Below are 57671 nucleotides of genomic sequence, written 5' to 3'. Positions count from 1 at the left end.
AGCAAAATATTGGCGGTGGGCGCGTTGAGTTGCCGGCCCAACTGGCGGCCATAAACGATGCGGCCATGGATGCGGTAAGGATTCCCAAGCAGGCGCTCGGCCTCTTCCAGGCCATTCACATTCAGGGCATTGCGCACCCGGGTACTGCTGACACGCTCGCCATCAACGGTCACTGTACGGGTGTTCTCCACCGTAAAGCCCCGCTCCTGCCCCACGCTTTGCAGCAGTTTGAAATCGCCGGCCCGGTCGCAACCGAAGCGGAAGTCGTCACCCACCACCAGGTGACGAACACCCAGGCCGCTGACCAGTACATCTTCAATAAAGCCCATACCGGAATAGCTGCGGAAGGTTTCATCAAAGCGGATGCACAGCACCACATCCACGCCTTCGGCCAGCAGGGCCTCGAATTTCTGGCGGAATGGCATCAGCCGGGGCGGTGCTTCATCGCCCTGGAAGAATTCCCGGGGCTGCGGCTCGAAAATCATCACCACCGACGGCACGCCCAGCTGAGAAGCTTTCTGTTTGACCTGATCGATAATGGTTTTATGGCCCAGATGCACGCCATCGAAGTTGCCGATGGTGGCCACGCAGCCGCCGGCCAGCGGGGAACCCGCTTGCCCGGACAGGCGCTTAAGATTGGTCAGGCCTCGAATCAGACGCATGTACTGCGAACCTTAACTTGCCAGCTGGCTTTTTGGCGCACCGGCCCGAGAGGCGATACGCTGGTGAGAAAACGCGCGATTATACCCCATGCAGGGGTATGGTAGAAATCTTGCGGCGGCTTACTTCTGGCGGAATTGGCGAACCCGCACGCCCACCAGCGCCAGCGCCACGAAATAGGCCCCAACTCCGGCCACCACCAGAATGCCCATATCGGTTGCCCGCTGCAGGCCGCTGGCCGCCAGCCAGTCGGCTACCGGCACATTCAGCCAGAGCACCACGCCAGCCAGGGCGGCATTGGCCACGGCCAGCTGCACCAGGAACCTGGGCCAGCCGGGCTGGCTTTTCCAGGCGCCTTCCTTGCGCAGCCCACGCCAGAGCAGATAACCATTCAACCAGGCCGACATGGACGTAGCCAGCGCCAGCCCGGCATGGGCCAGGGGCACGATTAACGCCAGGTTGAAAGCCATATTGGCCACCATGGCGATCACCCCGATCTTGACCGGGGTTTTGGTGTCTTCCCGGGAGAAAAAGCCCGGCGCCAGCACCTTGATCAGCATGAATGCCAGCAAGCCGGCGGAATAAGCCCGCAGACTCTGGGCGGACATCGCCACATCCCGGTCGGTCACTTCGCCGTAATGGAACAGGGTGGCAATCAACGGCTCCGCCAGCAGGGCCAGTGCCACGGCCGCCGGAAGGCCGATCAACAGAACGGCCCGCACGGCCCAGTCCAGGGTTGCAGCAAACTGGTCTTCCGAAGCCGCCGCGTGCTTGCGGGACAAGCTGGGCAGAATGACCGTGGCGATGGCAATACCGAATACACCCAGCGGCAGCTCAGACAACCGGTCTGAGTAATACAGCCAGGACACGCTGCCGGTTTGCAGGAACGACGCCAGCACCGTGTCCAGCAACAGGTTGATCTGGCTGACCGACACGCCGAACAACGCCGGGGCCATCAACTTGAGAATCCGGCTGACACCCTCGTGTTTGTAGTCCACCCGGGGCCTTGGCAGCAGGCCCAGGCGCATCAGGAACGGTAACTGGAAAAACAGCTGCAGGGCACCGGCGATGAAGACACCCCAGGCCAGTGCCATTACCGGCTCATCCATTACCGGAGTCAGGAAAATGGCGGCGGCGATCATGGCCAGGTTCAGCAACACCGGGGTAAACGCAGGTACCGCGAACCGGTCGTAACTGTTCAGAATGCCGCCGGCAAAAGCGGTCAGGGAAATCAGCAACAGGTACGGAAAGGTAATGCGCAGCATGTCGCTGGTAAGGGCGAATTTGACGTCATCATCCAGGAACCCCGGCGCAAACACCGCCGTAAGCACCGGCGCACCCAGCATGGCCACCAGCGTAACCGCCAGCAAGACCAGCCCGAGGGAGCCGGCCACTGCATCCACCAGGCGCTTTACTTCGGAAATATCCTGGCTTTCCCGGTAAGACGACAACACCGGTACAAAGGCCTGGGAAAAGGCCCCTTCCGCGAACAGGCGACGCAGGAAGTTGGGAATCTTGAACGCCACGAAGAAGGCATCGGCCCCGGCACCCGCCCCGAAATAGCGGGCAATCACCATATCCCGCACCAGCCCCAGCACCCGGGACAGCATGGTCATGATGCCGACCACGCCGGATGAGCGCAGCAGGCCTGGCGCTTTCGGGGGCTCTTGAGCGGGTGGCTGTTGTTCTGTTGGTCGGGGTTCCGAAGACATGGTTTGAGCGTCCAGAATACCGGCTTCGGGCCGGGGTGGCGTTTCGGTAATCCACAAGGCGGGGCTTGTTGCGGGCCCGGGCCCCGTGAGACGATGCGGGAGTGTACCACAGGCCTCCGGAGCAGAGGGATTACCGGCGGCTTCGGCCTTGACATTTCGGGCGTTCAGCGGCATAGTTCCGCGTCATTTATTTCGACGCGCTGGTTTTGGCGCGCCCGCGATCTAAACATATTCGATTTTTTAGCAACGAATTTCAGGAGTTTTACGGTGGCAAATTCCCCGCAAGCCAAAAAGCGCGCTCGTCAGAACGAGAAAAACCGCAAGCACAACGCCAGCCTGCGTTCCATGGCACGTACTTACATGAAGAAAGTAGACGCCCAGATCAAAGCTGGCGACTACGAAGGTGCCCAGGCAGCCCTGAAGCAGGCCCAGCCTGTTCTGGACAGCATGGTCAACAAAGGCATCTTCGCCAAGAACAAGGTTGCTCGTCATAAGAGCCGCCTGAACGCCAAGATCAAGGCCCTGAAAGCTGCCTGATCCTTGCGCTCATAAAAAAACCGGCTTCGTGCCGGTTTTTTTGTGCCTGAAATCCGGCTGAAACGCCGGAAAAGCCTAGACCACCACCAGGTTATCCCGGTGAATCATTTCCTCATCGGAAATATAGCCCAGCACTTCCGCAATGCGATCACTTGAGCGGCCGGCGATTGCCCGGGCCTCGTCGGCATCGTAGTTCACCAGCCCCCGGGCAATTTCTTTACCGCTCAGATCTGTGCAGGATACCATCTCGCCCCGGCGGAACTGGCCTGTGACCGCTTTGACACCTACCGGAAGCAGGCTTCTGCCACCCTGACGCAGCACTTTTACCGCGCCGTCATCCAGGGTCAGCTTGCCCCGGGTTTGCAGGTGGCTGGCAATCCACTGTTTGCGGGCGGCCATTCTGCCCTGCTCCGGCAGCAACAGAGTGCCAATCACATCGCCCTGGCGCAGGCGGGCAATGGCGTGCTCGATGCGACCACCCACAATCACGGTAAAGGCACCGGAGCGGGCGGCCAGCCGTGCTGCCCGAAGCTTGGTAAGCATGCCACCACGCCCAAGCGCTCCGGCACCGCCGCCGGCCATAGCATCCAGGTCCCGGTCTTCAGCTTTGCGCTCGGTGACCAGTTCCGCGTCTTCGTGTTTACGGGGGTCTTTATTGAACAGGCCCAGCTGGTCGGTCAGGATGATCAGGCCATCGGCCTCGATCAGGTTGGCCACCAGCGCGCCCAGGGTGTCGTTGTCACCGAAGCGGATTTCGTCGGTTACCACCGTGTCGTTCTCGTTCACGATCGGCACCACGCCGTAATCCAGCAGGGTGCGCAGGGTGCTGCGGCCGTTCAGGTAGCGTTTACGGTCGGAAAGATCGTCGTGGGTGAGCAAAATCTGGGCGGTATGGATGTCGTGGCGCTTAAACTGGGCCTCCCAGGTTTGCACCAGGCCCATCTGGCCGACCGCCGCCGCAGCCTGCAATTCGTGCAGATGCTGGGGCCGGGTTTGCCAGCCCAGGCGACTCATGCCTTCAGCCACCGAACCGGAAGACACCACCACCACTTCGACACCCTCGCCGATCAGTTCGGCGATCTGGTCTACCCACAGCCCCAGGGCTGCCACATCCAACCCTTTTCCGTCATTGGTAAGCAAGGCACTGCCGATCTTGATAACCAGGCGACGGGCCTTTCGGAGCTGGAGGCGTTCACTCATGGTAGCGGTACTGTCTCTTCAGATTGTTACTCGGGGGCGTAGACCACTTCAACGTCGTAATCGTCGTCGTCAAAGTCGTCATCGTCATCGTCTTCACGAGCGGCGCGGCGGGCCTTTCGGTCCGCCTCGATCTTGGCACGGGCCTCTTCATCCATCCGGCGACGGCGGGCCGCTTCCTGCTCGGCGAAGTCCGGGTTCTCGGCTTCGGCTTCCGCCTGTTCTTCAATCCAGCGCATGACTGCCTGAACCAGCGGCTTGGTGCCTTCACCGGTCAATGCAGAAATCCAGAACACCGGGCCATCCCAGCCAAGCTCGTCCACAATGGCCTGGCAGTGCGCTTCGCGGTCTTCTTCCGACACCATGTCCACTTTGTTCAGCACCAGCCAGCGCGGGCGGCTGGCCAGGGTTTCACTGAACTTTTCCAGCTCGTGGGCGATAGCCTTTACCGCTTCAACCGGGGAGGAGCCGTCATAGGGCGCCACATCCACCAGGTGCAACAGCAAGCGGGTACGCACCAGGTGCTTCAGGAATCGGATACCCAGGCCGGCGCCTTCAGCGGCACCTTCAATCAGGCCCGGAATATCGGCAATCACGAAACTCTGGTGCGCCTGCACACTGACCACGCCCAGATTGGGAACCAGCGTGGTGAACGGATAATCCGCCACTTTCGGACGGGCCGCGGAAACAGAGCGGATAAAGGTGGACTTACCGGCATTGGGCAAACCCAGCAAGCCAACATCCGCCAGCACTTTCAGCTCCAGGCGCAGGTTACGCAATTCGCCTTCAGAGCCCTTGGAGGTCTGGCGCGGCGCGCGGTTAACCGATGACTTGAAGCGGGTATTGCCCAGGCCGTGAAAACCGCCCTGTGCCACTTTCAGGCGCTGGCCTTCCTTGGTGAGGTCACCCAGAACTTCGTGGGTGTCCATATCCACCACGGTGGTACCAACCGGTACCGGCAACACCAGGTCTTCGCCCTTGGTGCCGGTGCAGTTGCGGCCGGAGCCGGGCTCGCCGTTCTGGGCCTTGTGTTTGCGCTGGAAGCGGTAATCGATCAGCGTGTTCAGGGCGCTGTCTGCTTCCAGATAGACGGAACCGCCATCCCCGCCGTCGCCGCCGTCCGGGCCGCCTTTCGGCACGTATTTTTCCCGCCTGAAACTCAGGCAGCCATGGCCGCCCTTGCCGGCTTCAACAATGATGGTGGCTTCGTCTACAAATTTCATACGCCAATTGCCTTTGCATAAACTAAAAAGCCCCGCAGCCTCATGGAAGCTTTGCGGGGCTCCGGATTCACCTGAGGGCTGATCAGATCAGCATATCAGGCAAACCCATGGTTCGACAGAACCGGATCGCCGCTGCTTACGCAGCCGGAACGATGCTTACGAACTTGCGGTTCTGCGGGCCTTTGGTTTCGAACTTCACCTGACCTTCCGCTTTCGCGAACAGGGTGTGGTCCTTGCCAATGCCTACGTTGCTGCCAGCGTGGAAACGAGTGCCACGCTGACGGATGATGATGCTGCCTGCAGTTACAGTCTCGCCGCCGTAGCGCTTGACACCAAGTCGTTTAGACTCGGAATCGCGACCGTTACGGGTACTACCTGCTGCCTTTTTATGAGCCATTACCAGCCTCCTTCATTAAGGGGTTATTCGAGGGCTTAGCCCTGGATACCCGTGATCTTTACTTCAGTAAACCACTGACGGTGGCCCTGACGCTTCATGTGATGCTTACGACGACGGAACTTGATGATGTTGATCTTGTCGTGACGACCGTGGCTAACCACTTCAGCGGTAACCTTGGCGCCTTCAACTACCGGAGCGCCAACTTTTACGTCGTCGCCGTTGGCAACCAGAAGAACACGATCGAACTCAACAGAGCCGCCGGTTTCAACTTCCAGCTTTTCCAGCTTCAGAGTTTCGCCTTCCTTTACACGGTGCTGCTTACCACCGCTAACAATAACTGCGTACATTCATAGTCTCCGCGATTGACCCATCCCTGCTCTTATCCACCTGGTTCTAAGGGAAGCGCTCTGGCGACCCTATTGCAGGGAGCGCAGGTTGGGATGAGTTGGGCGCGTGATTGTACGAAAAGCCGCCGGGCAATACAAGCCGGATTCCGGTTCAAGTTGACACTGTAGGCAGCAATACCTAGCATTGCCGCGACCTGCCCGAAAACTCAACGAAAACACCAGCAAGGGACGTTTCAGCCCGATGACAGCCCAGCGTATCCATGACACCGTGGCGGATGACTTCAGCCGCGTTAATGACCTGATTATCAAGCGGCTTGCCTCGGATGTCCCGATGGTGGAAAAAATCGCCCACTATATTATTGAGAGTGGCGGTAAGCGTTTGAGGCCCTTACTGGTTTTGCTGTCCAGCCGGGCCGCGGGCTACGGCCAGGACGACCATCTGAAGCTGGCCGCGGTCATTGAATTCTTGCACACCGCCACCCTGCTGCACGACGACGTTGTGGACACCTCCGACATGCGCCGAGGCCGCAGTACCGCCAACGCCAAGTGGGGCAACGCCCCGAGCGTGCTGGTAGGTGATTTCCTGTATGCCCGGGCCTTCGAGATGATGGTGGAGCTGGAAAGCCTGCCGATCATGAACGTGCTGTCCCACGCCACGGCGGTGATTGCCGAGGGCGAGGTGATGCAGCTGATGAACGTGAAGAACCCGGACCTCACCGAAGAGCAGTACATGGTGGTCATCCATAACAAGACCGCCATGCTGTTCGAAGCATCTTCCCACACCGGCGCACTGCTGGCCGGAGCGGACCCGGAACAGGAAGCCGCCCTGAAAGACTACGGCAAGCACCTGGGCCTGGCATTCCAGCTGGTGGATGACGTACTGGATTACCTGGGCGATGCCGAAGCCATGGGCAAGAACGTGGGCGACGACCTGGCCGAAGGCAAGACCACCCTGCCCCTGATTTACGCCATGGCCAACGGCAACGACGAAGAGCGACAGCTGATTCGCCAGGCTATTCGCAAGGGTGGGCTGGATGACCTGCCGAAGGTTCTGGACATCGTGAAGGCCTCCGGTGCCATTGAATACACCATGGCGAAGGCAAAAGAACAGGCGCAGATCGCGAAAGACCTGCTGGCCTGCCTGCCGGAGTCCGAGCACCGGCAATCACTGGAGCTGCTGACCGAAGTAGCGGTGGCCCGGGTCAGCTGAGTTGCCAGAGCCCCGCGCGCTTACTTCTCAGTAAGCTCAGTTCAAACCATCACGCCCATGCGGCGAACTAAAATCCAGCTCCGGCCCCACCGGCACGATCTGGGTGGGGTTGATGGTGCGCTGGCTCACGTAGTAGTGCTGCTTGATCTGGCGGATGTCCACGGTCTCCGCCACGCCCGGCACCTGATACAGCTCCCGCAAATATCCGGACAGGTTCGGATAATCCCGGATCTGCTGGCGATTGCATTTGAAGTGGCTGTAATACACCGCATCAAACCGGATCAGCGTGGTGAACAGCCGCCAGTCGGCTTCGGTGATCTGGCTGCCAGTGACATAGCGCTGGCTCTCCAGTTTCGCTTCCAGCCAGTCCAGTGAATCAAACAGCGCCTTGTAGGCCTCTTCGTATTTGTCCTGGGCGGTGGCAAAACCGGCCTTGTACACACCGTTGTTGACCGTGTCGTACACCCGCTCGTTTACTGCGTCGATTTCGCTGTGCAGGCTTTCAGGATAAAGGTCCAGCTCGGCATTCACGCCTTCAAGCCCGTTAAAAGCTGAGTTGAACATGCGGATAATTTCCGCTGACTCGTTACTGACAATGGTTTCCCTCTGCTTGTCCCACAGTACCGGCACCGTCACCCGCCCCGAATAATCCGGCGCCGCCCGGGTGTATACCTGATGCATGAACTCTGAGTTGTACAGATGGTCCTGATGCTCCGCATCCCCGGGCCGGAACTCCCAGCCGTTCTCGACCATATCCGGGTGTACCACAGACACACCGATGTGCGACTCCAAACCCTTGAGTTTGCGGAAGATCAAGGTCCGGTGCGCCCAGGGGCAGGCCATGGATACGTACAGGTGATAACGGCCGCTTTCCGCCGCGAAACCACCCTCACCCGCAGGCCCGGCGGAGCCGTCTGGTGTTACCCAGTTACGGAAGCGGGCGGCTTCACGCTCAAACTTGCCGCCGGTTTTGTCGGTGTCGTACCACTGGTCGTGCCATTTGCCGTCTACTAGTAAGCCCATGTGGGACTCCTTGTTTTTGGCCACGGAATCTCGGAAGGACACGGAAAAAGAAAAACTGAACGACTCTTAGCCACGGACACTCACGGACTCACACGGACAAAGAAAAAGAAATCTCTTGGCTTTTCGTCCGTGTGAGTCCGTGAGTGTCCGTGGCAAAAATCAGTTTCTTCTGTTCAGTAATTCTTCCGTGTTCTTTCGTGGATTTCGTGGCAAAGAATTTCTACAACCTGAGGACAGACTAACCCCTGCCCTGCTACGCTGATAGCAAGCATTTCTGGCAAACACTTTCAGATAATTCGAACATGCATACAGCCATCACCATAGACGCACTTAAAGTACTGGACGCCATTGACCGCAAGGGCAGTTTTGCCGGGGCGGCGGGGGAGTTGTTTCGGGTGCCTTCGGCCATCAGTTACACGGTTCAGAAGCTCGAAGAAGATCTCAACGTCAGTATCTTTGACCGTAGCGGCCACAAAGCTGTGCTGACTCCGGCGGGGCGTTACCTTCTGGAGGAAGGACGGTCTTTGCTTGAGGCAGCGGAGAACCTGGCCCATTCCACCCGCCAGGTGGCGGAAGGCTGGGAAACGCGGTTGCGGATCGGGTTTAACTCACTGATGCCGGCAGACTGCCTGTTTCCCGCCATCGAGGCCTTTTACCAGCTGGGCGTGCCGGTGGATGTGCAGATTGTGGAAGAGGTTTTCGCCGGTGCCTGGGATGCTCTGCAAAGCCGGCGCGTGGATATGATTGTGGGTGCAGACCAGCTCAGCAAACCGGCCGGCAGTTTCACCACCAAGGCGCTGGGCGAGGTGCCGTTTGTGTTTGCGGTGGCCGCCAACCATCCGCTGGCAAACGCGAAAGAGCCTCTGGCGGAGGCGGATATTGCCCCCTATCCGGCCGCCGTGGCGGCGGATACTTCCCGTTCACTACCACCCGGCCATGCCGGTATTTTCCGCAGGCAGCGAACGCTTACGGTCAGTAATATTGATCAGAAAATTGCTGTGCAGGAAGCCGGGCTGGGGGTTGGCTGGCTACCGGTACCCCGTATCCGGGAACAGCTTGCCCGTGGCTCGCTGGTTGCCAGGGAAGTGCACGAACCAAGGCCGGCCATTGCCATCCACCTGGCTCGGCACAGCGAAGACAAAGGCAAGGCCCTGATGTGGTTCTGGGATTACCTGGGCAATGACAACGGCATCCAGAACTGGCTTCAGCCGGAATAAATACCGGGCAGCCAGGCCAACCGGCAGCCCGGGTGTTTGCGATATACTCGGCCACCCGTATCGTTAAAAGTGACACACAAGGGAGTGCGCTCAATGCGTCAGCTGTCGGAACTGGATGCCTCGTTCCTGTACCTGGAGTCGGAAACCACGCCCATGCATATTGGCGGCGTGTATCTGTTCGACGCCAGCGACCTGCAATACCCCCTGGCATTCAGCACCTTTGTCGCGTATCTGCGCAGCCGCCTGCACGTGGTTCCCCTGTTCCGGCAGAAGCTCAAGGAAATCCCCCTGCGCCTGGGGCGCCCCTACTGGATTGATGACCCGGATTTCAGCATCGAGCGGCACCTGGCCTATGTGAACCTGGGCGAACACGGCAAGCAGTCGAGCCTGATGTCGCTGGCCTCCAAAATCCTGGAAGAACCCCTGAAACGGGACCGCCCGCTGTGGCACATCACCTTCGTGGATGGCTTCAAGCTGGACGACCGGGAAGGCGAGAAAGAAGGCTTTGCCCTGATCGTAAAGCTGCACCACGCGGCTATCGATGCCTTCAGTGGCGAGGAAATCATGGGCAAGCTGCTGGAATACACGCCAGAGCCGCGCGCCATTCCCCAGCCCCGGCCCTGGCTGCCCCGGCCGGAACCGTCTGAAGAACGGGTATTTCTGCAGGCCGGCGCCAATATGCTGAAAACCCCGATGCAGTTTGCCTCGCTGGCTTACAATGCCGCCGAAGTCACCGCTCGCGGGCTCGTCCACAGGCAGCTTCGCAAGCTGCCCTTGCCGCTACCCCTGTTCACCGCACCCCACAGCCCGTTTAACCGGCAGATCACCGCCAACCGGCGGCTGGTTTCCACCCAGGTAAGTCTGTCCCGGCTGAAAGCCATCAAATCCAGCCTGGCTGACGTAACCCTGAACGATGTGGTTCTGGGCCTGTGTGCCGAAATCCTGCGCCGCTACCTGCTTGTGCAGGATAACGGCACCGACCGCTCACTGGTCGCCATGACACCCATCTCCGTGCGCTCCAGCAGTCTGCGACGGGCTACCGGCAACCAGATGTCTGCCATGCTGCTGGACCTGGCCACCACCGAGCCCAACCCGGCAGCGCGGATTCGCCGCATTCATCGCAACGCGGTGGATTCGGAACCCTACCGCGAAGCCATTGCCGCCGACCGGCTCACCGAACTGCTGCCCTCTACCCTGCTGGCGCTCTCGGCCCGGCTGTATTCGGAACTGCAGGTGGCCCAGCGCTACCAGCCCCTGTTCAACCTGCCCATTACCAATGTGCCTGGCCCACAGGTACCACTGTTCCTGCAAGGCGCCAGGCTGGTACAGCAGTTCAACAGTGCGCCGCTGTTCGACAGCATGGGGTTGGTGATTGTTGCGGTGAGTTATCAGGGCCAGCTGACCCTCAACTTCACTCTGTGCCCGGATGTCGTCGCGGATGGCGATGCATTTAAAGCGTTAACCGAGGAAAGCCTGGCCAGCATGGAAGAGGCGGTCGCCTCACTGGGCCCGGATGAAGGTAACGAGTTGCCGGCAAGCGGCAGCCAGAGCCTGACCGACGAACTGATGAACTACATGGAAGGTTTTCTGAAGAGTGGTCTGAAGCGCTTCAAACGCTAATGCAAAGGCCGGGCACTGTGCCCGGCCTTTTGCAGGTTTATTCGAACGCCCAGCGCAGGAACTCGCGCTTTTCTTCTTCAGTGGCGTCGCCCCACAGGGACTTCATACGGTCCAGCGTTGATCCGGATTGCGCATCACCGCTCACGCCAGTACCCGGCGGGATCACCCTGCCAGGTATCAATGCGCGCAAGGGAGGAAGCGCAGCCCACCAGGGTAACGCTGAGCATTAAAACCACCAGCTTGAAAAACCCGCGAACGTGACACATACTCATTTAGCTCCTTTTCCATAGGACGGCCCTTCAGTGGGCCAGGACACGTGACTGACAACTGCCAAGCATTCTGAACATACCCGGGGCTCAGGGAAAGAACGTCAAACCTTAAACTGCGCAATCAAAGCTCGGGAGGTTACCATGGACACCCAGCGAAGAACCGGAGAAGACGGACCACCACCCTTTCGCAGCAGCCGATTTTTCTGTGTTGGCAGCAAGTGGTATTTCACCACCCGGGAAGGCTTTGACAGCGGCCCCTTCGCCACCCGTGAGCGAGCGGAAATCGGGCTGAAGCGGTTCCTGCACGTGGTGCGTATGCTGCCAGACGAGCCGCAGCTGCACTGAACAGCCAGCGGCACCGTTACACGATATAGGGCATCACCCAGGTGTCGATTCCCCACAGGCAGGCCAGCGCCATGATGCCTGCCACGACGTCATCCACCATAATTCCCAGCCCGCCGGGTAGCCGGGCATCCAGCCAGTTTATAGGCCAGGGCTTGAGCACATCAAAGAAGCGGAACAGCATGAACGCCATCAGCACGCCGTAAATCTGGTCCGGGAACAGCCCCAGGACAATCCACATGCCCACAAACTCGTCCCATACAATGCCACTGTGGTCGTGCACTTTCAGGTCGTCGGCGGTTTTACCGCACAACCAGATCCCCGCCAGAAATGCAGCCAATACCACCAGCCAGTAGGCCATCGGTGGCAACCAGGCGAAGGCATACCACACAGGAATAGCGGCCAGGCTACCCCAGGTGCCAGGCGCTTTCGGCGCAGCACCACTGCCAAAGCCGAAGGCCAGAAAATGCACCGGATGGCGCAGAAAGCCCGGCGGCAGTATGGCGGCCGGAGCATCCGGTTCATGCATCAAGTTATCGTCTGTCAATCAGACCTCCCGAAATGGTCATATCCCTGGGTTTGGTAGCCGGCGGGCGCGCCTGCTAACGTCAGCCCAGGCTCCGGCACAATCCGGCCGATCACCGTCAGTTGTTCACGGACTGGCGCAGGCAGCGCGGCCAGTGCTTCCGGGGCGATGATCAGGCACAGCTGGTAGTCGTCACCGGCGGTCAGGGCCAGGTCCAGCGCCCGCACTCCCTGCAACTGCCTGAGCTCTTCCGACATCGGAATACTGGCCACATCCAGTTCGGCGCCCACACCAGACGCATCCAGAATGTGCTGTAAGTCTGCCAGCAGGCCGTCAGAAATATCGATAGCGGCACTGGCCTTACCAGCCAGGCTTGCCCCGAGTTTCAGTTGGGGTTGCGGGCTATGGTAACTGGCCAGCAGGGCTTTTTGCCGTGCGCCCGGTTCCGGATCCTCAAGATAGTCCAGCGCAGCACCGGCATTGCCCAGCGGGCCGGTTACGCATACCCGGTCACCCTCTCGGGCGCCGGAGCGCAACAAAGCCTGGCCGGCCTTTACGGTGCCATGAACCTGGATGGTGATCGTTAACGGGCCTCGGGTGGTGTCACCGCCGGCCAGGGTAATACCGAACGCCTGGCTGGCCCGGGACAGCCCTTCGGCAAAGCCCGCCAGCCAGTCGGAATCTGCTTCCGGCAGGCTCAGGGCCAGGGTAAAGCAGACAGGCTCGGCGCCCATGGCCGCCAGGTCACTGACGGCTACTGCCAGTGACCGCCAACCAAGGTGGGAAGGAGCATAGTGAGGGGGAAAGTGGACACCCTCTACCAGGGTATCCACTGAAAACACCAGGTCCCGGCCCGGCGGCACCCGCTGGATGGCGCAGTCATCGCCGGGGCCAAGCACAAGCTGATCGTTCCTGGCGTTGCTTGCCAGCGGCTGGAAATACTGCCGGATCAGCTCGAATTCACCCATGAATCAGCGTGGACGGGTTTCGGCCAGCCGCAGGCGGCGGCTCAGTTTGTCCAGCACACTGTTCACGAACTTGTGGCCTTCAGTACCGCCAAAGCGCTTGGCCATTTCGATACCTTCGTTGATCACCACTTTATAGGGCACATCAATACGGCATTTCAGCTCGTAGGCACCCAGGCGCACGATGGCCAGTTCAACCGGATCCACTTCTTTCAGGGGACGGTCGAGGAACGGCTCGATCAGCCTGTCCAGTTCGGCCTGCTCCCGGTGTACGCCCCGCAGCAGGTCGCGGAAGTACATGATATCCACCTTGCTCATGTCGTTATCAACCATGAACTCGGCTTCAATATCAGAGATCGGAGACTTGCTGAAGTGCCGCTGATACAGGCCCTGCATAGCAAGGGCCCGCGCCCGGCGGCGGTCGCCGGCTTTTGGCTGGCTGGTTTTCCCCGGTTGGGGAGAGGTATCACCCGCTTCGCTCATTACTCACCCAACTTTTTGAACAGACTGACCATTTCCAGGGCAGTAATCGCAGCTTCCGCACCTTTGTTACCGGCCTTGGTGCCGGAGCGCTCGATGGCCTGCTCGATGGAATCCACGGTCAGTACACCGAAGGTGACCGGCACGTCGGTTTCCAGGCTGACAGCGCCCAGGCCACTGGAGGCTTCACCGGCTACGTATTCAAAGTGCGGAGTACCACCACGAATCACTGCGCCCAGGGCGATGATGGCGTCGTAGTCGGAGGTTTCCGCCACACGCTTGACCGCCAGCGGCATTTCGTAGGCACCCGGTACGCGGATAATGGTGATGTCGTCATCGGCAATACCGTGGCGGCGCAGGGTATCTACCGCACCTTCCACCAGGCTTTCTACAACAAAGCCGTTAAACCGGCCAACCACCAGCGCGTAACGGCCGCTGCACTGGGTAAAATCACCTTCAATTACTTTGATATCTGCCATCTCGGGCTCCTTCGCGGGCTGCCGGAATCAGGGCGGCAGCCGGGTTGATCATTCGTGGGTATAGGGTACGTATTCCACCACTTCCAGGTCGAAACCGGAGATGGCGGAGAATTTCACCGGCGGGCTCAGCAGGCGCATTTTGCCCACGCCGATGTCGCGCAAAATCTGGGAACCGGTACCCACGGTAAAGTACACACCGGAGCTGCCCTTGCCTGCTGACTTCGGGCCCTGGTCGTAGAATTCCTGGATACGGTCTTCCAGGTTGTAGCTGTCTTCCGCGCTGTTGAGCAGAACCACCACGCCGCGCCCTTCAGTGGCCACTTTTTCAAGGGCATGGTGCAGCGGCCAGCTGCGGGAATCCTTGCGCCGGGCACCCAGCAGGTCGCGCAGGGTGTCGGTAATATGCACCCGCACAAACACCGGCTCATCCGGGCTGATGTCGCCCATCACCATGGCCAGGTGGGTGGCACCCTGAACATTGTCCCGGTAGGTGCGCAACTTGAACACGCCATATTCGGTATCCAGCTCGTGCTCTTCCACACACTCCACGGTTTTCTCGTTCATGGTGCGGTAGTGGATCAGGTCTGCGATGGTGCCGACCTTAAGGCCGTGCTCTTCGGCAAAGCGTTCCAGGTCTTCACGGCGGGCCATGGAGCCATCGTCGTTCATGATCTCGCAGATCACACCGGCTGGCTCGCAACCGGCCAGGGCGGCGAGGTCACAGGAGGCTTCGGTGTGGCCGGCACGGCTCAATACACCGCCGGGATCGGACATCAGCGGGAAGATATGGCCCGGCTGAACCAGGTCAGACGCCTTGGCATCGCGCGCTACGGCAGCCTGTACGGTGCGGGCCCGGTCAGCGGCCGAGATGCCGGTGGTGACGCCTTCACGGGCTTCGATAGACAGCGTGAACTTGGTGCCGAAGCCGGAGGCGTTCTGCTGAACCATCAGCGGCAGGCCCAGCTGTTCGCAACGCTGCCGGGTCATGGGCATGCAGATCAGGCCGCGGCCGAACCTCGCCATAAAGTTGATGGCTTCCGGCGTGCAGTGTTCTGCTGCCATTACCAGGTCGCCTTCGTTTTCGCGGTCTTCGTCGTCCATCAGGATAACCATCTTGCCCTGACGGATATCTTCGATTATCTCTTCAATACTGTTCAGTGCCATACGGTTCCGCACCCTGTCACTCCTGCCCTCACCATTGAAGGCACGGAGGAATGAATTGAATGTTTAGTGGCGGGCCAGGATCAATCGCTGATCCTCTCCTACCTGGCGGCGATCCAGCACCTTCCATTGCACTTTGTCTGCCATGACTTCGATGGGCAGGTGGGCGGTCGGGCGCCCGGTACTGCCCAGAAAAACCGGTGCCTGGTAGAGCCAGAGTTCGTCTACCAGGTTCTCGTTGATAAAGGTGCCTGCCAGTGTCGGGCCGGCCTCTACCAGTAATTCGTTGATGCCCAGCTCACCCAGGGCATCCAGCAACTCGGAGACATCCACGCCGTTGTCTTTCCAGGCCACGCCGGTGAGGCGAACACCCAGTGCCGCCAAATCCTGCGCCGGGCCGGTGGCCAGGGTGGAGCTGGCACAGAACACCTGCACGTTACCACCCCGAAGAATCCGGGCTGTGGACGGTGTACGGGCATCGCGGTCTGCAATCACCCGCAGCGGCTGACGCGACGGATCAGTGGCTTCGCCGATATCGCCCATTTCGTCCCGACGCACGGTCAGGGACGGGTCATCGGCCAAAACCGTACCGACACCTGTCAGAATAGCATCACTCATGGCCCGCAGCCTTTGCACGTCTTGCCGCGCCTCGGGCCCGGTAATCCACTGGCTTTCACCGGAAGCCATAGCGGTGCGGCCATCCAGGCTCGCGGCCATCTTAAGCCGTACCCAGGGCCGTCCGGTGCGCATGCGTTTCATGAAACCCGGATTCAGGCGGGCGGCTTCATCCCCCATCAGGCCTTCAGTAACCCGGATACCGGCGTCCCGCAGCATATCCAGCCCCCGGCCAGACACCGAGGGATTGGGGTCTGTCGTTGCCGCAAACACCTGGGCAACTCCGGCCTCTATCAGAGCCTTCGCACAGGGCGGCGTGCGGCCGTAGTGGCTGCAGGGCTCAAGGGTAACGTAGGCCGTAGCGCCCCGGGCTTCATACCCGGCCTGGCTCAGGGCCCGCACTTCCGCATGGGCCTCGCCGGCTCGCTCGTGCCAGCCTTCACCAACAATCCGGTTACCCCTGGCGATCACGCAGCCAACCCTGGGGTTCGGATGGGTGGAATAACGGCCGCGCCAGGCCAGCTGGATGGCCCGGGCCATCATTGCCCGGTCACGGTCTGAAATCATTCTTTGCCTTTGTCTGACTGGTTATCCGCCAGCACACGGGCAACATCCACGGCGGCATCGCTATTACCCTGAGACAAGCGCTCGATTTCTTCCTTGAACTCGTTGATGTCCTGAAAGCTGCGATACACCGAGGCAAAGCGTACATAGGCCACTTTGTCGAGCTGGCGCAGTTCAGTCATTACCTCTTCGCCCAGCTGCATGGATTTTACTTCACGCTCGCCGGTGGCTCTCAGGCGGTATTTGATCCGGTTCAGGGCGGCATCGATCTGCTCGATGCTCACCGGCCGTTTTTCCAGTGCCTTCATCAGCCCTGCCCGCAGTTTTTCTTCATCAAAGGGCTGACGGGTGCCGTCCTGCTTGACCACCCGGGGCATCACCAGTTCGGCGGTTTCAAAGGTGGTAAAACGCTCGTGGCAGGACAAGCACTCCCTGCGGCGGCGCACCTGGTCGCCCTCGGCCACCAGGCGCGAATCAATCACCTTGGTATCGGCTTCACCACAGAAAGGACAATGCATAATTCACAGGCTCCGGAAAGGAAGAACCCGGATGGTCCTTGCGGAGCACCCGGGCAGGCACATTACCGTGCGTTTCAGCCGTAAACCGGGAAGCGGGCACACACCGCTTCAACCTGTTCACGTACTCGGCTGATGACGGCGTCGTCTTCAAGGTTGTCGAGGATGTCGCACATCCAGCCGGCCAGGTCACGGCACTCCTGCTCACCAAAGCCGCGAGTGGTAACCGCCGGGGTACCGATACGCAGGCCGGAGGTCACGAACGGCGAACGCGGGTCGTTCGGAACGGCGTTCTTGTTCACGGTGATGTGAGCGCGGCCGAGGGCTGCGTCTGCATCTTTACCGGTGATGTCCTGCTTGATCAGGCTGACCAGGAACAGGTGGTTCTTGGTGCCACCGGAAACCACGTCAAAACCGCGCTCAACAAACACCTCGGCCATGGCGCTGGCGTTGGTCACCACCTGCTGCTGGTAGGCCTTGAAGTCATCGCTCATGGCTTCTTTGAAGCAGATGGCCTTGGCCGCGATAACGTGCATCAGCGGGCCACCCTGACCGCCGGGGAAGACAGCGGAGTTCAGTTTCTTGTGCAGATCTTCGTCGTCACACGCCAGAATCAAGCCGCCACGGGGGCCGCGCAGCGTTTTGTGGGTGGTGGTGGTGACCACGTGGGCGTGCGGCATAGGATCCGGGTACACGCCGGCGGCAACCAGGCCGGCTACGTGGGCCATGTCGACAAACAGGTATGCGCCCACCTTGTCGGCAATGGCTCGGAACCGGGCAAAATCCAGCTCCTGGGAATAGGCGGAGAAGCCAGCGATGATCATCTTCGGCTTGTTCTCAACGGCCAGGGCTTCCAATTCGTCGTAATCGATCAGGCCGGTTTCCGGGTTCAGGCCGTACTGAACGGCGTGGTAGATCTTGCCGGAGAAGTTCACGCTGGCACCGTGGGTCAGGTGACCACCGTGGGCCAGGCTCATGCCCAGAACGGTGTCGCCGGGCTTGAGCAGCGCCATGAACACGGCGGAGTTAGCCTGGGAACCGGAGTGCGGCTGCACGTTGGCGTAGGCGGCACCAAACAGTTCCTTGGCACGGTCAATGGCCAGCTGCTCGGCAATATCGACAAACTCGCAACCACCGTAGTAGCGCTTGCCGGGGTAGCCTTCGGCGTACTTGTTGGTCAGCACGCTGCCCTGGGCTTCCATCACCCGCGGGCTGGTGTAGTTTTCGGATGCGATCAGCTCGATGTGCGCTTCCTGACGCTTCTCTTCCGCCTGCATGGCGTTCCACAATGCGTCATCGAATCCGGCGATTTTCATATCACGATTAAACATGGATGTGCTGCCCCTGTCTGTATGCTGGCCCGGCGCTGCCCCTGTGCATGCCGTAACCCCTGAAAATTTGGGCCGCTATTCTATCGCGATTACGGGTTAGAAATCATCCTTTATGCCGTCCGCAGATACCGGCACACCGGAGGCTGTCAATTGCTATCGCGGAACGCTTTAGATACCTTACCCGGTTATTGTTCTCAGGTACCGACGTCCGTGGTATCGGCCTTCGGGGTGAGCGATCCGGGATACGCTGTAAATACGTCCCTGTACGCTCGACAAAATCATCCCTGATTTTGACGATCCCGGATCGCTCACCCCGAAGTCCTCGATCAGTCGCCTGACGTGCTTTCATTTTTCAAGCTACTGCCTGTTTGATAAAAGGAATATGCCAAAATGGCTCAATACGTATACACCATGAACCGCGTGGGCAAGGTGGTACCACCCAAGCGGGAGATTCTGAAAGACATTTCTCTGAGCTTCTTCCCTGGCGCCAAAATCGGCGTGCTCGGTCTGAACGGCGCCGGTAAATCCACCCTGCTGCGTATTATGGCGGGCGTGGACCAGGACTACATCGGTGAGGCCCGGCCACAGCCCGGCATCAATGTGGGCTACCTGCCGCAGGAGCCGGAGCTGGACGAAGAGAAGACCGTAAAGGAAATCGTGGACGAGTCTGTCGCCCATGTTCACAACGCCCTGGCTGAATTGGACAAGGTTTACGCCGCCTACGCCGAGCCGGATGCCGACTTTGACGAGCTGGCCAAGAAACAGGGCGAGCTGGAAGCGATCATCCAGGCCACCGACGGCCACGACATCGAACGCAAGATGGAAGTGGCCGCCGACGCCCTGCGCCTGCCGGCCTGGGACCAGAAGGTAAAAGTACTGTCCGGTGGTGAGCGCCGCCGCGTGGCCCTGTGCCGCCTGCTGCTGTCCGGCCCGGACATGCTGCTGCTGGACGAGCCCACCAACCACCTGGATGCCGAATCCGTGGCCTGGCTGGAGCGCTTCCTGCACGATTACGACGGCACCGTGGTTGCCATCACCCACGACCGTTACTTCCTGGACAACGTAGCCGGCTGGATCCTGGAACTGGACCGTGGCCAGGGCATTCCGTTCGAAGGCAACTACAGCCAGTGGCTGGAGAACAAAGAGAAGCGCCTGGAGATGGAATCCAAGCAGGAAGCTGCTCACCAGAAGGCCATCAAACAGGAACTGGAGTGGGTTCGCTCCAACGCCAAGGGCCGCCAGTCCAAGAGCAAGGCCCGCATGGCCCGCTTCGAGGAAATGAGCTCCCAGGAATTCCAGAAGCGCAACGAAACCAACGAACTGTACATCCCGCCCGGACCTCGCCTGGGCGACAAGGTGATCGAAGTAGACGGCATCAGCAAGGCCTTCGGTGACCGCCTGCTGTATGAAAACGTCTCACTCAACGTACCGGCCGGTGCCATTGTCGGCATCATCGGCGGTAACGGCGCCGGTAAATCCACCCTGTTCAAGATGATCGCGGGCATGGACAAGCCGGACTCCGGCACCATCACCGTGGGCGAAACCGTGGAACTGGCCTATGTCGACCAGATGCGCGACCTGGACGGCAGCAAGACCGTGTGGGAAGAGCTTTCCGACGGCCAGGACATCATCAAGGTAGGCAACTACGAGACCCCGTCCCGCGCCTACGTGGGCCGCTTCAACTTCAAGGGCACCGACCAGCAGAAGCGGGTGGGCGACCTGTCCGGTGGTGAGCGCAACCGCCTGCACCTGGCCAAGCTGCTGAAACAGGGCGGCAACGTATTGCTGCTGGACGAACCCACCAACGACCTGGACGTGGAAACCCTGCGCGCCCTGGAAGAAGCGTTGCTGAATTTCCCGGGCTCCGCCCTGGTAATCTCGCACGACCGCTGGTTCCTGGACCGCGTGGCCACCCACATCCTGGCGTTTGAAGACGACGGCGAAGTGGTCTACTTCGAAGGTAACTTCACTGACTACGATGCCGACTTCAAGAAGCGCAAAGGGGATTCTGCCATGCAGCCCAAGCGCATGAAGTACAAGAAGCTGGCCTGATGGCAAAAGCAAAAACCTCCTATGTCTGCACCGAATGCGGTGCAGACTACTCCAAGTGGCAGGGCCAGTGCACGGCCTGCCACGAATGGAACACCATCAGCGAAGTACGCGGCATATCAGGCCCCGGCAAGGGTGCCCGCAGCGCCCGGTTTGAGGGCTACGCCGGCAGCTTGTCTGCCGTCAAAAGCCTGGACGAAGTCAGCCTGGCCGAACAGGCCCGCATCAGCACCGGCATGCAGGAATTCGACCGGGTACTGGGCGGCGGTCTTGTGGAAGGCTCTGCCGTACTCATGGGTGGCCACCCGGGCGCAGGTAAAAGTACCCTGCTGCTGCAGGCAGTATGTCAGCTCGCCGCCCAGCACCCTGCCCTGTACGTAACCGGTGAGGAATCCCTGCAACAGGTGGCCATGCGCGCCAAGCGGCTGGGCCTGCCCACCAAAGACCTGAAAATGCTCTCGGAAACCTCCGTGGAACGCCTGCTGCAGGTAGCCGAAGCGGAAAAACCCCGCATCCTGGTGATCGACAGTATCCAGGTAATGCACGTGGCGGAAATCGAATCCGCCCCCGGCTCGGTCTCCCAGGTACGCGAGAGTGCGGCGTTCCTCACCCGCTTTGCCAAGCAGACCGGCACGATTCTGCTGCTGGTCGGCCACGTCACCAAAGACGGCAGCCTGGCCGGCCCGAAAGTGCTGGAGCACATGATCGACTGCTCCATCCTGCTGGAAGGCTCCAGCGACAGCCGTTACCGCACTCTGCGGGGCATCAAGAACCGCTTCGGCGCGGTAAACGAGCTGGGCGTATTCGCCATGCTAGAACAGGGCCTGAAGGAAGTAAAAAACCCCAGCGCCATCTTCCTGAACCGGGGCGAAGAAGCCGCGCCGGGCAGTGTGGTGATGGTGGTGTGGGAAGGCACACGGCCAATGCTGGTGGAGATTCAGGCGCTGGTGGACATGGCCCAGGGCAGCTACCCGAGGCGAGTGGCAGTGGGCACAGACCAGAACCGGCTAGCGATGCTGCTCGCCGTACTGCACCGCCATGGCGGGATGCATGTGGCGGATCAGGATGTGTTCGTAAACGTGGTGGGTGGCGTAAAGGTCAACGAAACGAGTGCGGACCTGGCGCTGCTTGCAGCGGTGGTTTCATCCTTCCGCAACCGGGCTTTGCCGCAGGATCTGGTAATCTTCGGAGAAGTGGGGCTGTCCGGCGAAATCCGCCCGGTGCCAAGCGGTCAGGAACGCATCTACGAAGCCGCCAAGCACGGCTTTACGCGGGCGTTGGTACCGAAAGGCAACGCACCTCGCAAGCCTGTGGAAGGCATGAAAGTCATCCCGGTAACCAAGCTATCGGATGCCCTTTCAGCGCTAGAGGAGCTTTAGAGCTTTGGCCCCAGCCTTTAACTAATGGAGCACTGGGGCAGTATCAGAGAGCCTTTCCAAAAACCGCTACAAGCACATCCATGTGCGCTTCTCTCCGGCCATCCATGGCCTACGAAATTTTTGGAAAGGCTCTCTGATACTGCCCCACCCAACATTGTGCATAGCGCAAAAGCATTAACCTATCAGTTTGGCGAAATCCCGCTCTAACAGAGCCAGGTCCCCCAACTTACTGGCCACCAATCGTTCCAGGTTTTCAGTGCTTTCCACATCAATATAATCACACCGAAAACCCAGGCGCTCATCATCCGTGTGCCTCAGCTCAACGGCCATAACAATGCCAGTCGCATGGTCGTCTACGTGAATCACCACCTCAAACGGCTTGTTATACGGCAAGGCCTCACCTTCCGGGCGCCTGACCATCACCCCACCGAAAGAAATATCCAGCACCTCAGACGACCACACCTGGTCTTCACAAAACAAGTCACAGGGGGCCCCGAACTCCATTCGGCTGAATTTACGTTTCTCTTTGTTTGACGGTGCCAAGGCAAAACTCCTGATCGGTTGGCTCTGTTTTGACTATAGACCCGACACAAACAGAAGCACAACAAGCCAAAGGTATCTGATGGCGTCAACAATCGTTAATCAGGGAAGAGTAAAGGACTATCACTGGGGGTTCGAAAGCAAGGAGGCGGGCAGGCCTCCAAAAAATTTCGTAGGCCATGGATGGCCGGAGAGAAGCGCACATGGATGTGCTCGTAGCGGTTTTTTGGAGGCCTGCCCGCCTCCTTGCCTCCCGCAAAACCAGAAGGTTAGCGGAACGCAGGCACCAAACCTGGCTTACCGGTGATACTCGGCACTCAATTCGACAACGGCATTAATAAACGCCCCGGCATGCTCCGGATCCACATCCGGGGTAATACCATGCCCCAGGTTGAAGATATGCCCGGAGCCGGAACCATAGCGGGACAGGATATCTGCCACTTCCTGCCGGATGCGCTCTTTCGGCGCATACAGCATGGCCGGGTCCATGTTGCCCTGCAGGGCAACCTTGTCACCCACACGGGCGCGGGCGTTGCCGATGTCGGTGGTCCAGTCCAGGCCAACGGCATCGCAGCCGGAATCGGCGATGGACTCCAGCCACTGGCCGCCGTTCTTGGTGAACAGAATCACCGGCACGCGACGACCTTCGCTTTCGCGGATCAGGCCGGCGACGATTTTCCTCATGTAACGCAGGGAGAATTCTTCGTAGGCCCAGCTGCTCAGCACGCCGCCCCAGGTGTCGAAAATCTGCACCGCCTGAGCGCCGGCCTTGATCTGGCCGTTCAGGTAATCGATAACGGCATCCGCCAGGTGGTCCAGCAAGCGGTGCATCACTTCCGGCTGGCCGTACATCAGCTTCTTGGCTTCTGAGAAGGTCTTCGAGGAGCCACCTTCAATCATATAGGTCGCCAGGGTCCAGGGGCTGCCGGAGAAACCGATCAGCGGTACCCGGCCGTTCAGTTCACGGCGGATGGTGGAGACCGCGTTCATCACGTAGTCCAGGTCGGACTCGGCATCCATTTTCGGCAGCGCGTCTACGTCTGCTTCAGAACGAATCACCTTCCGGAATTTCGGACCTTCTCCGGTTTCGAAGTACAGGCCCAGCCCCAGCGCATCGGGAATGGTCAGGATATCGGAGAACAGGATGGCGGCATCCAGCGGGTAGCGTTCCAGCGGCTGCAGGGTCACTTCACAGGCCAGCGGGGTGTTCTTGCACAGGCTGAGGAAGTCGCCGGCCTTGGCCCGGGTTGCGCGGTATTCCGGCAGGTAACGGCCGGCCTGGCGCATCATCCACACCGGGGTGCGGTCTACGGGCTGGCGCATGAGGGCGCGCAGGAAGCGATCGTTCTTCAGCTCAGTCATAATTCCAGTCTTCTCGTCGGTAAATGGTCAGAGACAATGGGAAGCAATGATACCCCGTTTGCGCCAATAAAAAAGGGCGGCTTTCCACTAGAAAGCCGCCCTTCTGACACCGGTCAAGCCGTTAATCAGACATCCAGGTAATCCAGGATGCCTTCTGCTGCCTGACGGCCTTCCCAGATGGCGGTCACCACCAGGTCAGAACCGCGCACCATATCGCCACCGGCGAAGATTTTCGGGTTACTGGTCTGGAACGGAAATTCCGACTGCTCCGGCGCGGTTACCCGGCCGGAGTCGTCGGTGTTTACGCCGAACTCGTCAAACCAGGGCGCCGGGCTGGGGCGGAAGCCGAAGGCCACCAGCACCGCGTCTGCCGGGATGATTTCCTCGCTGCCGGGCACCACTTCCGGACGGCGGCGTCCGTTTTCATCCGGGGCGCCCAGCTCGGTGGTGACCACTTTCACGCCTTCCACCTTGCCGTTACCCACGATTTCAACGGGTTGGCGGTTGAACAGGAACTTCACGCCTTCTTCCTTGGCGTTGGCCACTTCACGGCGCGAACCCGGCATGTTTTCTTCGTCCCGGCGGTAGGCGCAGGTCACGCTTTCCGCCTGCTGGCGAATGGAGGTGCGGTTACAGTCCATGGCGGTATCACCACCGCCGAGCACCACGACATTCTTGTCTTTCATGTCGATGAACTCACTGGGCTTTTGCTCGAAGCCCAGGCGACGGTTCACGTTGGATACCAGGAACGGCAGAGCATCATACACACCGGGCAGGTCTTCGCCCGGGAAGCCGCCCTTCATGTAGGTGTAGGTGCCCATGCCCATGAACACGGCATCAAACTCGTCGATGATCGCCTTCAGCTGAACATCCTTGCCCACCTCGGTATTGAGGCGGAATTCCATGCCCATTTCCTCGAAGACCTGCCGGCGCCGGGCCATCACGGATTTTTCCAGCTTGAACTCGGGGATGCCGAAGGTCAGCAGGCCACCGATTTCCGGATAGCGATCAAACACCACCGGTTTCACGCCATTGCGCACCAGGATGTCGGCACAGCCAAGGCCGGCCGGGCCAGCGCCGATTACCGCCACTTTCTTATCCGTCCACTTCACGTTGGACATATCCGGCTTCCAGCCCAGGGCGAAGGCGGTGTCGGTGATGTACTTTTCAACGGAACCGATGGTAACCGCGCCGTAGCCGTCGTTCAGGGTACAGGCACCTTCACACAGTCGGTCCTGCGGGCACACCCGGCCGCAGACTTCCGGCAGGGAGTTGGTCTGGTGGCACAACTCCACGGCTTTCATGATGTTGCCTTCCGACACCAGCTTCAGCCAGTTCGGAATGTAGTTGTGTACCGGGCACTTCCACTCGCAATACGGGTTACCGCACTCCAGGCACCGATGCGCCTGCGAGGCCGCATGGGTTTCGCTGAACGGGTGGTAGATTTCCCCGAACTCTTTCTTGCGCTTCTTGGCGGGCACCTTCTTGGGGTCTACCCGCCCTACTTCCACAAACTGAAAGTCATTATGGAGACGTTCTTTCATGTTGCTGCTCTCTTCATCTCGATTTCGACGGGGGCTGCGCCTGCCGGCATCAGCCCATCAACCTTTTTGACCCCGGGGTTATTCCGGGCGGGCACGGGTATTGGCCAGCAGGCTGCGCAGGTTCGCGGCCTTGGGCTTGACCAGCCAGAACCGGCCGATGTAATCGTCGAAATCCTCCAGAAGGTGCTCGGCCCAGGCACTTCCGGTTTCTGAAATATGCTCCCGGATCACACCGCGCAGGTGATTCCGGTAGGCTTCCATGTCTTCCCGGGAGATCCGCTGGATATCCACCAGCTCGTGGTTGTACTTGTCCACGAAGGTGTTATCCAGGTCCAGTACGTAGGCGAAGCCGCCGGTCATACCGGCACCAAAGTTGTAGCCAGTGGAGCCCAGTACGGTTATCAGACCGCCGGTCATGTATTCACAGCAGTGGTCGCCTGCGCCTTCCACCACCGCGTGGGCACCGGAGTTACGCACGGCAAAACGCTCGCCTGCGGTACCGGCGGCAAACAGCTTGCCTCCGGTGGCACCGTACAGGCAGGTGTTACCGATGATGGAGGTTTCCTGGGTGTTGAAGTCGCTGCCACGGGGCGGCTTGACCACCAGCTTGCCGCCGGTCATACCCTTACCCACGTAGTCGTTGGCGTCGCCTTCCAGCACCATGTTCAGGCCACCTACGTTCCAGACACCAAAACTCTGGCCAGCCGTGCCGGTAAGATCCAGCGTGATGGCGGCATCGGCCATGCCCTGGTTGCCGTGCCGGGCGGCGATTTCGCCGGACAGGCGGGCACCGATGGAACGGTCGCAGTTGGTGACTTTGTAGCTCCAGGCGCCGCCGGATTTCTCGGCAATGGCTGCCGCAGTGTCTTTCACCATCTGTTCCGCAAGCTTGCCCTCATCGAAGGGCTGGTTGCGCTCAACCTGGCACACCTGCGGCTTGTCCGCCGGAATGTGGTCGTTCTGCAGCAGGCGGCTGAGGTCCAGTTTTTTCTGGCGCTCGGTGTCGCCCGGCAGGCGTTCCAGCAGGTCTACGCGACCTACGAGTTCTTCCAGGCTGCGCACGCCCAACTTGGCCAGCCACTCCCGGGTTTCTTCCGCCACAAAGCGGAAGAAGTTCATGGCCATTTCCACGGTGCCTTTGAAGTGCTCTTCCCGCAGGTAATCGTTCTGGGTGGCCACACCGGTGGCGCAGTTGTTCAGGTGGCAGATACGCAGGTATTTACAACCCAGGGCCACCATGGGCGTGGTGCCGAAACCGAAGCTTTCAGCCCCCAGAATGGCGGCTTTCACCACGTCCAGGCCGGTCTTGATACCGCCATCGGTCTGCAGGCGAATCTTGCCCCGCAGATCGTTGGCGCGCAGGGCCTGCTGGGTTTCGGTCAGGCCCAGCTCCCAGGGCGAACCGGCGTAGCGAATGGAGGTCAGCGGGCTGGCCGCCGTACCGCCGTCATAGCCGGAAACGGTGATCAGGTCGGCGTAGGCCTTGGCCACGCCGGCCGCGATGGTGCCGACACCGGGCTCGGATACCAGCTTCACCGACACCAGCGCTTGCGGGTTCACCTGCTTCAAGTCGAAGATCAGCTGGGCCAGGTCTTCGATGGAGTAGATGTCATGGTGCGGCGGCGGTGAAATCAGGGTCACGCCGGGCACCGAGTAACGCAGCCGGGCGATCAGGTCATTCACCTTGCCACCGGGCAGCTGGCCACCCTCACCGGGCTTGGCACCCTGGGCTACCTTGATTTGCATAACATCGGCACTGCGCAGGTATTCAGCCGTTACGCCGAAACGACCGGAGGCCACCTGCTTGATCTTGGAGCGCTTGTTAGTGCCATAGCGGGCCGGGTCTTCCCCGCCCTCACCGGAGTTGGAGCGGCCACCAAGGGTGTTCATGGCTACCGCCAGCGCCTCATGGGCTTCCGGAGACAAGGCACCGAGGGACATGGCAGCGGAATCGAACCGGGGGAAAATGCGTTCCACCGGTTCCACTTCGCTGAGATCAATGCCCTTGATGTCTTTCTTGAAAGTCAGCAGGTCCCGCAAGGTAGCCACCGGGCGCTCATTCACCAGGCCGGCATATTCCTTGTAGTGACCATAATCGCCGCTGATAACGGCATCCTGCAGCTTCGCCACCACATCCGGGTTGAAGGCATGGTATTCCTGGCCGTGTACATACTTCAGCAAACCACCGGGAGACAGGGGTTTGCGGGGTTTCCAGGCCACAGCGGCCAGTTGTTCCTGGTCCTGCTGGAAGTCATAGAAGTCCGCACCCTGAATACGGCTGGGTACACCTTTGAAGCACAGATCCACAACGCTGTCGGCCAGGCCGATGGCCTCGAACAGTTGGGCACCCCGATAGGAGGTAATGGTGGAGATCCCCATCTTGGACAGGATCTTCAGCAAGCCCTTGTTGATGCCCTTGCGGTAATTGTTCTTGGCCTGGACCGGGTCCATCAGCATTTCGCCGGTGCGGATCAGGTCGTTCAGCACCTGGTAGGCCAGGTACGGATACACCGCGGTGGCACCAAAACCGAACAGCACCGCAAAGTGGTGCGGGTCCCGGGCCCAGCCGGTTTCCACGATGATGTTGGAATCGCAACGCAGGCCGTTACGCACCAGGTGGTGGTGAACGGCGCCGGTGGCCATCAGGGAGTTGATCGGCAGCTCGCCCTCGGCCAGCCCCTTATCGCTCAGAATCAGCAGTACCTTGGCACTGCGCGCGGCATTGGCCGCCTGCTCGCAGATACGGCGAACCGCCTGCTCCAGTCCCTCTTCCGGGCGGTAGCTCAGGGCAATGTGCTCAACCTCGAAGCCCGGGCGATCGTTGTTGCTGATCTTCAGGAACTTGGCCGGTGACAGCACCGGCGTGGTCAGGATGATCCGGTTGGCGTGGTCCGGGGTTTCCTGGAACACGTTCTTTTCCGCACCCAGACACGTCTCCAGAGACATCACAATGGTCTCGCGAAGCGGATCGATGGGCGGGTTGGTTACCTGGGCGAACTTCTGCCGGAAGTAATCCGCCATGTGGCGAACCTTGCTGGACAGCACAGCCATGGGGGTATCGTCACCCATGGAGCCAACCGCTTCCTGGGCACCCTCTCCCAGGGGCCGCAGCACCTGGTCCCGCTCTTCGAACGAGACGTTGAACATCTTCTGGTGCACCAGAAGATCGTCCGATTCCATCAGCCGGAACTCGGGTGTGGCCTGGTCCAGGGTGGTTTCGATTCGCAGGGAGTTGCCCCGCAGCCAGCGCTTGTAAGGCTTGGCGTTTTTCAGCCGCTCATCGATATCCGGTGTGTGCAGTACTTCGCCGGTTTCGGTGTCGATGGCGAGCATCTGGCCCGGCCCTACCCGGCCCTTGGCAACCACGTCGTCCGGGGTGTAGCTGTAGGTGCCGACTTCAGATGCCAGTGTAATAAAGTCATCCTTGGTAACCACCCAGCGCGCCGGGCGCAGGCCGTTACGGTCGAGCATACACAGGGCGTAGCGGCCGTCGGACATCACCAGGCCGGCCGGGCCATCCCAGGGCTCCATGTGCATGGAGTTGTATTCGTAGAAGGCGCGCAGGTCCGGGTCCATGGTCTCAACGTTCTGCCAGGCCGGCGGAATCATCATGCGCACCGCACGGAACAGGTCCACGCCACCGGCCAGCAGGATTTCCAGCATGTTGTCCATGCTGGAGGAGTCAGAACCGGTCAGGTTCACCAGCGGCTGCAGGGTTTGCAGGTCCGGCAGGGCCGGAGAGCTGAACTTGGCAGCACGGGCGATGGCCCAGTTACGGTTGCCGTCGATGGTGTTGATTTCACCATTGTGGGCCAGGAACCGGAACGGCTGCGCCAAGGGCCAGCGCGGCATGGTGTTGGTAGAGAACCGCTGGTGGAACACGCAGATCGCGGTTTGCAGGTCCGGGTCGCCCAGATCCTTGTAGAAGTTAGCCAGGTCGGCCGGCATCATCAGGCCTTTATAGGCCAGGGTGCGGTGAGACAGGCTGCAGATGTAGAACTCGGAGTCATCCGCCATATCCCGCTCGGCATGGCGACGACCGACAAACAGGCTGATGGCAAAGTCCTTTTCAGACTTTCCGGCCGGCAGCACAAACACCTGCTCAATGCGGGGCATACAATCCCTGGCCATCGGGCCCAGGCAACTGTCGTCCACCGGCACTTCCCGCCAGCCCATGATTTCCAGGCCCTGCTCGGTCAATCTTTGTTCAACCGCAGCCCTTCCGGCCGCAGCCCTGGCTTCCTCCGGAGCTAAAAAAACCTGGCCAACTGCAAACAAGTCGCCAGGTTTTTTTCCGAACGCCGCTTCCGCAGCTTTATTGAGGAAGGCCTTGGGGCTCTGCAAAAGGAGCCCACAACCATCGCCGGTTTTACCATCTGCTGCGATGCCTCCGCGGTGGGTCATACAGGTGAGGGATTCGATAGCAGTTTGCAACAGCTTATGGCTGACCTCGCCCTTCATGTGGGCAATCAGGCCAAAACCGCAGTTGTCCCTGAATTCATCGGGATGATACAAGCCTGTTGTCATAAGCGTTCTCTCGTGTAAAAAGGCTTCCCGCCAGCCCCTTATGCACTGCCTTAGTGCACAAAATGAACTGACACCAAAAAAAAGGGGGAACGGAGTCTACGCACGTATTTATACCTACGCAACAACTTTTTATACGGGAGAGGCTACTTTTTGCAATTTTGCACCGGGATGGTGCAAAACCGGGGGTCTAAAAGAGGGCAGAAAGGCCGCAGGGCACCATAATCGGCCCCTGCAGCCGGGTATGCAGAAAACAGGTCAGCGGATAAAGGCGTTCAGTGTCGCCTGGATATTGCCGGCGGCCGCTTCGTCGGTTACATAGGCATCACCAAGTGCTTTCATCAGCACCAGGCGGAGCTTCCCGTCGACATTCTTTTTGTCCACCGCCATCAGGCTCATGAAATCGTCTTCGGTCATGCCTTCCGGAGCCAGATCCGGCAACCGGGCACGGCGGATCAGCTCCGCAGCGCGATCCCGATCCGCAGGCGTGATGTTGCCTTCACGAACCGAAAGATCAGCCGCCATCAGCATGCCGGTACCCACTGCTTCGCCATGCAGCCAGTTGCCGTAACCCGCAAAGGTCTCGATGGCATGGCCAAAGGTATGCCCCAGGTTGAGAATCGCCCGCAGGCCGCCTTCTTTTTCATCCAGCGCCACTACCTCGGCCTTGCACAGACAAGAACGGTAGATAGCTTCACCCAGGGCTTCCGGCTCCAGCCGGACCAGCTCATCAATGTGCTGCTCCAGCCAACTCAGAAATGGCTCTTCCCGGATCAAACCATACTTGATGACTTCCGCCAGCCCGGCAGAGACTTCCCGGGGTGGCAGGGTGGCCAGGGAATCGGTATCAATCAACACAGCCTGCGGCTGGTGGAATGCACCCACCATGTTTTTCCCCAAGGGATGGTTGATGCCGGTTTTTCCGCCCACGGAGGAATCCACCTGGGACAACAGGGTTGTGGGAATCTGGATAAAAGGCACGCCCCGCTGATAGCAGGCCGCCGCAAACCCGGCCATGTCCCCCACTACACCGCCACCAAGGGCCGCGATGGTGGTTTTGCGGGTGTGACGATTTTCGAGCAAGCCATCGAAGATCAGGTTCAGGGTTTGCCAGTCTTTGTATTTTTCGCCATCCGGCAGGGTAACCACATCCACGGTTTTGCCGGGGAAGCAGGCACGGGCTTTTTCGAGGTACAGGGGCGCGACCGTTTCGTTGGTAACGATCATCACCTGGTTGCCGGCCACCCAGGGGGTCAGGTCAAAGGAGCCAAGCAAACCCTGACCGATAATAATCGGGTAGCTGCGCTCCCCGAGGTCAACGTCAAGTTCTCGAAGTACCTTGTGCATAGTCACGACCTTCTTTGCGTCTTTGCCGTTTGTGCCGGGGGGTTCTGGGGTTGATACGGTTGACCAGCTGCCGGACCACCAGCCGGGGGCTTTTCCGATCTGTGTACATCACGATATCCGCCAGCCTGGTATACAGCGGATCACGGATGTCGAACAGCCTCCGCAGGACGGCCTCCGGATCATCATTCTGCAGCAACGGGCGGTTACGGTCTTTGCGGGTGCGCTCCACCTGTTGCTCGATGGAGGTTTTCAGGTACACCACCACAGAGTTTTTCTTCAGTAACGGATGGTTTTCCGGGCGCATTACAGCACCACCGCCGGTGGCCAGAACGGTGCCCTGTTCACCGGTGAGCTCATCCAGCATGGCAGTTTCCCGCTGGCGAAAGCCGTCCTCCCCTTCCACATCGAAGATCCAGGGAATATTGGCACCGCAGCGTTCTTCAATAATGCGGTCAGAATCGAGAAAACGGTACCCGAGTTCCTTGGCTAGCATCCGGCCGATGGTACTTTTTCCGGCCCCCATGGGCCCGACCAGTACTACGCGTTTGGGCAAAGACATAATTTCCGCTCAACAGATTTCAAGCGGGTGAGAATAGCACAGGGCGCACCTTTCCATAAGTCACCGGCACCAGAAGCATTACACCAGACACGAAAAAGCCGCCGGGGTTAGCGGCGGCTTTTCGGTTTACTGGCCGGATCAGTCGATCAGGTCGTTCTTGATGATCTTCGGAGTGATGAAAACCAGCAGTTCACTTCTCAGATCAGTCATTTCAGTGCGCTTGAACAGACGGCCAAGGTACGGAATATCACCAAGGAACGGAGTCTTGGTGATGGTCTTGGAGTTAGTAGACTCGAAGATACCACCCAGTACGACCGTTTCACCGTTACCCACCAGAATCTGGGTGGCCACTTCGTTGGTGTTGATCGCAGGGCCGTTCAGTGTGTCTTCACCGATAGAGTCCTGGGTCACGATCAGGTCCATGATGATCTTGTCATCCGGCGTGATCTGCGGAGTCACTTCCAGAGACAGAGTTGCTTCCTTGAATCTGGTGCTGGTTGCACCGCTGGAAGCAGCTTCCTGATAGGGCACTTCCTGACCGGACTTGATGGATGCGGACTGACGGTCTGCAGTCACAACTCGCGGCTGGGAAACAATTTCGATCTGGCCGTCACTTTCGAAGGCGTTCAGCTCCAGGTCAAGCAGTACGTCGGTACCGATGTAGCCAAAGGCAATCGAGGAACTCGGATTGTTTACGCCCAGATCAACGTTGAGATCGGACGGCAGACCCAGAGCACCAGTGGTGTTGATACCCGCCAGGCCTCCCTGAGAGCCACCAACTACGATGCTATCCGTGCCGCCATCAGCAGTAGCCCGGCCCTGGGCACCCCAGCGCACACCCAGATCCTGGGAGACGTTGGTTTGCGCCCGGACAATGCGGGCTTCGACGGACACCTGGCGTACAGGCACATCCCAGGTCGTTACCAGACGACGGATCTCTTCCAGCTTCTCTGCTGTTTCACGAACACTGATGGTGTTGGTACGGGCGTCTGAAGACACAAAACCGCGTGAGGAAATCAGCTCTTCGTCAGCCTGGATCAGTGAAACCACGTCAGATGCCTTGGCGTAGTTTACCTGGATAATATCCAGACGAACCGGCGCCAGCTCAGCGATCTGCTTGGAGGTTTCCATCTCAAGCTTTTCACGGGCGGCAATTTCATCCGCTGGGGCTACCAGCAGCACGTTGCCAATCTGGCGCTTGTCCAGACCCTTGGTTTTAAGAATCAGATCCAGCGCCTGATCCCAGGGTACATTCTGCAAGCGCAGGGTAATGCTGCCACCCACAGTGTCACTGGCCACCAGGTTCAGGCCAGTGAAGTCGGCAATCAGCTGAAGCACGGAGCGCACTTCGATGTCCTGGAAATTCAGGGACAGTTTCTCGCCGGTGTACGGAAACTTCTCTTCGCGGCGGGTTTCCACCTCTTCCGCGGTAAGGGCCTCGACACTGACCGTAAACTCGCGGCCAGACTGATAAGCGATATAGTCGTAGTCACCTTCAGGGCGAATATCCACTACGGCGTTGCCATCTTCCACATAGGTATCGATGCGGCGTACCGGTGTGGCAAAGTCTGTTACATCGAGGCGACGACGCAGGTTGGCAGGAACATCACGGCCCGGCATAGTCAGGCGGATACGGCCGCCCAGCTCGGTTAGATTGACAGTAGCAGCACTGCTACCCAGATCCACAATGACGCGTCCCTCACCTTCCTTGCCTCTGCGGAAATCAACACCAGCCAGGGCATCAGCTGCCGAGGCTGCGGAAGAAGTCGAAGCGACCGGCGCACTGCGAGCACCGGAAACCGGTTGCGCACCTTCACCGCCAATGGTCATCACCAGGGAGTTGTTGTTGCGAACAGTATTGTGCGGCACCAACTCCACCAGATTGAAGATCAACCGGGTGCGATCCTTGGTTTCCACCACTGTCAGGCTCTGGGCGTTGCCACTGCCCAGCGGAATACTGCGTTGATTGAGGCCGCTGGTGGTATCTGCCAGGTCTACGGCGATCCGGGCAGGGCGCTCGATGGTATAACCCTTAGGTTCGGGCGGGGCACCATCGAACTTCATGGTCACCTCGAGGCCTTCCCCCGGCAGCGACGTAAACGATACGTCTTCCAGCGTGACCGCTCCGGCCAGGCTACTCCATAACCCGATGGCAATCACGCCGACACAGACATTGAGTTTTTTGAACATCGCTAGCCTCGATCCCACAACTTTTTGTTCATGCATGTTTCTTTCAATCATGTTTTTGCCGCTCCCCTGCCTCATCCTTCATCCAGGGACAGGGAGCGCGGGCGCTCGACCCAACCACCCCGGCCGTTCGGAACGATTTCCACCAGCTCGATCCGTGTGTCGCTCACGCCAACCACCCGGCCATAATTCTGGCCCATGTAGTTACCGGTGCGGACTCGGTGAATCCCGCCTTCGTTGTCCCGTATTAACGCGAACAGGCTGCCATCCACGCCCTGCAGAGTACCGACCATTCCAAGTGATTTAAGGTCAAAGTTCTCCAGCACTTCTTTCGGTCGATCGAGGTCCGGCTCTACGTCACTCACCGGCTCTTCATCGGCCATGGTCAGCTGAACATCGATGGGCGGCTCGAACGGCGCTCTCCGATCGGCTGCCGAATAACTGAACGCCTCGTAGGCCTTGAATTCCGGCAGGGGCTCAACGTGGCCCCGTGGCTTGGCCCGGGTATCCGCCATAAACTTGTCCAGGTCAGAGAAACCGTTTCCCTGGGAACAAGCCGTCAGCAAAGAGGCCAGACACACACCCAGCCAGGCTTTTCCCGCATGCTTTCCTGTCATGCTCACTCTCCAGCCCGGTAGCGGTAGGTACGGGCAACAACCTGCATATCAAGCTGGTCACCCTCTCCGCTGATTGGTTTGATGGTTAAATCGTGCAATGTAACGATCCGCGGCAGGCTGGCCACACTGCTCACGAAAGAGGCAAGCTCGTGGTAGCCGCCCGAAACCCGGATGTTAATCGGCAACTCCGAGTAAAAGTCCCGGCGCTGCTCCGGCTGCAGCTTCACTTCCTGCAACGACAGGCCATTGCCCAACGCCGTGTGGGTAATGTCCTCAAGCAGGCCCGGAACCTCCGTCTCGCTGGGTAGCTGACGCACCAGCGCTCCGAAGGTTTCCTCCATTTCCGCCATCTGGGCCTTGAACACGTCCAGGTTGGCCACCTGGTAGGCTTTCTGCTCGTACTGCTGCTTGAGTTCCTGCTCCTGCTTTTCGACACGATCGAGCTGAGCGTACTGATCCTTGATAAAGAACCAGTAACCACCACCAAGAATCAGGCCGAAGACTATCAGCGCAACAATTGCCTTGACTGGTGCAGGCCAGATACCCGCGTTATTGATATCAAGGTCATTGATATCGAATTCATTCAGGCTTTTAAGTGAGTCCGCGAGGCTCATTACTTACCCTCCCCTTCGGGCTCTGGAGTTTTTTGCTGCACAGAGAGGTTGAACTGACTATATCCGGCCCGACGGTTGTCTGCAGCCGCCACATTGGACAGGTTCGGGTTAGCAAACCAGTCTGACTCGTCACAGCGGCGCATCAGGTTTGAAATGCGGCTGTTGGACTCGGCCATGCCCACAATATCGATCTGATCCCCGGACCGCTTCAGGTCAGTAAAGAACAGGCCATCGGGCAACGTGCGCACCAGCTCGTCAAATACCCGGACAATCACCGGGCGCTTGCCCTGCAGATCCTGGATGACCTGCATACGAGCCAGCAGCTCGTCGCGCTGCCGCTTGAGGTTTTCAATCTCTTTGATCTGCTTATCCAGTTTCTTACCGGCAGTTTCGATGTAGGCATTACGGGACTGCTGGTAGGCAATCCGGTTATCCATGTCGCTCTTCCAGAGGAATGCCAGGCCTGCGGCGATAATCGCTGCGCCCAGAATCATCACCACGAACTGTTTCTGTTTTTCAGCCCGCAGTTCTTCCCGCCAGGGTCTGAGGTTAATCTTTGCCATCAGTCGAAACTCCTCATTGCCAGACCACAGGCAATCATCAACGACGGGGCATCATTGCTCAGGGCTGAGGCGTTTACCCGGGATCCGATCGACATGTCGGCGAAGGGGTTGGCCACCAGGGTCCGGGTACCGGTTTTTTCTTCAACCATTTCAACCAGCCCCTGTATGGAGGCGGTGCCGCCTGCCAGCACCACATAATCCACCGAGTTATACTGGCTGGCACCGAAGAAGAATTGCAGTGCGCGGGCAACCTGCTGAACCACTGCTTCCCGGAAGGGGCCAAGTACTTCTTCTTCGTAGTCGTCCGGCAGCCCGCCCTTTTTCTTGGCCAGGCCGGCTTCCTCGAACGACACGCCATAGCGGCGCTGGATTTCTTCCGTCAGCTGGCGGCCACCGAAGATTTGTTCACGGGTATAAACCGTCGTGCCGCCGGCGAGAACGCTAAGCGTGGCCATGGTGGCACCCAGGTCGACAATGGCAACGACCATTTCCTCGCCCTGCCCATCGAGCTGTTGCTCGATCAGGGTGTAGGCGCGCTCAAGGGCATTGGCTTCAACGTCGACAATCTTGGATTTCAGGCCGGCAATTTCAAGCACGTCTTCCCGGACATCGACGTTCTCTTTCCGACAAGCCGCCAGGAGCACTTCTACTTTGTCCGGGTTAGATTCGGAAGGCCCCTGAACCTCAAAATCCAGGGCCACTTCATCCAGCGGATAAGGAATGTACCGATCTGCTTCGAGGCCGATCTGGTCTTCCATCTCGAACTCGTTAAGGCCACTGTCCATTTCGATGATCTTGGTGATGACCGCCGAACCGGACACCGCGACAGCAGCTTGTTTGACGCTGGTGTGGGACTTGGACGCCACCCGCTTGAGCACTTCGCCCACAGCTTCGACGTTGGTGATATTTTTCTCGACTACCGCATCAGCCGGCAACGGCTCTACGGCATAGCTCTCGACCCGATAACGACTGCCATGTTTCGACAGCTCGAGCAGCTTCACTGAACTGGAGCTGATATCCACGCCCAGCACAGCACTGGATTTTTTTCCTGGTAATCCGAACACGCGCTCACCCTATACCTGGTTGAATACACCCGGCTGTGCAACCCTGGAGCTCCTGAGTTCCGGTAGCTGTCCCAGAATTGCGCTATCTGTTTTTTATGTAAGAGAATTTCTTGTTTTTTACGTCTACAATGCACTCTCTTATTTATTCAGGAGCGATTGCAGGTTGGAAAGGCCACCCAAGCCTTCCTAAAGTAATTTCTCAAATAATAGACCTATATCCAACTGTTGTCTGAAAAAAATGTCTAATCTGCTGCGTACATCTCGTGTTTTAGCCTGGTTCATTCTCACCGGCCTGAGTGTCGCTGTTATTGTTGCCTCGAGCTTCTACCTTTACCTTCGCCCCAACCTGCCGGATGTTGACCAGCTGCTGGACGTAAAGCTGCAGACGCCGCTGAGAGTGTATAGCAAAGACAACAGATTAATAGCAGAATTCGGCGAAAAGAGAAGGGCACCGGTCACAATAGAACAGATCCCTACAATTCAGTTACAAGCCTTTATGGCCGCTGAAGATGCCCGCTTTTACGACCACTTCGGGGTAGACATCAAAGGCCTGACGCGGGCTGCCATCGAACTGGTCTCCACCGGCGAAATCCAGTCTGGCGGAAGCACCATCACCATGCAGGTTGCAAAAAATTACTTTTTGTCACGGGACCGCACCTTCATCCGCAAGTTCAACGAGATACTGCTGGCACTTCAGATTGAACGTGAACTGAACAAAGAACAGATCTTCGAGCTGTACCTGAACAAGATTTATCTGGGTAACCGGGCCTATGGTATCGCAGCGGCAGCTCAGGTGTATTACGACAAACCGGTTAACGAACTCTCGCTCGCCCAGATGGCCATGCTGGCAGGCCTGCCCAAGGCACCTTCTGCCTATAACCCGCTAGCAAACCCAGAGCGGGCGCTGATTCGCCGGGACTGGATTCTTGGCCGGATGAAAGACCTGGGCTACATCAGTGAAGAAGCCTGGGCCCTTGCCAAAGACGCACCTATTACCGCCAGCTACAACACCAGGGAAACCGAAGTTAGCGCCGACTACCTGGCCGAGATGGCCCGCGCCGAAATGGTTCGCAGGTTTGGCGAGGAAGCCTACACCGATGGGTACAGCGTAACCCTCACCGTGGATAGTGAAAAGCAGCAGGCTGCCACCGAAGCCCTGCAGGCGGGCCTGGAAGACTACGACCGCCGCCACGGTTTCCGTGGCGCTATCGGCCAGATTGATGTGAGCGACCTGTCTGGCGACGAAATCTCCCGACAACTGCTCAACTATCCGCAAGTGGAGTCACTGGTGCCCGCCGTGGTTACCCGCATCGACGATGAGGCAGGTGAAGTGCATGCCCAACTGCGCAGACTGGGCACCGGGATCATAGGCTTCGACACCATGACCTGGGCCAAGCGGTACCGCACCGAAAACCTGACGGGCCCGGAACCGAAAAAGCCGTCAGACGTGGTGAGCGTCGGTGACGTGATTTACACGAAGATCCTGGAACTGCCGCAGGTCACCGAACTGCCAGAGGCCAATGACGATCAGCCGGATCCCGAAGGCACGGGTGCCGGCACCCTGAAAGCGGCCCTTGCCCAGGCACCAAAAGTGGAAGGTGCCCTGATCTCACTGGCCGCAAAAACCGGCGCCATCGAAGCCCTGGCCGGCGGATACAGTTTCAGCCAGAGCAAATACAACCGTGCCACCCAGGCCCAGCGCCAGCCGGGCTCTACCTTCAAGCCGTTCCTGTACCTGGCGGCCCTGGAAAACGGCCGCACACCGGCCACCATTTATAATGACGCGCCGATTGTTTTCGATGACTCGGAACTGGAAGACACCTGGCGCCCCCAGAATTCATCAGGGCAATTCTACGGCCCCACCACCTTGCGTGAGGGCCTCTATCGCTCACGGAACCTGGTATCTATTCGCCTGCTTCGGGACCTGGGCATTCAGACCACCCTTGATTACCTGGGCCAGCTGAAAGTACCGACCAACAACATGCCATCCAACCTGTCACTGTCTCTGGGCAGTGGCTTGCTGACTCCGATGGAACTGGCCCGGGCCTTCGCGGTTATCGCCAACGGGGGCTACGATGTACAACCGTACCTGATCGAACGCATCGAGGAATCTGACGGCACCGTGGTATACGAAGCACCGGAAACCATACTGTGCGACAGTAACTGCGATCAGCTGGCGGAAAACGAGAACGCCACAGACATCCAGACCGACGGGCTTCCCGATACCGAAGGCATGGCACTGCCCGCCTCTGCAGACGAACCCGAAGGGCCACGGGTAATGCGCCGGCTGGCCGATGAGCAGTCCGTGTACATCCTGCATTCGATCATGCAGGACGTCATCCGCCGGGGCACCGGCCGCCGTGCACTGGCCCTTGAGCGCAGTGACCTGGCAGGCAAAACCGGTACAACCAACGAGCAGAAAGACACCTGGTTTGCCGGCTTCAACCACGACATGGCAACAACCGTATGGGTCGGCTTTGATCAGCCAGCCCCGCTTGGTCGCGCCGAATATGGTGCCAGCACCGCCCTGCCGGTGTGGCTGGATTACATGAAAGTCGCGCTGAAGGATGCGCCTGCCGCCACTATGGACCGGCCAAACGGCCTTGCCAGCATCCGCATTAATCCGCAGACCGGTGAGCGGGCACGGCCGGGAGAAGACGGAGTGTTCGAGCTGTTCAAGGAAGAAGACGTGCCGGCCCCGCTTTCTGCAGACGACAACGGCTCCGGACTGAATGGCGAATCTGAAGGCTTGTCACGGCAGATTTTCTGACCGAAAAGCGAAGATACAGACACAAAAAAACCGGCGGGATCTCCGCCGGTTTTTTTATGAAGCCAGACTACATCGCAATCAGATGATGTCGTCCATGGACTTCAGCGGGTAGTGGGCCGGGTAAGGCAGGCCAGCTACACCGGAGTCTACCGCGGCACGGGCCACAGCAGCAGGAACCACTTCCAGCAGACGAACATCCATCGGCTTGGGAATGATGTATTCCTTGCCAAACTCCAGGCTATCTACACCGTAAGCAGCACAGATTTCCTGGGGTACCGGCTCCTTGGCCAGCTCACGGATGGCGTGAACAGCGGCCACTTTCATTTCCTCGTTGATAGCGGTTGCACGAACGTCCAGCGCGCCACGGAAAATGAACGGGAAGCCCAGTACGTTGTTTACCTGGTTCGGATAGTCAGAGCGACCGGTCGCCATGATCAGGTCATCACGGGTAGCCATGGCCACTGCCGGGCTGATTTCCGGATCCGGGTTGGAGCACGCAAACACCACCGGGTTAGGAGCCATCTTGGCCAACTGCTCACCAGACAGCAGGTCCGGGCCGGACAGGCCAAGGAACACGTCGGCACCATCGATAGCATCATCCAGGGTGCGCTTGTCGGTTTCGTTGGCAAACATCGCCTTATACTGATTCAGATCGTCACGACCAGAGTGGATCACACCCTTACGGTCGAGCATGTAGATGTTTTCAGAGCGGATACCGCAGCTGACCAACAGCTTCATGCAGGCGATTGCGGCCGCACCGGCGCCCAGACAAACCACCTTGGCTTCTTCGATTTTCTTGCCCTGCAGCTCAAGGGCATTGATCATGCCGGCTGCAGTTACGATGGCAGTACCGTGCTGGTCATCGTGGAAGATGGGCACATTGCACTTTTCGATCAGAGCGCGCTCGATCTCGAAGCACTCGGGTGCCTTGATGTCTTCCAGGTTGATGCCGCCGAAGGTATCTGCGATACGTTCAACAGTTTCAATAAACGCTTGCGGGCTTTCGGAATTGACTTCGATATCGAATACGTCGATTCCGGCAAAGCGCTTGAACAGTACGCCCTTGCCTTCCATTACCGGCTTGCTCGCCAGGGGGCCGAGATTACCCAGACCCAGGATGGCGGTACCGTCAGAAATCACGGCGACCAGGTTACCCTTGGCTGTGTATTTGTATGCGTTCTCGGGGTCCTTCGCGATCTCGCGGACCGGTTCGGCAACCCCGGGGCTGTACGCCAGGGAGAGGTCGCGGGCAGTTTCGGTCGGCTTGGTGATTTCAACACTCAGCTTACCCGGCCGCGGTTTGGCGTGATATTCAAGGGCTGCTTCTTTCAGATCTTGAGACATTGCCACTGTTCCGTTTGTCACGTTTAAAGGTAAATACCGCCGGAGCTAGCCAGCGGAGCGCGCCATTATGGCGCGCCCGACCCGAAACGACAAGCCAAAATCGAACATTTTACAATCAGTCAATAGGGCATTTTGCGTATGCAGCAGCAAAAGGGCCTGATCTGCAGGCACAAAAAAAGCGCCCGAAGGCGCTTTTTTCAGCATTGCGGCAATGATCAGTCTTTCTTGCCGCCGATCCGGCTGCCGAAACGCTTCTGGAAGCGATCGATACGACCACCGGTATCCATAACCTTCTGCTTGCCAGTGTAGAACGGGTGGCACTGGGAGCAAACGTCCAGCTGCAGGTCGTGACCAACAGTAGAGCGGGTCTTGATCACGTTACCGCAGGAACAGGTAGCGGTGATGTCTTCGTACTTCGGGTGAATACCTTCTTTCATGGCGAACCTCTTTCGGTCATGCCGCTACCTGATCACCCGCCGTAAAGGGCGGTTTCAGCCAGGCACCGCATGTTTGAATCAATTGGAAAGACCGTGCACAATCAAGCCCGGCCAGAAACAGACCGCGAATCTTACTGACAAACCCGGCCACAGGCAAGTATCTTGCTCCCCGGAACCAGCCCGTAAACTACCGCCGGCGCCATACCGCCCGTTTTCAGGATACGCAGATACCGTGACACGGCCAGCAACTGCCCGCATCGCCCTCAACCGCCCGCTCCGCAGGCTGTTTGACTACCGGGTTCCGGATGGCCTTGAGCTGGCCCCGGGGCAGCGGGTGAAAGTGCCTTTCGGCCGGCAAACCCTGACCGGCCTGGTGGTGGAAACAGGGGTTCAACCGCCTGAAGGCATTACCCTGAAGCCGGTGGCCGAAGCCCTGGAGCCCTGGCCCGCCCTGCCCGAAAGCACCTTCCGGCTACTAACCTGGGCCAGTGACTACTACCAGCACCCACTGGGCGAATGCCTGTTCACCGCCCTGCCCCCCGCCTTGCGCAAAGGCCGGCCCGCGCGGGAAAAGCCGGATGAAAGCTGGCACTGCACCGCCAGCGAACCCGCCCTGCCAGCCACCGCGCACCGCCAGCGGGCGCTGTTCAATACGGTAAAAGAGGCACCGGGCATTACCACCAGCGCCCTGGTTCAGGGGGGCTTCAGCCGCGCACAGATTCGCGCACTGGAGCAGAAAGAACTGATACAGCAGAAGGAAGCGATTACCGGCATAACCACAGCTGCGGAAGCCGACCTGCCCGCTCCGCTGCTGTCAGCAGCTCAACAAACAGCGGCTGCCGGTTTACCGGAACATACCGATGAATTTTCAGCCACCCTTTTATACGGCATTACCGGAAGCGGCAAAACCGAACTGTACCTGCATTACCTGAAAACCCGCCTGCAGGACAACGAGCAAGCACTGGTGCTGGTGCCGGAAATCAACCTGACGCCGCAAACCCTGGCCCGCTTCCGCCGCTATTTCGGCAACCGGATTGCGGTATGGCATTCCGCCCTGAACGACGGCGAACGCCTGAGCACCTGGCTGAAAATCCGCAACGGCGAGCCGGTTATCCTGATTGGCACCCGCTCTGCCGTATTGCTTCCGTTTACCGGGCTCCGCACCATCATCGTGGACGAAGAGCACGACAGCTCCTACAAGCAGGGTGAAGGCTTCCGCTATTCCGGCCGGGATGTGGCCGTATACCGGGCCCACCTGAATCAGTGCCCGGTAATTCTCGGCTCCGCCACGCCCTCTCTGGAATCCTGGCACAACGCCAGTCAGGGCAAATACCAGCTCATCCGGCTGGAAGAACGGGCCGGCAACGCTAAGCCTCCGGCGCTGGAACTACTGGACATCCGCAGCCGGCCACTGGAAGCCGGGCTGTCCCGACCCGCCCTGAATGCCATCAAAGACACACTGGATAAAGGCGAACAGGCCCTGGTGTTTGTAAACCGCCGCGGCTTCGCCCCCGTGATGATGTGCTTCGACTGCGGACACCTGGAAGAATGCCCCCGCTGCGACACCCGCCTGACCTATCACAGGCGGGACAGGGCCATGCGCTGCCACCACTGCGACTTCCAGATGGCCGCCAGCCACACCTGCCCGAAATGCCAGAGCGAAAACTACAAACCCGTGGGCCAGGGCACCGAACGCACCGAAGACACCCTGGCCGAACAGTTCCCGGACACACCCGTGGTGCGGGTCGACCGGGACAGCACCCAGCGCAAGGGCAGCATCCAGGCCATATTGAAAAAAGTGAACAGCGGCGAGCCGTGCATACTGGTGGGAACCCAGATGCTGGCCAAGGGCCACGACTTTCCCAACGTGACCCTGGTTTGCGTAGTCAACGCCGACGGCGGCCTGTTCAGCGTGGATTTCCGCGCACCGGAACAGATGATACAGACCCTGTTACAGGTGAGCGGCCGCGCAGGCCGGGGCGACAAACCCGGCAAGGTGCTGATCCAGACCTGCCACAGCGACCATCCACTACTCAACGCCTTGCACCAGGGCCGCTACGCCAACATCGCCGACCAGCTACTGGCCGAACGCGAAGGCGGCCAGCTCCCGCCCTTCCGGGCCATGGCCATCCTCCGGGCCGAAGCGGACACCATGCAGCACAGCCTGCAACTGCTGGACACCCTGAAACCCATGGCACAAACACCGGGCATAGAAGTATGGGGCCCGCTACCAGCCGTCATCGCCCGCAAGGCCGACCGCCACCGGGCCCAGCTGGTACTGGTGAGCGACAGCCGGGGCCAGCTGAACCGGCTACTGAGCCATATATGCCAATACCTGGACCAGACCAGACTGCCCGCCAGCACCCGCTGGATGGTGGATGTAGACCCCCAGGAAACCGGCTGAACACACGCCATGCCCTGATCCGGTAAACCCGTACTCCAGGCTTTTTGCTTACACCTCCGGTTTCCGCGATAATACGCCCCTTCTGATTTCAACGGGCGCCCTGCCCTGTATCCATTCTCCTGAACACCGAGTCATCTGACGCATGAAAGAGACCGTATCCGAGCTTCTCCAGTCTGCACTGGCCGCCCTGCAATCCGAAGGCACCCTGCCGGCTGACCAGACTTTTACCCCTCAGGTGGGTAACACCAAGGACAAGTCCCATGGCGACTACGCCTGCAACATTGCCCTGATGGCCGCCAAGGCGGCTGGCTGCCCGCCACGAAAGCTGGCCGAGGCACTGGTGGCAGCGTTGCCGGAGAGTTCAGCGGTTGAGAAGGTGGAGATTGCCGGGCCGGGCTTTATTAACTTCTTCATGAGCACCGCCAGCGCGTTCAGCATTGTGAACAGCATTCTGGATGAAGCGGAACAGTTCGGCCGTAACAACACCGGCAAGGGCGAGAAGGTTCAGGTGGAGTTTGTGTCTGCCAACCCCACCGGCCCACTGCACGTGGGCCACGGCCGTGGCGCCGCGATTGGCGACTGTCTGTGCCGCCTGCTGGAAGCCAACGGTTACGATGTTACCCGTGAGTTCTACTACAACGACGCCGGCGCCCAGATCAACAACCTGGCCCTGTCGGTTCAGTCCCGCGTTAAGGGCCTGACACCAGAAGACGAAAGCTGGCCGGAAGACGGCTACCGGGGCGACTACATTGTCGACGTAGCCAACGCCTATATGGCCGGCGAAACCGTGATTGCCGACGACCGGGAAGTAACCGCCAAGGCCGACCCGGATGACAAGGACGCCATCCGCGAATTCGCCGTGGCCTACCTGCGCCGGGAGCAGGACCTGGACCTGAAAGCCTTTGGCGTTCAGTTCGATGTGTATTTCCTGGAATCGTCCCTTTACGAAGATGGCAAAGTAGAAGCCACCGTTGAGCGCCTGAAAGCCAACGGCTACACCTACGAGCAAGACGGCGCCATGTGGCTGAAAACCACCGAGTTCGGCGACGACAAAGACCGCGTAATGCGCAAAAAGGACGGCGGCTATACCTACTTCCTGCCGGATGTAGCCTACCACCTGGACAAGTGGCAGCGCGGCTTCACCACCGTGATCAACGAGCAGGGTGCGGACCACCATTCCACGGTAACCCGCGTGCGCGCCGGCCTGCAGGCCCTGAAAGCCGGCATCCCCCAGGGCTGGCCGGACTACGTTCTGCACCAGATGGTGATGGTGACCCGCTCCGGCCAGGAAGTGAAAATCTCCAAGCGTGCCGGCAGCTACGTCACCATTCGGGACCTGATCGACGAAGTGGGCCGCGATGCTACCCGTTTCTTCCTGGCGGCGCGCCGCGTGGATTCCCAGTTGACCTTCGATATCGACCTGGCCCGCTCCCAGACCAATGAAAACCCGGTGTATTACATTCAGTATGCCCATGCCCGGATTTGCAGCGTACTGCGCAAACTGGCCGCCGAAGGGGTTGAGCGTGGCCTGAACGAATGCGTGGGCGATTTGAGCCTGCTGACCCTGGATGAAGAAAAAGAACTGGCCAACCAGCTGGCCAAGTACCCGGAACTGATTGCCAATTCCGCCGCCCAGCGCGAGCCGCACCACCTCACCCACTACCTGCGTGAGCTGGCCGGCCAGTTCCACACCTACTACAACGCCCACAAGGTGTTGATTGAAGATACAGCCCTGCGGGACGCCCGTGTGAGCCTTTACCTGGCGGTACGACAGGTGATTGCCAACGGCCTGGACTTGCTGGGCGTGAGCGCACCGGAAGAGATGTAAGCCGGCCATGGCCAGAGACTACGCCAAAAAGGATCGCCCCGCGGGCAAAGGCGCCGCTGCCCCCAGGCAGAAGGCCTCCGCCCGCAAGGCACCAAAACCCAAGCGCAGCGCCCCTGCGCACAGGCAGCACGGGAGTTTGTCCTTGAAGTGGGTTCTGTCTCTGGCCGCCGTCGGTGGCTTTATCGGTTTTATTGTTTACCTGAACACCCTGCCTGCAGGCCCGGAAGCGCCGAAACAGGCAGCGCCGGCCCAGCAACAAGCAAGCCCTGCAGCCACCAAGGCCAGGCAGGACGCTGCCCGGCAAAAAGAGCAGAACTTCCGCTTCTATGAAATGCTGCCGGAATCCGAGGTGGTGCCTCCGAAAGTACAGGAGTACACCCCGGGGCCGGCCAAAACAGCGTTCGACTACATCCTCCAGTCCGGCTCCTTCCGCAGCAAGGAAGACGCCGAACGCCAGCGTGCCCAGATTGCCTTCCAGGGCCTTCGCGCCCACGTTCAGCAGATCACACAGGATAATGGCGGCATTTGGTACCGGGTGAATGTCGGCCCGTTCACCTCTCGCAGCCAGATGAATTCGGCTGTGGACAAGCTGGTATCCATCAATATCCAGCCCTTGGTTCGTAAAGTTCCCAAAGAAGGCTGAGTTTTGTGCAGGGGCAGGGTTGGCGGAAGGCTTTCCAAAAAACGCTCCTTGCGGCACATCCCTGTGGCGCTTCTGCTCCGCCATCCATGGCTCCGCAAATTTTTGGAAAGCCTTCCGCCAACCCTGCCCACGTAGCCACTTGAATTACCGCCAGCCGCCTCCATAAACCTGAAATACGATTTTCACACAGGCAACTGGAGCCAAAATGACTACCATAGTTTCCGTCCGCCGGGACGACGAAGTCGCCATGGGAGGTGACGGCCAGGTTTCTCTGGGCAACACCGTCATGAAAGGGAACGCCCGCAAAGTGCGCCGCTTGTACAACGGCCAGGTTATTGCCGGGTTTGCCGGTGGCACTGCAGACGCCTTCACCCTTTTTGAACGCTTTGAAGCCCAGCTGGAGAAACACCAGGGCAACCTCACCCGCGCGGCGGTGGAGCTGGCCAAAGACTGGCGTAGTGACCGTGCTCTTCGCAAGCTGGAAGCCTTGCTGGCCGTGGCCGACAAGACTGCGTCGCTGATTATTACCGGTAACGGTGATGTCATCGAGCCGGAACAGGGCCTGATTGCCATTGGTTCCGGCGGGGCCTTTGCCCAGGCAGCGGCGCGGGCACTGCTCGAGAATACCGATATGAGCGCCCACGAGATTGCAGAGAAGGCGCTGGAGATTGCCGGCGACATCTGCATCTACACCAACCAGAACCGCACTCTGGAAGTGCTGCCCATCAAAGACTGACCGGAGCGACCATGTCTGCAATGACTCCCCGTGAAATCGTTCACGAACTTAACAAACACATCGTGGGCCAGCAGGAAGCCAAGCGTGCCGTGGCCATTGCCCTGCGTAACCGCTGGCGCCGGATGCAGCTGGACAGCAGCCTGCGTGACGAGATTACCCCCAAGAATATCCTGATGATCGGCCCCACCGGCGTGGGTAAAACCGAGATTGCCCGCCGCCTGGCGAAGCTGGCCGATGCTCCCTTCTTGAAGGTGGAAGCCACCAAGTTCACGGAAGTTGGCTATGTGGGCCGGGATGTGGAGTCCATTATCCGGGACCTGGCGGATATGGCTGTGAAGATGCTCCGTGAGAAGGAGATGAAACGGCACGAAAACCGTGCCCTGGACGCGGCCGAAGACCGCATTCTGGATGCCCTGCTGCCGCCGGCGCGGGATTTCAACGAAGACAGCCAGCGTACCAGCAACGATTCCGCCACTCGCCAGATGTTCCGCAAGAAACTGCGCGAAGGTGAGCTGGACGACAAGGAAATCGAGATCGACCTGCGCAGCAGCAGTGCCGGCGTTGAGATTATGGCGCCTCCCGGCATGGAGGAGATGACCAACCAGCTGCAGAGCATGTTCTCCAACCTGTCTTCCGATAAGCGTAAGACCCGGAAAATGAAGGTGGCAGACGCCCTGAAACTGGCTAAGGATGAAGAAGCCGCCAAGCTGGTGAACGAGGAAGAGATCAAACAGAAAGCGCTGTTGGCCGTTGAGCAGAACGGCATTGTGTTTCTCGACGAGATCGACAAGGTGGCCAAGCGTTCCGAGAACACCTCGTCTGACGTCTCCCGCGAAGGCGTACAGCGCGACTTGCTGCCGCTGATCGAGGGCAGCACCGTAAGCACCAAGTATGGCGCCGTGCGTACCGATCACATCCTGTTCATCGCCTCTGGCGCGTTCCACTTGTCCAAGCCGTCGGACCTGATTCCGGAACTGCAGGGCCGTCTGCCGATCCGGGTAGAGCTGCAAGCGCTGACCCCGGACGACTTCAAGCGCATCCTGACCGAGCCGGACGCCTCTCTGGTGCAGCAGTATGAAGCCTTGATGGGCACCGAAGGCGTGAAACTGACGTTCGCAGACGATGCCATCGCCCGCATTGCGGAAGTGGCCTACAAGGTGAACGAAACCACCGAAAACATCGGCGCCCGCCGCTTGCATACGGTACTGGAGCGCCTGCTGGAAGGCCTGTCGTTCGATGCCGGCGACAAGGTTACAGAGGTGTTCGAAGTCACCGCCGCCTATGTCGACGAGAAACTGGGCGAGTTGGCAGAAGACGAAGACCTGAGCCGGTATATCCTTTGACATCCTCGCCCACCTGAAGGAAGGCGATTCCTACGGCGCTCAGTGGCGGCGTTAAGCCGCTGCTGAGTCGCTTCGGTGGGTTCCTGCTGCTGGCGACCTTGGTGCATCGCTCACTTCACAGGCGAACCGGGCGTGTCCCGCCCTTAAAATATTGATCGCGCCAACCGTGTCGGCGTTTTCCTTAAAGCCGCAATCCACGCAGTGGAACTGGGCCTGGGTTTGGCGGTTCTCTGCCGACACATGACCGCAGGCCGGACAGGTTCGACTGGTGTTGCGGGGTGGTACCGCCACCAACCACCCGCCGCTCCATTGGAGCTTGTAGTCCAGTTGGCGCCGGAACTCGAACCAGCCCTGATCCAGAATGCTCCGGTTCAGACCGGATTTGGCCCGGACGTTGCGCCCGGGTTGATCGAGCGTGCCGGCCGCTGACGCCGACATATTCCGCACCTTTAAGTCCTCGATACACACGATGGTTCTTTATAGCAGATACTGTGTAAATGAGTGAATGAATGAACGCAAGCTCTGCAACAGTGGGGCTTTCGTCTTTATGGGCCAAATTACACAGTGTGTAATCATGTGTGTAAAAAACTAAGACCTTGGGGCTCCGCCCCAAACCCCGCTCGGGCCGCCGAGTGCTCGGGAGTGCTGTCCAACGGGCAGCACTCCTCGTCATAGGCTGTGGCATCTCCACGGCTGTAAACGCCAAGCCCTATCGGGTGCGCTGCGCGCAGCATTGACAGCCGCTACGCTGCCGCAGAAGGCGGGCAATGCTTCAAGCATGGCTCAGCAGGCTTTCAAGATTAGTATTCCGTTGTGCGGCAACAGAGCCTCTGCCCAACGCACGCGTTATCAGCGACCGATCACCGAGCACACGAAGCCGCTCAGCCGGTCGGGTGATCGCTGTGTAGAGCAGCGTCTGGTCAAGCATGTGAGGGACATAGCCCGGCAGAAGCAGGATGCAGGTCGGCCACTGCGAGCCCTGCGACTTATGGATCGTAATGGCGTAGCCGAGATCCAAGGTTTCAAGCAAGCCTGCCGTGATCTCGACAACGCGCCCGTTCAGCTCCATCAAACCGAGCACTTCGTCTCTCGCCTCAGCGTACACGTCCGAGATCGTGCCAAGGTCACCGTTGCGGATATCGGCGTCGTAGTCATTCGCGGTGACCATCACTTGGTCACCCAGGCGCAACCTCGCGCCTCGACGGGTGACCCAGGGTATCCAACCGCGCAGATCGTCGCTGTAGTGCAGTTCGGGGCGCCGCTCGGCTGCGTCACGGTGCGATTGGATGAGGGCGTTGAGCGCATCGACCCCCAGTGGCCCTTTTCGCGTCGGGGTCAAGAGTATGCAGCCCTCTGCACCGCCGCTTTCTTCCCAGACACGGATAAGGGTTTCTGGAGAGCAGTCGGGATCGTAGTGGCAGTCACCGGACGCGCTGTTGAGCAGGCCGTGATCGTAGGTGTTCGTCCGCACTGCGGTAGCAAGGCGGTGAATCCCGGAGTCCTGTCCTTGGCGCTTTACCTGCGAAAGCTCAAAGGCTGGCAGATTGCTGCGCATGGCGGCGTGGAAGACTAGGCCCCCGCCTATGGGCGGAAGTTGCGCCACATCCCCTACCAGCAGAATCCGCGTCGCATAGGGAAGGATGCCGACCAGGCGGTAAGCGGTCAGCAAATCGACCATGGACGCCTCATCAACCACAAGCAGGGCATGCTCAGGAAAGTCCGGCTGATTCTCCCCACGATGGCCTGATAGAAGCTTTGCGATCGTGGCGGCGGGACGGCCCGTACTTTCAGCCATGCGTTGGGCGGCGCGACCGGAGAGCGCCACCTGGAATTGCGCCACCCCCTCCGCGATCTGGTCGTACACCGCCCAAATCGCCAGCAATATAGTGGTCTTTCCCGTTCCGGCGCCGCCTGAGATGATGCTGACCGGGGATTTCACTGCGCCCTTGACTGCTGCCCGCTGCTCTGCGGTCATCGCAAAGGGCAGCGTTGCTTCGAAAGAGCGAAGTGCGCTCTCGATAAGCTCGTCCGTCAGACCTTTCTCCCAAGCGGCCAGCATGGCGCCTGCACCGGCTGGGCGGGCCGCTGACCGATCAAGGAACCGCGCAACAGCATGTTCCTGAATCGCTGCACCGAGCCCCTGAAGTCCGCGCTCGGTTCGGATCAGGACGCCGTGAGCTATGGCTGCGTCGATCAGGCCGTTGCTGGCGATGCCAAGGTCTGTCGCAGCGCGCTCGGCACCCGCTACCAGTTCGTCATCGGAGACGACGGTGGAGCCGGTGCGGGCGCATAGGGAGCTGGCGACATGCTCGGCGATGGCCGCAAGTAACCGCGCTCTCGGTAGTTCGATTTTGAGGGTGGTTATCAGCTCAAGGATTTTCTTGAAAGACACACCGAAAGCGGCGAGCAGAAAGGGGTCGTCTTTGAGTCGATCCAATGCGCTTTCGCCGTATACGCGTGCAAGACGGTCTGCAATGCCAAGGGGCAGGCCGGACTCCTGTAGCCAGTTCAGAACGCCATACAGGTCCTCGGGCGGCCATTTCTCGATGAGGGTCTTGGCTCGGCCCTCGTTGATGCCCGAAACGACCATAAGCGCCTGTACGTCGCCGCGCCGCACAACCGCATCGATATCCGGAAGCGCCCTAACCAGGCGGCGAGCGATTACGTCACCCAGGCCGTCGATGTTTTTAGCGATCCACCGAGCCAAAAGCTCGCCCGAGGGGCGCACATACCGTGCGCTCTCGACGGTTAGCAGGTCGTCGTTGACCGTAAAGCCTCGGGCTTTGTAGTTGCGCCGCTCGATCTTTCCCTCAACCGACCAGATGCTGCCCACGCTCGCCGCCTCCCGCCATTGCGTGGGAAATTGGATGGCCAAGGTGGCATCGCGTTGCGCGTGTGAGCCGTCTTCGCGCACCTCCCAGGCCGTGCGAATGCCCGAGGGCCGGACTTTAGCGATCTGAACCATCATGGCCGAGGTGCCAGCCCCGTTTGCTGGATGACGGCGTCTATCGCCGCATACCGCTCCAGTTGTTTGCGAAGCAGCGCGTTCTCAGCCTTTAGCTTGGCGACTTCATCTTCGAGTCTACTGACGTCCGAGGCGCGCTGTGCAGCGCGTTTCTCAGAGCGCTCCCGAGCTGCCTCATGTGCCTGCGTGTCTTCCTGACTACCTCCAAACCACCTCTGCTCAGCGCTGGCCAGAGCCGCCCTCACAGCCGGGTTCTGATTGATCACGGAGCGGCTGAAATCCAGCTCGGCACACAGCGCGCCTCGGTTGATCTTACCGCCGCGCTCGTACTCAAGGTAATCGCCACACAGATCGCGCTCTGCGATCCACCAGTCGACGCGCTCGGCATACTCCTGTGCAAGCTCCCGGCGACTACTCATCGGAATCAACCTCCCCGACGATCTTGCGCAGGCCCGTCATGAATCCACGGGGAAACACCTCCACCCCAAGGTCGTTTTTCACTTGTCCGGCTTGCGTGACCAACCACCCCTGGCGCTCGATACATTCGTCAGAGGCAGCGAACCGCAGCGCCTTGATCTCGTTATCCGAGACGATGCCCTTGAGCGAAGGGAGAAGCTCGACGGAGGGTTCGGCGCTGGCTTCCAACTGCCTGACAGGGCGCTTATCGATCACGACCTCGGCCTGGTTCTTGAGAATGTTGAGCTGGGTACGATAGCGGTTGCGCTCGGCTATAATCTGGCCGAACAGCACGCGCAGAGCGGGATCGGGAATGCGCTCCAGCAGTTGATTGTCCTGAGGCACTCGGCGGGATCGACTCTGGATGCTGAGGGGCTTTTTTGTAGTGGTCTTGGCCTTCGCCGCCCACGCCTCGATCAGATCGCGGTAGTGCTTGTTAGCCGTTGCTCGAATGGACTCGTAGCCGACACCCCCGTATTCTGCCGAAAGTCGACCGATGGTGGTGATCGAGAAGTCGCGTTCGCCGCGATCATAATAGTCGCTCAAGGTTTCATTGAGCTTGTCAAGCGACTGCTGCGTCTTCGCCGTCTTGCCTTCTTTTAGATCCTCAAGAATTACGTCGATATCGATCTCCATCAGATGACCTCCTCATGTTGGATCAGCCGTTGCTTGATGCTCGGCAAGGCAAGCGGCGCGGCCTGGCTCATCTGCTCGATACCCGCCTCAAGAAGCCGGTCGTCTACTAAATACTCCTGGGCTTCGATGTAGTTCGCCGCAATCCGATACCCCTCCAGCTTGTCGCTCGGATGCGCGATCTTGGCCATTTTGCGAAGCAGGGCGTTGGCAGCGATCAACTGCGCCCGCTCGTCCATTTCCATCAACACCGGTTGATAGCCCTTCTGCATCATCATGCGGCTGAGTGCGAGCGTGCGCTTGGAGATGGCCGGGGTCTTGCGAAGGTCATCCTGTAGGTCGGGATAGAACTCCGCGTCCTCGCAGAGCAGCGACAGGTGCAGAAGCTCCGAGTTTGTCTCGATAAAGCGCATGCTCACCGCCAGATCTTCCTGCGAGCCTACAGCAACAAGCTTCTGCCCCTCGTCGCCCTCGCCGCGCTGGTTCTCGATATCCATCAAGCGCTGGATCACGTTGAAGCAGGCGACGAAGTCCTTGGCGTACTCATCGGCTTCCACTTGCTGCTTCTCATAGCGCCGCTCCAGCACTTGAAGCTCACCGTGCTTGGTGAATGGAGTGCCTTGCTCCTCCGCGAAGAACAGCTCATCCTTCAGCGCTTCCAGCTCGCCCTCGATCTCCACCGCCAGACTCGCTGCCTGGTGGGCCTTATAGCTGATCTGGTTGAACTGGCTGTTCAGCGCGGGCAGGTAGCTGGCCTCGGTGATGAACCAGCGGCAGCGAATGCAATTCTCGGGTCCATGGGGTACTGGAGCATAGATGGGATGAGTCCCCCTAGTGGCAACCAATTCGCCGCCGTTCCAGCAGCCGCCCAGCGTGCTCATCTCATCCGAACGAACGGTGTTGCCGCCGACCAGGCACAGCCCCGCCGAACGGTGCTCCCAACCGATGGGATTGCGGTTGGCGATGGCGGCCTCGACCGATTCCTCGCTGTTGCAGGCGGTGCGAGCCTGGATCTGGGACAGCTCCGCATCCTTGAGAAAGGTGCGGAGCGAGGCTTGTGCCTTGGCATCTAGCGCCGCGTGCGCCTCTTCCATTTTTTCCGCCATGACGGAGGGAGTGATCTTGTTGTAGTAGATCGTCATCAGCAGGCGCGTGTGGCCCGCCAGGAGCTTAGAGACGACCGGCAGGGGCAGGGCCGTATCCATGGTGTAGGCGGTAATCAGGGACACCCGCAGGCTGTGCAGCGGGAACAGGGTCTTCACTTTCGCTGTGTCAGGCGTGTCGTCCGGGTAGTCTTCCACCAGTTTCAGCGCGGTGCCGTCGCTCAGCGCATGGCCCGTCGCTGCCAGATTCTGCTCCAACCGCAGGAGCAGTTGATACCAGGACAGTGAGTAGGCTGTTCCGGAAATCGGCTTGGCGCGGCTTTCCGCGCTTTTCGCGCTGGCTTCCCGGAACAGGAAGCAATATTCGCCCATGGCCTTTAGCACGGCTGGGCTCTTAACGTGAATGGTGTGTTTGGTCTCCAGTGTGCTCGCACTGACGGGGGTGGTGATCGGGTTGTACTTCTCCTGCCAGTTGCGCAGCTTCTCAAGCCAGTACAGCAGCTCCTCGTGCTGCCAGGGGATCTTGTAGCCGCGATCCACCTCATTCTTGTTCTGATCGGCGGTCTTGTTGGTGGAGACGTAGAGCGCGGTGGCGTAGGTCTCGGTCATCGCATCGTAGGTGCGGCGGAACACGCCCTTGGCGTAAGGGCGCTTCTTGCTCCCGTAGGCGAAAGGGTGGGTATTCGGCACCCAGCGCCCGCCCTCATAGCGCCAAGTATCGGCCTCACCGGAGTCGAGAAGGCGAACCTGATAGGTGCGTAGCGGCAGGTGGAGTTTGACGAAGATCAGCATGGCCGTCACCGGCGACCACATCTGGTGGATGGTTACCTGTTTGGGACCTGGGCGGCGCCAGACGACCTTGGTGCGCCATACACAGTCGGGGTCGTCGTAGTCGATGGACTCTGGCTCCACCTCGAACCACGCATAGAGCACATTGTCATGCGCCCACGACCAGTCGCGGAAATGGCGATTAGCCCACGGGGCGCTACGCACAGCGCCTTCTTTGGGCTCCTCTTGCTCGCTGTCGTGAGCGTAAGGGCAGAGGATCTGTCGTAGCTGCTGAATGTAGCGGTACGGCAGCGGGTTCCTGACGGTCTCCTGGGTCGAGCTCTGTTTCACGATCCGCTCGAAAGGATTCGAGACGATGGGTCGAGCCACGCCGTGGTCGTCCTCGACGCTGTAATGCCGCTCGATGACGTGGTTGATGAAAATGGCCACGCAGTTCACGTGCTTCGCCTGCGTGCGTTGACTGTCAACGCCCGCAGCCCGCAGGACTTCGACAAATTCTTGGGAAGACGCCCTGTGTCCCGCGTGTCCCTTGAAAAACGCAGTGACATCCCTGGCGTAGGAGGCATGGCGCATCAGGTAAGTGACGAAGAAATGATGAAGAGCGTCCAGTTTATGGTTGACACCAGCGTCCTGAGTTGCGACCCATTCCGCCGCATACTGCTGCCACTGCAGCCAGTCCTCGCCATACTTGCGGGTAAGCCAGGAGAGCGTTAGATCAGACGATCGCCCGAGTATTTTCTGTGCCATTATCATACCCCTCCTAGTCGCGGCCGCTGGCCGGTGTAAAGCCCCTTCGGATCAATGTCTTCAAAACCGTGTTCAACCAGTGCCTTCCAGTCGGTGCTCATCGCCTTGGCGTCGGGCCGAGCCAGTTGCTCGGAAGCCGCGCTGAGCATGTTCGAAACGTCTTGGTTGCCTGGCAGGGTATAGACCGTTTGCGACTCAAGGGACTTGTGGTGAAGGCATTTTTTTCGGATCAGCGGGTCGATGCCCGCCTGGGTCAGACGCCGCCCGTAGTTGTGCCGATGCCCGTGCGGGTCGAACCCCTCTGCCTTGTTCGGCTCCAGGCCGATTCGGCGCAACCCGGCAGCGTAGTTATGGTTGAAGGCGTTGATCGTGTACGGGTTGCCGAACGCCTTGCTATCGAAGCTGATGAAGGCGTAAGGGTGATGTGCGTCCGCTGTTGCGCGGTATTTCAGGTAGGTCTTCCATAGGACCATGAAAACCCTAGCAAATTCGACTGGGAACCACTGCGCAATCAAGTAGCCTTCCCTGTCATCGACAAGCTTTGATTTCCAGCCCAGATATTGCGTCCCCTTCATCTCGCAACGCGGTATGCGCCCGTACTTCTCTTTCAGATACACCTTGCGAGTGCGCTCGCCCTTGCGGCTTTTCCAGCCCTCGGGAGCAACACCCTCGCGCTCGCTGTAGATGCGTACAAGCGCCTGGCTTGGGTCGGCGGGATTTTCGAAGACATCGGTGACCCACAGCAGCATGGCTTCGCTGACCCTAAGCCCCGCGCCGTGCATCAAAAGGAGAATCAGCTTGTCCCGCAGAGCGACGCGGGGATCTTTGGCGCCGCCGATGCCTTGGGTGAAGAAGGCTTCGAACTTGGAATTCGGAAAGGAGATCGCGTCATCCTCCGTCTTCGCAAGCGGGGTGCGGCCCTTGATACTCCGCGCACGCTTGACGGTGGTGCTGATGGACTTGTCTTTAATGTGGCCCAGGAAATCGTTCTGGTTCCGCCGAAACCATGCCGCGTAGTTGAGGCGCTCTTCATGCGGTGTGGCTTTGCGCAAAGGGTTCAGCGGCTTTGTGCCCTGCTTATCAGCAAGCCAGTCCGTGAAGCCCGTGAGTGCAATGATGCGCTCTCTCACGGTCGCTTCGGAGGCGGGCACCCAGTACAGGCCGGAAGGGTCTAGGCCTGATTCAGAGGCTGTCCCGCTGTACAGGCGCCTGACGAACGCCTGAAACAGCTTCTCGGGGTCTGTGAACGCTTCAGCGTTTGCTTCCATGTAGTCCAGAAGCATCGCCACTGCTCGGACGGCTTTCTCAAGCGTCGACTTGGAGCGCCCATTGGCTTGGAGGTAGAGGAGGTAGTCGGTTAGAGGCGAAAGTTCCCCCTCTTCCGTCATCAACAGAGGGATCTCGCTTGCGATCCCCGTGTTGTCCTCCACAATTTTTGCGACGACGCTGACTGTAGCCATGGCCACCCCTACACAAATTACATAAATTACACTATAAACCTCTTCTTAACAAAGATCAATAAGAAGCCACCCGGAGGTGGCTTCTTATCAAAATTACACACTTTCATGTGCTATATGTAACCATCGCGTGGTTTTGGCTTATGGCGGTCGTGGCTTTGTGGAGGTAGTCGCGGCGGGCGTTGCCGATCTGGGCGTGAATCCGCTGGACTCTGGCTTTCGCTTTCTTCCAGTTGTTGCTGAATTTGGTTTTTCGACTCAAAGCCCGCTGCGCCTTGCGCAGTCGAGCCTGGTGCTTCTTAAAGCTGTTAAGGGGTTTCAGGTGATCCTCGCCCTCAAACGCCAGCAAGGGACGATCAAAGGCGGCAAAGCGAGCCACACCTAGATCAATGCCAATGGCATCGCCCTTGGGGGTCGGCGTTTCCACTTCTCGCTCAGTCTGGATGCTGACAAACCACTTGCCGCCCGACTGACTCACGGTGACGTTTTTCACCGTGCCCAGAACCTCGCGGCTGTTGCGGTATCGCACCCATCCGAGCTTCGGCAGAAACAGGCGATTGTTCGCCTGGTCGAGCTTGCAGCCTTGAGGGTAGCGAAAGCTGTCGGAAACACCCTTCTTCTTGAAGCGGGGAAATTCCGCCCGCTTGGCGAAAAAGTTGGTGTAGGCCCGATCCAGATCCTTCAAGCTTTGCTGCAATGCCTGCGAAGGGGTTTCAGCTAACCATTCGGTTGCACTATCCAGCTTCCACTGGGTTAGCTCTTTGCATAAACCCGCATAGCTCAGCTTCTTCTCACCTTGCTCATAGCGCTCCTTTTGCAGCGCCAATGCCTTGTTAAACACGAACCGGCAGGAGCCAGCGAAACGGCGCATGAGGCGCTGTTGCTGACCATCGGGCCGGAGTTCGTATTTAAAGGCTTGCAGGCGTTTCATAACCCCACTATAGTTTGGTCTATGACACAAATCAACGATATCAGAACAGGTCGGCATTGCGTTTTTGTGATGCACGTTCATTTGGTCTTTGTCGCCAAATACCGAAAAACCGTGTTCGACAAGGATGCGATCGAGCGCCTGCGGGAGTTGTTCGAAAAGATCTGTGCCGGCTTTGATGCTGAGCTGAAAGAAATGGATGGGGAGGGCGATCACGTTCACCTGCTGGTGAACTATCCGCCCAAGGTGGCGGTATCATCGCTGGTGAACAGTCTGAAAGGCGCGTCCAGTCGCGTACTGCGCAAAGAGCGGCCTGATATCGCCTCACGGTTCTATTACAAAGGCGTGC

General features: G+C 59.3%; 50 protein-coding genes and 1 pseudogene (2 of these 51 cut by a window edge). 14 read left to right on the top strand and 37 right to left on the bottom strand.

From position 1 onward, the window contains the following. On the bottom strand, window positions 1-662 hold the 5' portion of the coding sequence (gene ribF / locus AC13DJ_RS15980; RefSeq protein WP_094625719.1) for a bifunctional riboflavin kinase/FAD synthetase. Its footprint begins 307 nt before the window's first position; only the first 662 of its 969 coding nucleotides appear in the window; it begins with the start codon at window positions 660-662; the stop codon falls past the left edge of the window. A gap of 120 nt (window positions 663-782) precedes the next feature. After that, the gene (gene murJ, locus AC13DJ_RS15975) at window positions 783-2372 is read right to left on the bottom strand and encodes a murein biosynthesis integral membrane protein MurJ (protein ID WP_482933192.1); all 1590 of its coding nucleotides are present in this window, start codon (window positions 2370-2372) and stop codon (window positions 783-785) included. A gap of 267 nt (window positions 2373-2639) precedes the next feature. Here murJ and rpsT point away from each other — a divergent pair, with 267 nt between their 5' ends. Further along, the gene (rpsT, locus tag AC13DJ_RS15970) at window positions 2640-2909 is read left to right on the top strand and encodes a 30S ribosomal protein S20 (RefSeq protein ID WP_022987757.1); all 270 of its coding nucleotides are present in this window, start codon (window positions 2640-2642) and stop codon (window positions 2907-2909) included. Window positions 2910-2984: 75 nt separating this feature from the next. Here rpsT and proB read toward each other — a convergent pair whose 3' ends face one another. The 4 genes from proB to rplU all read right to left on the bottom strand — a co-directional run bounded on the left by proB (window position 2985) and on the right by rplU (window position 6073). Continuing rightward, a complete protein-coding gene (proB, locus tag AC13DJ_RS15965) occupies window positions 2985-4109 on the bottom strand; it encodes a glutamate 5-kinase (protein WP_022987756.1) in 1125 nt (374 codons plus the stop codon). A 26-nt stretch (window positions 4110-4135) separates the two neighbouring features. Next, window positions 4136-5329: an Obg family GTPase CgtA gene (cgtA, locus tag AC13DJ_RS15960; protein WP_482933191.1), complete on the bottom strand. Its 1194-nt coding sequence runs from the start codon at window positions 5327-5329 to the stop codon at window positions 4136-4138. 136 nt (window positions 5330-5465) lie between these two features. Further along, the gene (rpmA, locus tag AC13DJ_RS15955) at window positions 5466-5726 is read right to left on the bottom strand and encodes a 50S ribosomal protein L27 (RefSeq protein ID WP_022987754.1); all 261 of its coding nucleotides are present in this window, start codon (window positions 5724-5726) and stop codon (window positions 5466-5468) included. A 35-nt stretch (window positions 5727-5761) separates the two neighbouring features. Next, entirely contained in the window at window positions 5762-6073 is a 312-nt protein-coding gene (gene rplU / locus AC13DJ_RS15950) for a 50S ribosomal protein L21 (protein ID WP_094625716.1), read from the bottom strand. A 241-nt stretch (window positions 6074-6314) separates the two neighbouring features. On the opposite strand from rplU, the gene ispB reads away from it, so the two are divergent. After that, window positions 6315-7283 (top strand): octaprenyl diphosphate synthase, encoded by a 969-nt coding sequence (ispB, locus tag AC13DJ_RS15945; protein WP_482933190.1) that lies wholly within the window; start codon window positions 6315-6317, stop codon window positions 7281-7283. Window positions 7284-7319: 36 nt separating this feature from the next. On the opposite strand, the gene AC13DJ_RS15940 is transcribed toward ispB, so the two are convergent. Beyond that, window positions 7320-8306 carry a glutathione S-transferase family protein gene (locus tag AC13DJ_RS15940; protein ID WP_482933189.1) on the bottom strand — a complete coding sequence of 329 codons (987 nt, stop codon included), beginning with the start codon at window positions 8304-8306 and terminating at the stop codon, window positions 7320-7322. 302 nt (window positions 8307-8608) lie between these two features. Here AC13DJ_RS15940 and AC13DJ_RS15935 point away from each other — a divergent pair, with 302 nt between their 5' ends. Then, on the top strand, window positions 8609-9523 hold the full coding sequence (locus AC13DJ_RS15935) for a LysR substrate-binding domain-containing protein (protein ID WP_058341541.1): 915 nt from the start codon (window positions 8609-8611) through the stop codon (window positions 9521-9523). A gap of 93 nt (window positions 9524-9616) precedes the next feature. Beyond that, window positions 9617-11143: a WS/DGAT/MGAT family O-acyltransferase gene (locus AC13DJ_RS15930; protein ID WP_482933188.1), complete on the top strand. Its 1527-nt coding sequence runs from the start codon at window positions 9617-9619 to the stop codon at window positions 11141-11143. Window positions 11144-11180: 37 nt separating this feature from the next. Here the strand turns inward: AC13DJ_RS15930 and AC13DJ_RS15925 are convergent, their stop codons facing one another. Both AC13DJ_RS15925 and AC13DJ_RS15920 read right to left on the bottom strand, forming a co-directional pair. Further along, complete coding sequence (locus tag AC13DJ_RS15925) at window positions 11181-11288, bottom strand: DUF2057 domain-containing protein (protein ID WP_228285886.1); 108 nt, start codon at window positions 11286-11288, stop codon at window positions 11181-11183. After that, window positions 11278-11415 carry a hypothetical protein gene (locus AC13DJ_RS15920; protein WP_473802444.1) on the bottom strand — a complete coding sequence of 46 codons (138 nt, stop codon included), beginning with the start codon at window positions 11413-11415 and terminating at the stop codon, window positions 11278-11280. The genes AC13DJ_RS15925 and AC13DJ_RS15920 overlap by 11 nt, the downstream gene beginning before the upstream one ends. A 138-nt stretch (window positions 11416-11553) precedes the next feature. Here AC13DJ_RS15920 and AC13DJ_RS15915 point away from each other — a divergent pair, with 138 nt between their 5' ends. Further along, window positions 11554-11757: a DUF6316 family protein gene (locus tag AC13DJ_RS15915; RefSeq protein WP_022987747.1), complete on the top strand. Its 204-nt coding sequence runs from the start codon at window positions 11554-11556 to the stop codon at window positions 11755-11757. A 16-nt stretch (window positions 11758-11773) separates the two neighbouring features. Here AC13DJ_RS15915 and AC13DJ_RS15910 read toward each other — a convergent pair whose 3' ends face one another. The 8 genes from AC13DJ_RS15910 to glyA form a co-directional block, all read right to left on the bottom strand. Then, window positions 11774-12283 (bottom strand): phosphatidylglycerophosphatase A family protein, encoded by a 510-nt coding sequence (locus AC13DJ_RS15910; protein WP_474540574.1) that lies wholly within the window; start codon window positions 12281-12283, stop codon window positions 11774-11776. A 14-nt stretch (window positions 12284-12297) separates the two neighbouring features. Next, window positions 12298-13248, bottom strand: coding sequence for a thiamine-phosphate kinase (gene thiL / locus AC13DJ_RS15905; protein WP_476130462.1), 951 nt, complete (start codon window positions 13246-13248; stop codon window positions 12298-12300). Window positions 13249-13251: 3 nt separating this feature from the next. Continuing rightward, on the bottom strand, window positions 13252-13728 hold the full coding sequence (gene nusB, locus AC13DJ_RS15900) for a transcription antitermination factor NusB (protein WP_022987744.1): 477 nt from the start codon (window positions 13726-13728) through the stop codon (window positions 13252-13254). Then, a complete protein-coding gene (ribH, locus tag AC13DJ_RS15895; protein WP_022987743.1) occupies window positions 13728-14204 on the bottom strand; it encodes a 6,7-dimethyl-8-ribityllumazine synthase in 477 nt (158 codons plus the stop codon). Before ribH ends, nusB begins: the two co-directional genes overlap by 1 nt. A 48-nt stretch (window positions 14205-14252) precedes the next feature. Continuing rightward, window positions 14253-15368 carry a bifunctional 3,4-dihydroxy-2-butanone-4-phosphate synthase/GTP cyclohydrolase II gene (ribBA, locus tag AC13DJ_RS15890; RefSeq protein ID WP_058341536.1) on the bottom strand — a complete coding sequence of 372 codons (1116 nt, stop codon included), beginning with the start codon at window positions 15366-15368 and terminating at the stop codon, window positions 14253-14255. Window positions 15369-15431: 63 nt separating this feature from the next. After that, a complete protein-coding gene (ribD, locus tag AC13DJ_RS15885) occupies window positions 15432-16547 on the bottom strand; it encodes a bifunctional diaminohydroxyphosphoribosylaminopyrimidine deaminase/5-amino-6-(5-phosphoribosylamino)uracil reductase RibD (RefSeq protein ID WP_232901541.1) in 1116 nt (371 codons plus the stop codon). Next, window positions 16544-17062, bottom strand: a complete 519-nt coding sequence (nrdR, locus tag AC13DJ_RS15880) for a transcriptional regulator NrdR (RefSeq protein WP_022987740.1) — start codon at window positions 17060-17062, stop codon at window positions 16544-16546. Before nrdR ends, ribD begins: the two co-directional genes overlap by 4 nt. 74 nt (window positions 17063-17136) lie before the next feature. Then, window positions 17137-18390, bottom strand: a complete 1254-nt coding sequence (gene glyA, locus AC13DJ_RS15875) for a serine hydroxymethyltransferase (protein WP_482933187.1) — start codon at window positions 18388-18390, stop codon at window positions 17137-17139. A gap of 390 nt (window positions 18391-18780) precedes the next feature. Between glyA and ettA the strand changes: the two genes are divergently transcribed. Further along, a complete protein-coding gene (ettA, locus tag AC13DJ_RS15870; RefSeq protein WP_482933186.1) occupies window positions 18781-20442 on the top strand; it encodes an energy-dependent translational throttle protein EttA in 1662 nt (553 codons plus the stop codon). Further along, window positions 20442-21818 carry a DNA repair protein RadA gene (gene radA, locus AC13DJ_RS15865; protein WP_482933185.1) on the top strand — a complete coding sequence of 459 codons (1377 nt, stop codon included), beginning with the start codon at window positions 20442-20444 and terminating at the stop codon, window positions 21816-21818. Before ettA ends, radA begins: the two co-directional genes overlap by 1 nt. 174 nt (window positions 21819-21992) lie before the next feature. Here the strand turns inward: radA and AC13DJ_RS15860 are convergent, their stop codons facing one another. From AC13DJ_RS15860 to AC13DJ_RS15810, 11 genes are all read right to left on the bottom strand, one after another. After that, entirely contained in the window at window positions 21993-22361 is a 369-nt protein-coding gene (locus AC13DJ_RS15860; RefSeq protein ID WP_482933184.1) for a PilZ domain-containing protein, read from the bottom strand. Window positions 22362-22655: 294 nt separating this feature from the next. Further along, window positions 22656-23720: a uroporphyrinogen decarboxylase gene (hemE, locus tag AC13DJ_RS15855; RefSeq protein WP_482933183.1), complete on the bottom strand. Its 1065-nt coding sequence runs from the start codon at window positions 23718-23720 to the stop codon at window positions 22656-22658. Between the two features lie 125 nt (window positions 23721-23845). Then, window positions 23846-25264, bottom strand: a complete 1419-nt coding sequence (locus tag AC13DJ_RS15850; RefSeq protein WP_058341530.1) for an FAD-dependent oxidoreductase — start codon at window positions 25262-25264, stop codon at window positions 23846-23848. 78 nt (window positions 25265-25342) lie between these two features. Beyond that, complete coding sequence (gltB, locus tag AC13DJ_RS15845) at window positions 25343-29791, bottom strand: glutamate synthase large subunit (protein WP_482933182.1); 4449 nt, start codon at window positions 29789-29791, stop codon at window positions 25343-25345. 255 nt (window positions 29792-30046) lie between these two features. Next, entirely contained in the window at window positions 30047-31135 is a 1089-nt protein-coding gene (aroB, locus tag AC13DJ_RS15840; RefSeq protein ID WP_482933181.1) for a 3-dehydroquinate synthase, read from the bottom strand. After that, a complete protein-coding gene (gene aroK / locus AC13DJ_RS15835) occupies window positions 31110-31694 on the bottom strand; it encodes a shikimate kinase AroK (RefSeq protein ID WP_199456782.1) in 585 nt (194 codons plus the stop codon). Before aroK ends, aroB begins: the two co-directional genes overlap by 26 nt. A gap of 138 nt (window positions 31695-31832) precedes the next feature. Further along, a complete protein-coding gene (locus tag AC13DJ_RS15830; RefSeq protein WP_482933180.1) occupies window positions 31833-33935 on the bottom strand; it encodes a type IV pilus secretin PilQ in 2103 nt (700 codons plus the stop codon). Between the two features lie 20 nt (window positions 33936-33955). Next, window positions 33956-34498, bottom strand: a complete 543-nt coding sequence (locus AC13DJ_RS15825; RefSeq protein WP_289103307.1) for a pilus assembly protein PilP — start codon at window positions 34496-34498, stop codon at window positions 33956-33958. Window positions 34499-34500: 2 nt separating this feature from the next. After that, entirely contained in the window at window positions 34501-35112 is a 612-nt protein-coding gene (locus AC13DJ_RS15820; protein ID WP_482933179.1) for a type IV pilus inner membrane component PilO, read from the bottom strand. Next, window positions 35112-35675: a PilN domain-containing protein gene (locus tag AC13DJ_RS15815; RefSeq protein ID WP_474540668.1), complete on the bottom strand. Its 564-nt coding sequence runs from the start codon at window positions 35673-35675 to the stop codon at window positions 35112-35114. The genes AC13DJ_RS15820 and AC13DJ_RS15815 overlap by 1 nt, the downstream gene beginning before the upstream one ends. Continuing rightward, a complete protein-coding gene (locus tag AC13DJ_RS15810; protein ID WP_482933178.1) occupies window positions 35675-36739 on the bottom strand; it encodes a pilus assembly protein PilM in 1065 nt (354 codons plus the stop codon). Before AC13DJ_RS15810 ends, AC13DJ_RS15815 begins: the two co-directional genes overlap by 1 nt. A 238-nt stretch (window positions 36740-36977) precedes the next feature. Here AC13DJ_RS15810 and AC13DJ_RS15805 point away from each other — a divergent pair, with 238 nt between their 5' ends. Beyond that, the gene (locus AC13DJ_RS15805) at window positions 36978-39509 is read left to right on the top strand and encodes a penicillin-binding protein 1A (protein ID WP_482933177.1); all 2532 of its coding nucleotides are present in this window, start codon (window positions 36978-36980) and stop codon (window positions 39507-39509) included. A gap of 78 nt (window positions 39510-39587) precedes the next feature. On the opposite strand, the gene AC13DJ_RS15800 is transcribed toward AC13DJ_RS15805, so the two are convergent. Further along, window positions 39588-40853, bottom strand: a complete 1266-nt coding sequence (locus AC13DJ_RS15800) for a malic enzyme-like NAD(P)-binding protein (protein ID WP_482933176.1) — start codon at window positions 40851-40853, stop codon at window positions 39588-39590. Window positions 40854-41068: 215 nt separating this feature from the next. Further along, the gene (gene rpmE, locus AC13DJ_RS15795) at window positions 41069-41290 is read right to left on the bottom strand and encodes a 50S ribosomal protein L31 (RefSeq protein WP_022990121.1); all 222 of its coding nucleotides are present in this window, start codon (window positions 41288-41290) and stop codon (window positions 41069-41071) included. Between the two features lie 232 nt (window positions 41291-41522). Between rpmE and AC13DJ_RS15790 the strand changes: the two genes are divergently transcribed. From AC13DJ_RS15790 to hslU, 5 genes are all read left to right on the top strand, one after another. After that, window positions 41523-43694, top strand: a complete 2172-nt coding sequence (locus AC13DJ_RS15790) for a primosomal protein N' (RefSeq protein WP_482933175.1) — start codon at window positions 41523-41525, stop codon at window positions 43692-43694. 142 nt (window positions 43695-43836) lie between these two features. Then, window positions 43837-45522 (top strand): arginine--tRNA ligase, encoded by a 1686-nt coding sequence (gene argS, locus AC13DJ_RS15785; RefSeq protein ID WP_482933174.1) that lies wholly within the window; start codon window positions 43837-43839, stop codon window positions 45520-45522. A 7-nt stretch (window positions 45523-45529) separates the two neighbouring features. Next, window positions 45530-46165: an SPOR domain-containing protein gene (locus AC13DJ_RS15780; RefSeq protein ID WP_482933173.1), complete on the top strand. Its 636-nt coding sequence runs from the start codon at window positions 45530-45532 to the stop codon at window positions 46163-46165. 205 nt (window positions 46166-46370) lie between these two features. After that, window positions 46371-46901, top strand: a complete 531-nt coding sequence (gene hslV, locus AC13DJ_RS15775) for an ATP-dependent protease subunit HslV (protein ID WP_022990117.1) — start codon at window positions 46371-46373, stop codon at window positions 46899-46901. An 11-nt stretch (window positions 46902-46912) separates the two neighbouring features. Next, window positions 46913-48244, top strand: a complete 1332-nt coding sequence (gene hslU, locus AC13DJ_RS15770; RefSeq protein ID WP_339649000.1) for an ATP-dependent protease ATPase subunit HslU — start codon at window positions 46913-46915, stop codon at window positions 48242-48244. Between the two features lie 51 nt (window positions 48245-48295). Here the strand turns inward: hslU and AC13DJ_RS15765 are convergent. The 7 genes and pseudogenes from AC13DJ_RS15765 to AC13DJ_RS15735 all read right to left on the bottom strand — a co-directional run. After that, window positions 48296-48715, bottom strand: a pseudogene (locus AC13DJ_RS15765) (RNA-guided endonuclease InsQ/TnpB family protein); the annotation flags it as partial. A 301-nt stretch (window positions 48716-49016) separates the two neighbouring features. Then, window positions 49017-51212 (bottom strand): AAA family ATPase, encoded by a 2196-nt coding sequence (locus AC13DJ_RS15760; protein ID WP_454105947.1) that lies wholly within the window; start codon window positions 51210-51212, stop codon window positions 49017-49019. Beyond that, complete coding sequence (locus AC13DJ_RS15755) at window positions 51209-51628, bottom strand: hypothetical protein (RefSeq protein WP_454105948.1); 420 nt, start codon at window positions 51626-51628, stop codon at window positions 51209-51211. The genes AC13DJ_RS15760 and AC13DJ_RS15755 overlap by 4 nt, the downstream gene beginning before the upstream one ends. Beyond that, window positions 51621-52301: a gamma-mobile-trio protein GmtX gene (gene gmtX / locus AC13DJ_RS15750; protein ID WP_454105949.1), complete on the bottom strand. Its 681-nt coding sequence runs from the start codon at window positions 52299-52301 to the stop codon at window positions 51621-51623. Before gmtX ends, AC13DJ_RS15755 begins: the two co-directional genes overlap by 8 nt. Then, on the bottom strand, window positions 52301-54937 hold the full coding sequence (gene gmtZ / locus AC13DJ_RS15745) for a gamma-mobile-trio integrase GmtZ (protein ID WP_454105950.1): 2637 nt from the start codon (window positions 54935-54937) through the stop codon (window positions 52301-52303). Before gmtZ ends, gmtX begins: the two co-directional genes overlap by 1 nt. Before the next feature lie 2 nt (window positions 54938-54939). Continuing rightward, entirely contained in the window at window positions 54940-56397 is a 1458-nt protein-coding gene (gene gmtY, locus AC13DJ_RS15740) for a gamma-mobile-trio recombinase GmtY (protein WP_454105951.1), read from the bottom strand. A gap of 103 nt (window positions 56398-56500) precedes the next feature. Next, the gene (locus tag AC13DJ_RS15735) at window positions 56501-57325 is read right to left on the bottom strand and encodes an RNA-guided endonuclease InsQ/TnpB family protein (RefSeq protein ID WP_482933172.1); all 825 of its coding nucleotides are present in this window, start codon (window positions 57323-57325) and stop codon (window positions 56501-56503) included. A 21-nt stretch (window positions 57326-57346) separates the two neighbouring features. Between AC13DJ_RS15735 and tnpA the strand changes: the two genes are divergently transcribed. Then, on the top strand, window positions 57347-57671 hold the 5' portion of the coding sequence (gene tnpA / locus AC13DJ_RS15730; RefSeq protein ID WP_081697630.1) for an IS200/IS605 family transposase. Its footprint extends 92 nt past the window's final position; 325 of the gene's 417 nt are visible here — the first part of the coding sequence; it begins with the start codon at window positions 57347-57349; its stop codon lies off the right edge, out of view.

The sequence above is a fragment of the Marinobacter sp. L-46 genome (genome assembly GCF_056859535.1).
This window is presented reverse-complemented; position numbering and strand designations above follow the sequence as displayed.

Coding starts and splice junctions, on each gene's coding strand:
- murJ (WP_482933192.1), bottom strand. CDS start 2,372: ATGTCTTCGGAACCCCGACCAACAGAACAACAGCCACCCGCTCAAGAG.
- proB (WP_022987756.1), bottom strand. CDS start 4,109: ATGAGTGAACGCCTCCAGCTCCGAAAGGCCCGTCGCCTGGTTATCAAG.
- cgtA (WP_482933191.1), bottom strand. CDS start 5,329: ATGAAATTTGTAGACGAAGCCACCATCATTGTTGAAGCCGGCAAGGGC.
- rpmA (WP_022987754.1), bottom strand. CDS start 5,726: ATGGCTCATAAAAAGGCAGCAGGTAGTACCCGTAACGGTCGCGATTCC.
- rplU (WP_094625716.1), bottom strand. CDS start 6,073: ATGTACGCAGTTATTGTTAGCGGTGGTAAGCAGCACCGTGTAAAGGAA.
- ispB (WP_482933190.1), top strand. CDS start 6,315: ATGACAGCCCAGCGTATCCATGACACCGTGGCGGATGACTTCAGCCGC.
- AC13DJ_RS15940 (WP_482933189.1), bottom strand. CDS start 8,306: ATGGGCTTACTAGTAGACGGCAAATGGCACGACCAGTGGTACGACACC.
- AC13DJ_RS15935 (WP_058341541.1), top strand. CDS start 8,609: ATGCATACAGCCATCACCATAGACGCACTTAAAGTACTGGACGCCATT.
- AC13DJ_RS15930 (WP_482933188.1), top strand. CDS start 9,617: ATGCGTCAGCTGTCGGAACTGGATGCCTCGTTCCTGTACCTGGAGTCG.
- AC13DJ_RS15920 (WP_473802444.1), bottom strand. CDS start 11,415: ATGAGTATGTGTCACGTTCGCGGGTTTTTCAAGCTGGTGGTTTTAATG.
- AC13DJ_RS15915 (WP_022987747.1), top strand. CDS start 11,554: ATGGACACCCAGCGAAGAACCGGAGAAGACGGACCACCACCCTTTCGC.
- AC13DJ_RS15910 (WP_474540574.1), bottom strand. CDS start 12,283: ATGCATGAACCGGATGCTCCGGCCGCCATACTGCCGCCGGGCTTTCTG.
- thiL (WP_476130462.1), bottom strand. CDS start 13,248: ATGGGTGAATTCGAGCTGATCCGGCAGTATTTCCAGCCGCTGGCAAGC.
- nusB (WP_022987744.1), bottom strand. CDS start 13,728: ATGAGCGAAGCGGGTGATACCTCTCCCCAACCGGGGAAAACCAGCCAG.
- ribH (WP_022987743.1), bottom strand. CDS start 14,204: ATGGCAGATATCAAAGTAATTGAAGGTGATTTTACCCAGTGCAGCGGC.
- ribBA (WP_058341536.1), bottom strand. CDS start 15,368: ATGGCACTGAACAGTATTGAAGAGATAATCGAAGATATCCGTCAGGGC.
- ribD (WP_232901541.1), bottom strand. CDS start 16,547: ATGATTTCAGACCGTGACCGGGCAATGATGGCCCGGGCCATCCAGCTG.
- nrdR (WP_022987740.1), bottom strand. CDS start 17,062: ATGCATTGTCCTTTCTGTGGTGAAGCCGATACCAAGGTGATTGATTCG.
- glyA (WP_482933187.1), bottom strand. CDS start 18,390: ATGTTTAATCGTGATATGAAAATCGCCGGATTCGATGACGCATTGTGG.
- ettA (WP_482933186.1), top strand. CDS start 18,781: ATGGCTCAATACGTATACACCATGAACCGCGTGGGCAAGGTGGTACCA.
- radA (WP_482933185.1), top strand. CDS start 20,442: ATGGCAAAAGCAAAAACCTCCTATGTCTGCACCGAATGCGGTGCAGAC.
- hemE (WP_482933183.1), bottom strand. CDS start 23,720: ATGACTGAGCTGAAGAACGATCGCTTCCTGCGCGCCCTCATGCGCCAG.
- AC13DJ_RS15850 (WP_058341530.1), bottom strand. CDS start 25,264: ATGAAAGAACGTCTCCATAATGACTTTCAGTTTGTGGAAGTAGGGCGG.
- gltB (WP_482933182.1), bottom strand. CDS start 29,791: ATGACAACAGGCTTGTATCATCCCGATGAATTCAGGGACAACTGCGGT.
- aroB (WP_482933181.1), bottom strand. CDS start 31,135: ATGCACAAGGTACTTCGAGAACTTGACGTTGACCTCGGGGAGCGCAGC.
- aroK (WP_199456782.1), bottom strand. CDS start 31,694: ATGTCTTTGCCCAAACGCGTAGTACTGGTCGGGCCCATGGGGGCCGGA.
- AC13DJ_RS15830 (WP_482933180.1), bottom strand. CDS start 33,935: ATGATTGAAAGAAACATGCATGAACAAAAAGTTGTGGGATCGAGGCTA.
- AC13DJ_RS15825 (WP_289103307.1), bottom strand. CDS start 34,498: ATGACAGGAAAGCATGCGGGAAAAGCCTGGCTGGGTGTGTGTCTGGCC.
- AC13DJ_RS15820 (WP_482933179.1), bottom strand. CDS start 35,112: ATGAGCCTCGCGGACTCACTTAAAAGCCTGAATGAATTCGATATCAAT.
- AC13DJ_RS15815 (WP_474540668.1), bottom strand. CDS start 35,675: ATGGCAAAGATTAACCTCAGACCCTGGCGGGAAGAACTGCGGGCTGAA.
- AC13DJ_RS15805 (WP_482933177.1), top strand. CDS start 36,978: ATGTCTAATCTGCTGCGTACATCTCGTGTTTTAGCCTGGTTCATTCTC.
- AC13DJ_RS15800 (WP_482933176.1), bottom strand. CDS start 40,853: ATGTCTCAAGATCTGAAAGAAGCAGCCCTTGAATATCACGCCAAACCG.
- rpmE (WP_022990121.1), bottom strand. CDS start 41,290: ATGAAAGAAGGTATTCACCCGAAGTACGAAGACATCACCGCTACCTGT.
- argS (WP_482933174.1), top strand. CDS start 43,837: ATGAAAGAGACCGTATCCGAGCTTCTCCAGTCTGCACTGGCCGCCCTG.
- AC13DJ_RS15780 (WP_482933173.1), top strand. CDS start 45,530: ATGGCCAGAGACTACGCCAAAAAGGATCGCCCCGCGGGCAAAGGCGCC.
- hslV (WP_022990117.1), top strand. CDS start 46,371: ATGACTACCATAGTTTCCGTCCGCCGGGACGACGAAGTCGCCATGGGA.
- hslU (WP_339649000.1), top strand. CDS start 46,913: ATGTCTGCAATGACTCCCCGTGAAATCGTTCACGAACTTAACAAACAC.
- AC13DJ_RS15760 (WP_454105947.1), bottom strand. CDS start 51,212: ATGATGGTTCAGATCGCTAAAGTCCGGCCCTCGGGCATTCGCACGGCC.
- AC13DJ_RS15755 (WP_454105948.1), bottom strand. CDS start 51,628: ATGAGTAGTCGCCGGGAGCTTGCACAGGAGTATGCCGAGCGCGTCGAC.
- gmtX (WP_454105949.1), bottom strand. CDS start 52,301: ATGGAGATCGATATCGACGTAATTCTTGAGGATCTAAAAGAAGGCAAG.
- gmtZ (WP_454105950.1), bottom strand. CDS start 54,937: ATGGCACAGAAAATACTCGGGCGATCGTCTGATCTAACGCTCTCCTGG.
- gmtY (WP_454105951.1), bottom strand. CDS start 56,397: ATGGCTACAGTCAGCGTCGTCGCAAAAATTGTGGAGGACAACACGGGG.
- AC13DJ_RS15735 (WP_482933172.1), bottom strand. CDS start 57,325: ATGAAACGCCTGCAAGCCTTTAAATACGAACTCCGGCCCGATGGTCAG.